Annotated in this window: 50 protein-coding genes and 2 rRNA genes (1 of these 52 running past the window's edge); 18 read left to right on the top strand and 34 right to left on the bottom strand. The window is 62.9% G+C overall.

Translation table 11 applies throughout. The features are described 5' to 3' along the window. The 4 genes from betB to B0G75_RS18050 form a co-directional block, all read left to right on the top strand. Window positions 1-942: the 3' portion of a betaine-aldehyde dehydrogenase gene (betB, locus tag B0G75_RS18065; protein WP_106308184.1), read on the top strand. Its footprint begins 528 nt before the window's first position; 942 of the gene's 1,470 nt are visible here — the last part of the coding sequence; its start codon lies beyond the left edge, outside the window; the stop codon is at window positions 940-942. A gap of 11 nt (window positions 943-953) precedes the next feature. Then, window positions 954-2,639 (top strand): choline dehydrogenase, encoded by a 1,686-nt coding sequence (gene betA / locus B0G75_RS18060; protein WP_106308181.1) that lies wholly within the window; start codon window positions 954-956, stop codon window positions 2,637-2,639. A 156-nt stretch (window positions 2,640-2,795) separates the two neighbouring features. Then, the gene (ampC, locus tag B0G75_RS18055; protein ID WP_106308178.1) at window positions 2,796-3,962 is read left to right on the top strand and encodes a class C beta-lactamase; all 1,167 of its coding nucleotides are present in this window, start codon (window positions 2,796-2,798) and stop codon (window positions 3,960-3,962) included. 34 nt (window positions 3,963-3,996) lie between these two features. Further along, window positions 3,997-4,380, top strand: coding sequence for a cupin domain-containing protein (locus tag B0G75_RS18050; protein WP_258194544.1), 384 nt, complete (start codon window positions 3,997-3,999; stop codon window positions 4,378-4,380). A 45-nt stretch (window positions 4,381-4,425) separates the two neighbouring features. On the opposite strand, the gene B0G75_RS18045 is transcribed toward B0G75_RS18050, so the two are convergent. The 7 genes from B0G75_RS18045 to B0G75_RS18015 form a co-directional block, all read right to left on the bottom strand. Continuing rightward, complete coding sequence (locus B0G75_RS18045; RefSeq protein ID WP_106308172.1) at window positions 4,426-5,844, bottom strand: MFS transporter; 1,419 nt, start codon at window positions 5,842-5,844, stop codon at window positions 4,426-4,428. A gap of 142 nt (window positions 5,845-5,986) precedes the next feature. Further along, on the bottom strand, window positions 5,987-6,250 hold the full coding sequence (locus B0G75_RS18040; protein WP_106308169.1) for a hypothetical protein: 264 nt from the start codon (window positions 6,248-6,250) through the stop codon (window positions 5,987-5,989). A 57-nt stretch (window positions 6,251-6,307) separates the two neighbouring features. Then, entirely contained in the window at window positions 6,308-6,964 is a 657-nt protein-coding gene (locus B0G75_RS18035; protein WP_106308166.1) for a sarcosine oxidase subunit gamma, read from the bottom strand. Beyond that, window positions 6,954-9,956 (bottom strand): sarcosine oxidase subunit alpha family protein, encoded by a 3,003-nt coding sequence (locus B0G75_RS18030; RefSeq protein WP_106308163.1) that lies wholly within the window; start codon window positions 9,954-9,956, stop codon window positions 6,954-6,956. The genes B0G75_RS18035 and B0G75_RS18030 overlap by 11 nt, the downstream gene beginning before the upstream one ends. Next, window positions 9,953-10,315: a sarcosine oxidase subunit delta gene (locus B0G75_RS18025; RefSeq protein WP_106309115.1), complete on the bottom strand. Its 363-nt coding sequence runs from the start codon at window positions 10,313-10,315 to the stop codon at window positions 9,953-9,955. The genes B0G75_RS18030 and B0G75_RS18025 overlap by 4 nt, the downstream gene beginning before the upstream one ends. A gap of 28 nt (window positions 10,316-10,343) precedes the next feature. Continuing rightward, window positions 10,344-11,588 carry a sarcosine oxidase subunit beta family protein gene (locus tag B0G75_RS18020; protein ID WP_095420732.1) on the bottom strand — a complete coding sequence of 415 codons (1,245 nt, stop codon included), beginning with the start codon at window positions 11,586-11,588 and terminating at the stop codon, window positions 10,344-10,346. A 56-nt stretch (window positions 11,589-11,644) separates the two neighbouring features. Beyond that, on the bottom strand, window positions 11,645-13,039 hold the full coding sequence (locus B0G75_RS18015) for an L-serine ammonia-lyase (protein ID WP_106308160.1): 1,395 nt from the start codon (window positions 13,037-13,039) through the stop codon (window positions 11,645-11,647). 286 nt (window positions 13,040-13,325) lie between these two features. Between B0G75_RS18015 and B0G75_RS18010 the strand changes: the two genes are divergently transcribed. Beyond that, window positions 13,326-14,408 (top strand): GlxA family transcriptional regulator, encoded by a 1,083-nt coding sequence (locus tag B0G75_RS18010; protein ID WP_106308157.1) that lies wholly within the window; start codon window positions 13,326-13,328, stop codon window positions 14,406-14,408. A 137-nt stretch (window positions 14,409-14,545) separates the two neighbouring features. Here B0G75_RS18010 and B0G75_RS18005 read toward each other — a convergent pair whose 3' ends face one another. The 6 genes from B0G75_RS18005 to B0G75_RS17980 all read right to left on the bottom strand — a co-directional run bounded on the left by B0G75_RS18005 (window position 14,546) and on the right by B0G75_RS17980 (window position 21,963). Further along, on the bottom strand, window positions 14,546-15,061 hold the full coding sequence (locus B0G75_RS18005) for a hypothetical protein (protein WP_106308154.1): 516 nt from the start codon (window positions 15,059-15,061) through the stop codon (window positions 14,546-14,548). After that, entirely contained in the window at window positions 15,061-17,490 is a 2,430-nt protein-coding gene (locus B0G75_RS18000; protein WP_258194542.1) for a DUF6531 domain-containing protein, read from the bottom strand. Before B0G75_RS18000 ends, B0G75_RS18005 begins: the two co-directional genes overlap by 1 nt. Before the next feature lie 356 nt (window positions 17,491-17,846). After that, window positions 17,847-18,782, bottom strand: a complete 936-nt coding sequence (locus B0G75_RS17995; RefSeq protein ID WP_106308148.1) for a choline ABC transporter substrate-binding protein — start codon at window positions 18,780-18,782, stop codon at window positions 17,847-17,849. 98 nt (window positions 18,783-18,880) lie between these two features. Further along, window positions 18,881-19,882, bottom strand: coding sequence for a GlxA family transcriptional regulator (locus B0G75_RS17990; protein WP_106308145.1), 1,002 nt, complete (start codon window positions 19,880-19,882; stop codon window positions 18,881-18,883). A 7-nt stretch (window positions 19,883-19,889) separates the two neighbouring features. After that, entirely contained in the window at window positions 19,890-20,792 is a 903-nt protein-coding gene (gene choW, locus B0G75_RS17985) for a choline ABC transporter permease subunit (RefSeq protein WP_106308142.1), read from the bottom strand. After that, window positions 20,785-21,963 (bottom strand): glycine betaine/L-proline ABC transporter ATP-binding protein, encoded by a 1,179-nt coding sequence (locus B0G75_RS17980; protein WP_012426915.1) that lies wholly within the window; start codon window positions 21,961-21,963, stop codon window positions 20,785-20,787. Before B0G75_RS17980 ends, choW begins: the two co-directional genes overlap by 8 nt. A gap of 526 nt (window positions 21,964-22,489) precedes the next feature. Here B0G75_RS17980 and B0G75_RS17975 point away from each other — a divergent pair. After that, complete coding sequence (locus B0G75_RS17975) at window positions 22,490-22,687, top strand: hypothetical protein (protein WP_374956906.1); 198 nt, start codon at window positions 22,490-22,492, stop codon at window positions 22,685-22,687. Window positions 22,688-22,791: 104 nt separating this feature from the next. Here B0G75_RS17975 and B0G75_RS17970 read toward each other — a convergent pair whose 3' ends face one another. From B0G75_RS17970 to B0G75_RS17960, 3 genes are all read right to left on the bottom strand, one after another. Next, window positions 22,792-23,112 carry a DUF4148 domain-containing protein gene (locus B0G75_RS17970; RefSeq protein WP_106308139.1) on the bottom strand — a complete coding sequence of 107 codons (321 nt, stop codon included), beginning with the start codon at window positions 23,110-23,112 and terminating at the stop codon, window positions 22,792-22,794. 171 nt (window positions 23,113-23,283) lie between these two features. Continuing rightward, window positions 23,284-24,981, bottom strand: a complete 1,698-nt coding sequence (locus B0G75_RS17965; RefSeq protein WP_106309112.1) for a long-chain fatty acid--CoA ligase — start codon at window positions 24,979-24,981, stop codon at window positions 23,284-23,286. A gap of 86 nt (window positions 24,982-25,067) precedes the next feature. Continuing rightward, window positions 25,068-25,841 (bottom strand): SDR family oxidoreductase, encoded by a 774-nt coding sequence (locus tag B0G75_RS17960; protein WP_106308136.1) that lies wholly within the window; start codon window positions 25,839-25,841, stop codon window positions 25,068-25,070. 267 nt (window positions 25,842-26,108) lie between these two features. Here B0G75_RS17960 and B0G75_RS17955 point away from each other — a divergent pair, with 267 nt between their 5' ends. Both B0G75_RS17955 and B0G75_RS17950 read left to right on the top strand, forming a co-directional pair. Further along, a complete protein-coding gene (locus B0G75_RS17955) occupies window positions 26,109-27,914 on the top strand; it encodes an acyl-CoA dehydrogenase (protein ID WP_106308134.1) in 1,806 nt (601 codons plus the stop codon). Between the two features lie 306 nt (window positions 27,915-28,220). Continuing rightward, entirely contained in the window at window positions 28,221-28,583 is a 363-nt protein-coding gene (locus B0G75_RS17950) for a BON domain-containing protein (protein ID WP_106308131.1), read from the top strand. Between the two features lie 138 nt (window positions 28,584-28,721). On the opposite strand, the gene B0G75_RS17945 is transcribed toward B0G75_RS17950, so the two are convergent. Then, a complete protein-coding gene (locus B0G75_RS17945) occupies window positions 28,722-29,291 on the bottom strand; it encodes an XRE family transcriptional regulator (protein WP_106308129.1) in 570 nt (189 codons plus the stop codon). Between the two features lie 237 nt (window positions 29,292-29,528). Here B0G75_RS17945 and B0G75_RS17940 point away from each other — a divergent pair, with 237 nt between their 5' ends. The 3 genes from B0G75_RS17940 (at window position 29,529) to B0G75_RS17930 (ending at window position 32,943) form a co-directional block, all read left to right on the top strand. Further along, on the top strand, window positions 29,529-30,920 hold the full coding sequence (locus tag B0G75_RS17940) for an LLM class flavin-dependent oxidoreductase (protein WP_106308126.1): 1,392 nt from the start codon (window positions 29,529-29,531) through the stop codon (window positions 30,918-30,920). Window positions 30,921-31,114: 194 nt separating this feature from the next. Beyond that, window positions 31,115-31,660 (top strand): flavin reductase, encoded by a 546-nt coding sequence (locus tag B0G75_RS17935; RefSeq protein WP_106308123.1) that lies wholly within the window; start codon window positions 31,115-31,117, stop codon window positions 31,658-31,660. Between the two features lie 38 nt (window positions 31,661-31,698). Continuing rightward, window positions 31,699-32,943 carry a nitrate/nitrite transporter gene (locus B0G75_RS17930; protein ID WP_106309109.1) on the top strand — a complete coding sequence of 415 codons (1,245 nt, stop codon included), beginning with the start codon at window positions 31,699-31,701 and terminating at the stop codon, window positions 32,941-32,943. 24 nt (window positions 32,944-32,967) lie between these two features. On the opposite strand, the gene B0G75_RS17925 is transcribed toward B0G75_RS17930, so the two are convergent. The 7 genes from B0G75_RS17925 to B0G75_RS17895 all read right to left on the bottom strand — a co-directional run bounded on the left by B0G75_RS17925 (window position 32,968) and on the right by B0G75_RS17895 (window position 38,404). Beyond that, the gene (locus B0G75_RS17925; protein ID WP_181309294.1) at window positions 32,968-33,183 is read right to left on the bottom strand and encodes a YXWGXW repeat-containing protein; all 216 of its coding nucleotides are present in this window, start codon (window positions 33,181-33,183) and stop codon (window positions 32,968-32,970) included. 232 nt (window positions 33,184-33,415) lie between these two features. Continuing rightward, on the bottom strand, window positions 33,416-34,564 hold the full coding sequence (locus tag B0G75_RS17920; RefSeq protein WP_106309103.1) for a DUF1501 domain-containing protein: 1,149 nt from the start codon (window positions 34,562-34,564) through the stop codon (window positions 33,416-33,418). Between the two features lie 5 nt (window positions 34,565-34,569). Then, window positions 34,570-36,150, bottom strand: a complete 1,581-nt coding sequence (locus B0G75_RS17915; protein ID WP_106308120.1) for a DUF1800 family protein — start codon at window positions 36,148-36,150, stop codon at window positions 34,570-34,572. Between the two features lie 73 nt (window positions 36,151-36,223). Further along, on the bottom strand, window positions 36,224-36,742 hold the full coding sequence (locus B0G75_RS17910) for a periplasmic heavy metal sensor (RefSeq protein WP_106308117.1): 519 nt from the start codon (window positions 36,740-36,742) through the stop codon (window positions 36,224-36,226). Then, on the bottom strand, window positions 36,739-37,167 hold the full coding sequence (locus B0G75_RS17905; RefSeq protein WP_106308114.1) for a hypothetical protein: 429 nt from the start codon (window positions 37,165-37,167) through the stop codon (window positions 36,739-36,741). The genes B0G75_RS17910 and B0G75_RS17905 overlap by 4 nt, the downstream gene beginning before the upstream one ends. Beyond that, window positions 37,164-37,766 carry an RNA polymerase sigma factor gene (locus B0G75_RS17900; protein ID WP_106308111.1) on the bottom strand — a complete coding sequence of 201 codons (603 nt, stop codon included), beginning with the start codon at window positions 37,764-37,766 and terminating at the stop codon, window positions 37,164-37,166. The genes B0G75_RS17905 and B0G75_RS17900 overlap by 4 nt, the downstream gene beginning before the upstream one ends. A 317-nt stretch (window positions 37,767-38,083) precedes the next feature. After that, window positions 38,084-38,404 carry a YXWGXW repeat-containing protein gene (locus B0G75_RS17895; protein ID WP_106309100.1) on the bottom strand — a complete coding sequence of 107 codons (321 nt, stop codon included), beginning with the start codon at window positions 38,402-38,404 and terminating at the stop codon, window positions 38,084-38,086. A gap of 398 nt (window positions 38,405-38,802) precedes the next feature. On the opposite strand from B0G75_RS17895, the gene B0G75_RS17890 reads away from it, so the two are divergent. From B0G75_RS17890 to B0G75_RS17880, 3 genes are all read left to right on the top strand, one after another. Continuing rightward, entirely contained in the window at window positions 38,803-40,569 is a 1,767-nt protein-coding gene (locus B0G75_RS17890; protein ID WP_106309097.1) for a phospholipase C, read from the top strand. Window positions 40,570-40,628: 59 nt separating this feature from the next. Continuing rightward, on the top strand, window positions 40,629-42,212 hold the full coding sequence (locus B0G75_RS17885; protein ID WP_374956905.1) for a cytochrome-c peroxidase: 1,584 nt from the start codon (window positions 40,629-40,631) through the stop codon (window positions 42,210-42,212). 83 nt (window positions 42,213-42,295) lie between these two features. Then, complete coding sequence (locus tag B0G75_RS17880) at window positions 42,296-42,988, top strand: HAD family phosphatase (protein ID WP_106308105.1); 693 nt, start codon at window positions 42,296-42,298, stop codon at window positions 42,986-42,988. A 95-nt stretch (window positions 42,989-43,083) separates the two neighbouring features. Here B0G75_RS17880 and B0G75_RS17875 read toward each other — a convergent pair whose 3' ends face one another. Next, on the bottom strand, window positions 43,084-43,476 hold the full coding sequence (locus tag B0G75_RS17875) for a carboxymuconolactone decarboxylase family protein (protein ID WP_106308102.1): 393 nt from the start codon (window positions 43,474-43,476) through the stop codon (window positions 43,084-43,086). Window positions 43,477-43,797: 321 nt separating this feature from the next. Here B0G75_RS17875 and B0G75_RS17870 point away from each other — a divergent pair, with 321 nt between their 5' ends. Beyond that, a complete protein-coding gene (locus B0G75_RS17870) occupies window positions 43,798-44,046 on the top strand; it encodes a hypothetical protein (RefSeq protein ID WP_106308099.1) in 249 nt (82 codons plus the stop codon). Between the two features lie 95 nt (window positions 44,047-44,141). Here the strand turns inward: B0G75_RS17870 and cysS are convergent, their stop codons facing one another. From cysS to B0G75_RS40230, 7 genes are all read right to left on the bottom strand, one after another. Further along, entirely contained in the window at window positions 44,142-45,530 is a 1,389-nt protein-coding gene (cysS, locus tag B0G75_RS17865; protein WP_106308096.1) for a cysteine--tRNA ligase, read from the bottom strand. 327 nt (window positions 45,531-45,857) lie between these two features. Further along, window positions 45,858-46,190, bottom strand: a complete 333-nt coding sequence (gene cyoD, locus B0G75_RS17860) for a cytochrome o ubiquinol oxidase subunit IV (protein WP_012426887.1) — start codon at window positions 46,188-46,190, stop codon at window positions 45,858-45,860. Then, entirely contained in the window at window positions 46,191-46,796 is a 606-nt protein-coding gene (gene cyoC / locus B0G75_RS17855; protein WP_106308093.1) for a cytochrome o ubiquinol oxidase subunit III, read from the bottom strand. Next, entirely contained in the window at window positions 46,796-48,784 is a 1,989-nt protein-coding gene (gene cyoB / locus B0G75_RS17850; protein WP_106308090.1) for a cytochrome o ubiquinol oxidase subunit I, read from the bottom strand. Before cyoB ends, cyoC begins: the two co-directional genes overlap by 1 nt. Before the next feature lie 3 nt (window positions 48,785-48,787). After that, window positions 48,788-49,687 carry a ubiquinol oxidase subunit II gene (gene cyoA, locus B0G75_RS17845; protein ID WP_012426884.1) on the bottom strand — a complete coding sequence of 300 codons (900 nt, stop codon included), beginning with the start codon at window positions 49,685-49,687 and terminating at the stop codon, window positions 48,788-48,790. A 367-nt stretch (window positions 49,688-50,054) separates the two neighbouring features. Then, window positions 50,055-51,611, bottom strand: a complete 1,557-nt coding sequence (locus B0G75_RS17840) for an NADH-quinone oxidoreductase subunit M (RefSeq protein WP_106308087.1) — start codon at window positions 51,609-51,611, stop codon at window positions 50,055-50,057. A 158-nt stretch (window positions 51,612-51,769) separates the two neighbouring features. After that, on the bottom strand, window positions 51,770-52,168 hold the full coding sequence (locus B0G75_RS40230; protein WP_146142523.1) for a hypothetical protein: 399 nt from the start codon (window positions 52,166-52,168) through the stop codon (window positions 51,770-51,772). A 141-nt stretch (window positions 52,169-52,309) separates the two neighbouring features. On the opposite strand from B0G75_RS40230, the gene B0G75_RS17835 reads away from it, so the two are divergent. From B0G75_RS17835 to B0G75_RS17825, 3 genes are all read left to right on the top strand, one after another. After that, window positions 52,310-53,044 carry an ABC transporter ATP-binding protein gene (locus B0G75_RS17835; protein WP_106308084.1) on the top strand — a complete coding sequence of 245 codons (735 nt, stop codon included), beginning with the start codon at window positions 52,310-52,312 and terminating at the stop codon, window positions 53,042-53,044. Next, the gene (locus B0G75_RS17830) at window positions 53,031-55,604 is read left to right on the top strand and encodes an FtsX-like permease family protein (protein WP_374956904.1); all 2,574 of its coding nucleotides are present in this window, start codon (window positions 53,031-53,033) and stop codon (window positions 55,602-55,604) included. The genes B0G75_RS17835 and B0G75_RS17830 overlap by 14 nt, the downstream gene beginning before the upstream one ends. A 395-nt stretch (window positions 55,605-55,999) precedes the next feature. Further along, complete coding sequence (locus B0G75_RS17825) at window positions 56,000-57,160, top strand: carotenoid 1,2-hydratase (protein WP_106309090.1); 1,161 nt, start codon at window positions 56,000-56,002, stop codon at window positions 57,158-57,160. A 107-nt stretch (window positions 57,161-57,267) separates the two neighbouring features. Here B0G75_RS17825 and rrf read toward each other — a convergent pair. Further along, a 5S ribosomal RNA gene (gene rrf / locus B0G75_RS17820) occupies window positions 57,268-57,381 on the bottom strand. A gap of 208 nt (window positions 57,382-57,589) precedes the next feature. Continuing rightward, window positions 57,590-57,671: ribosomal RNA gene (locus B0G75_RS17815) — 23S ribosomal RNA — on the bottom strand; the annotation flags it as partial.

The raw sequence follows: 57,671 nt of genomic DNA, 5'->3' as shown, positions 1-57,671 counted from the left end.
CCGAGCGAGATCACGCCACTGTCGGCGCTGAAACTCGCCGAGATCTATACCGAAGCCGGCGTGCCCGCAGGCGTGTTCAATGTCGTGCAAGGCGACGGACGCGTCGGCGCGATGCTCGCCGCGCATCCGGACATCGAGAAAATTTCGTTCACCGGCGGCGTGGAAACGGGCAAGAAGGTGATGTCGATGGCGGGCGCGTCGTCGCTCAAAGAAGTGACGATGGAACTCGGCGGCAAGTCGCCCCTGCTCGTGTTCGACGATGCAAACCTGGAACGCGCCGCCGACATCGCCATGAGCGCCAACTTCTTCAGCTCCGGGCAGGTGTGCACCAACGGCACGCGCGTGTTCGTGCAACGCGGCGTGCTCGAACGTTTCGAGGCCCTGGTGCTGGAACGCGTCAAGCGCATTCGCGTGGGCGCGCCCACCGACGCCGCCACCAACTTCGGCCCGCTGGTGAGCGCCGCGCAATTGCACAAGGTGTTGGGCTACATTGAAAGTGGCAAGCAGGAAGGCGCGCGGCTCGTGGCAGGCGGCAAGCGTCTCACCGAGGGCCATTTCGCCAATGGCCAGTACGTCGAGCCGACCGTGTTCGCCGACTGTCATGACGACATGCGCATCGTCCGCGAAGAAATCTTCGGGCCGGTAATGAGCATTCTCGTTTTCGACGACGAAGACGAAGCCATCGCGCGCGCGAACCACACTGCTTATGGTCTTGCCGCGGGTGTCGTCACGGAGAATCTGGCGCGCGCGCACCGCGTGATTCATCGGCTGGAAGCGGGTATCTGCTGGATCAATACATGGGGCGAGTCGCCCGCGGAAATGCCGGTGGGCGGCTACAAGCAGTCAGGCGTAGGCCGCGAAAACGGCATCACCACGCTCGAACACTACACGCGCATCAAGTCGGTGCAGGTCGAACTCGGCCCATATCAACCGGTGTTCTAAGGAGAGGCGCGATGGCTGCGAACGAATATGACTACATCATCGTGGGCGCGGGTTCGGCGGGCAACGTGCTCGCCTCGCGCCTGACCGAAGACGCGGACGTGACCGTGCTGCTGCTCGAAGCGGGCGGCCCCGACTACCGCTTCGACTTCCGCACGCAAATGCCTGCCGCGCTCGCCTTTCCGCTGCAAGGACGCCGCTACAACTGGGCGTACGAAACGGACCCCGAGCCGCATATGAACAACCGGCGCATGGAATGCGGGCGCGGCAAGGGGCTCGGCGGATCGTCGCTGATCAACGGCATGTGCTATATCCGCGGCAATGCGCTCGATTACGACGGCTGGGCCACGCACGCCGGCCTGGAAAACTGGACCTATCTGGATTGCCTGCCGTATTTCCGCAAGGCCGAAACGCGCGATGCCGGTGCGAACGCGTACCACGGCGGCGACGGTCCTGTGCACGTGACCACAAGCAAGCCCGGCAACAATCCGCTCTTCGCCGCGATGGTCGAAGCCGGCGTGCAGGCCGGCTTTCCGCGCACCGACGATCTGAACGGCTATCAGCAGGAAGGCTTCGGCCCGATGGATCGCACGGTCACGGCGAACGGCCGGCGCGCCAGCACGGCGCGCGGTTATCTGGATCGTGCGAAGGCGCGGCCGAATCTCACCATCGTCACGCATGCCGTGACGGATCGCGTGCTGTTCTCGGGCAAGCGCGCGGTCGGCGTCGCGTATCTGCATCATGGCAATGCGGTGAACGCGCAGGCGCGTCGCGAGGTGCTGGTGTGCAGCGGCGCGATTGCGTCGCCGCAGTTGTTGCAGCGCTCGGGCGTGGGTCGCTCGACATGGCTGCGCGAACTCGACGTGCCGCTCGTCCACGATCTGCCTGGTGTCGGCGAAAACTTGCAGGACCATCTGGAGATGTACATCCAGTACAAGTGCAAGGAGCCCGTTTCGCTTTACCCGGCGTTGCAGTGGTGGAATCAACCGGCTATTGGACTCGAATGGATGCTCAAGGGTACGGGCATCGGCGCGAGCAATCAGTTCGAAGCCGGCGGCTTCATCCGCACACGCGACGACGATCTGTGGCCGAACATTCAGTATCACTTCCTGCCGGTCGCGATCAACTACAACGGTTCGAACGCCATCAAGATGCACGGCTTTCAGGCGCACGTCGGTTCGATGCGCTCGCCGAGCCGTGGCCGCGTGAAGCTCACGTCGCGCGATCCGAACGCGCATCCGAGCATCCTGTTCAACTACATGGCCGACCCGCTCGACTGGCGCGAGTTCCGCGACGGCATCCGCATCACGCGCGAGATCATGCGGCAACCGGCGCTCGACCGCTATCGCGGCCGCGAACTGAATCCGGGCGCCGAACTGACTACCGATGAACAGCTCGACACGTTCGTGCGCATGCGGGCGGAGACGGCGTTTCATCCGTCGTGTTCGTGCAAGATGGGCTATGACGACATGGCCGTGGTCGATAACGAGGGCCGTGTGCACGGCATGGAAGCGCTGCGCGTGGTGGATGCGTCGATCATGCCGCGCATCACGACTGGCAATCTGAACGCGCCGACCATCATGCTGGCCGAGAAGATCGCCGACCGGATTCGTGGACGCGAACCGCTCGCGCGGGTGGACACGCCCTACTTCGTGGCGAATGGCGTGGCGTCGAGAAAACGGGAGAGCGCGACGGTTTGACCTAACGCCTTTGTTCGCGCATAAGATTTTCTTTACCCTCGCGCAACTTATCGTCGATTGTCAGTGTCTGGCAAAAGCCGGATAGTGCGGCCTCAAGGCGTTTCAAAGAATCTTTTGGAGCGCCTCTGCCGACAGACATTCAAGGAAACGCGAGAGATGAAGTTTAAAGCCCTCTGCCTCACGGTAACCGTGGCCTTTGCGTTGGCCGCTCCCATGAGCCACGCAGCCGATGCCACGCAAGACAGCATCAAACGTACGGTCGACGCGGCGATCCAGCCGCTCATGGCGAAAGACGGCATTCATGGCATGGCGGTTGGTGTCATCGTCGAGGGCAAGCCTTATGTGTACAACTACGGCGTCGCGTCGACGGAAACCGGCAAGCCAGTAACGCGCGACACGCTGTTCGAACTCGGCTCGATCAGCAAGACCTTCACGGCGACGCTCGCTTCGTATGCGCAGGTCAGCGGCGATCTTGCCCTGTCGGATCCGACGAGCAAATATTTGCCCGTGCTTCAGGGCAGCCGGTTCGGCAACGTGAAGCTGGTCGATCTGGGCACGCATACGCCCGGCGGGCTGCCGTTGCAGGTGCCGGACGAAATCCATAACGACGACGAACTCATGCAGTATTTCAAGGCATGGCAGCCCAGTTGCGCGCCAGGCACCTGCCGGACTTACGCCAATCCGGGCATCGGCACGCTCGGACTGATCACCGCAAAGAGCATGGGGCAGGATTTCACGGCGTTGATGGAACAGCGCATGTTTCCCGCGCTGGGGTTGAAGAACAGTTATATCGATGTCCCGACAGCACGGATGCCGGACTACGCGCAAGGCTACAAGAAAGACGGTGGGCCGATCCGCATGGCGCCCGGCGTGCTGTCGGACGAAGCCTATGGTGTCAAATCCACCGCCGCCGACATGACGCGCTTCATGCAGGCCAACATGAATCTGCTCCCACTCGATGCAAAGTTGCAACGCGCGATCACGGACACGCACACCGGCTACTTCAAGGCAGGTGTGCTGACCCAGGATCTGATCTGGGAGCAATACGCGTATCCGGTCGCGCTGAAGACATTGCTGGCGGGCAATTCATCGGCGATGGTCTTGAACGCGATGCCCGCAGTAGAAATCAAGCCGCCGCTCGCGCCTCGTTCAAACGTCTGGATCAACAAGACCGGTTCGACCAATGGGTTCGGCGCGTATGTGGCTTTCGTGCCCGAGAAGCAGTTGGGCATTGTGATGCTGGCCAACAAGAACTTCCCGAATGAGGATCGGGTGGCTGCTGCTTATAAGATTCTGACGGCGCTTACTGAGGCCGCGCACTGATAGGGGCGACTCGATCATGAACAGGTTCCGTTGCGTGCCGCTGATCGCTGCGGTCGTCATCAATCTGCCTTCGGCCAATGCAGGCGAAAAGGCGCCCGACGCCAAAGAGACCGTGGTGCTTCAACGCGTCCCCGTTCCGGGAACCGATCGCGAAATGGGCATGGGCATCGCCGAATTTCCACCGAATGCCGCCAAGCCGAAGCACAAGGCGACCGGGCCGGAGCTCGCCTATGTGCTCGAAGGTGAAGTCACGGTCCAGATCGAGGGCAGACCGGCGCAAGTCGTTCACGCCGGCGAGAGTTACCGGATGCCGGCAAATGTCGTTCACGTGACGAGCGCCGGACCGGCGGGCGCGAAAGTGTTGGCGACGTGGGCTTGGGTGCCTGGGGAGCCGTTTAATATGCGTGTTCAGAATTGAACGACCAAGGGTGCAGTTCAATGGACTGCACCCTGAGTCACGCGCTCACTCCCGCGCCGGACTCAACACCCCCCGCGCATCCGTCTCAACCGCCTCCGACACCAGCGTCTCGAGCGCCAACCCGCGCGTCTCGATGCCCAAAATCCACACCGCCGCCGCTGCGATCACAAAACACATCGCGCCGAGCGAGAACACGCCACCTTGGCCGAACATCGGCAACACCACGCCCACCACGTAAGGTCCGATCAGCGAACCCACACGGCCGATCGCCGACGCGAAGCCCGACCCCGTCGCGCGCGCGCCGGTCCCGTACAGTTCCGGCGTGTAGGTGTACAGCACCGCCCACATCGCGAACAGGAAGAACTGCATGGCCAGCCCGGCGCAGATCAACAAGGTCGGCGTCTGAGCATGCAGCGCGGTTTGTCCATACACGTAAGCCATCACCGCACTGCCCGCGAGCGACGCGATGCAAGTCGGTTTACGGCCCCAACGTTCGACCAGCCACGCAGCGCAAATAAACCCGGGAATTCCACCGAGAGAAATCAGCACTGTGTACAGCACCGACTTCGTCACCGCAAAGCCTGCCTGCTGCATCAACGCGCCGAGCCACGACGTCAGCCCATAGAAACCGAGCAGCGCAAAGAACCACAGCGTCCACACCATAATCGTGCGACGCCGGTAAGCCATGCTCCAGATCTCGCGGAACGCCCCCGTGCCCTTGGCGGCCGGCGGTTCTGCGAGCATGACAGGCGCGCGCAACTGGCTCAGCCCGGCCGCTTTCATCACCTTCACTTCGACCTCGGCGAGAATCTTGTCCGCTTCACCGAGACGTCCGCGATGTTCGAGCCAACGCGGCGACTCCGGCACGACGCGACGCACGATCAACACGAATACAGCGGGAATCGCGAGCAGCGCAAACTCGGTGCGCCAGCCGAAGGTCGGCAAGACGAAGTACGACACCACGCCCGCAGTAATGAAGCCGAGCGGCCAGAAACCGTCCATTAGCGCGATCAGACGGCCGCGCGACGCAGCCGGCACGAACTCCGACAACAACGTCTGCGCGATGGGAAACTCCATGCCCATCCCGAAGCCGAGCAGCACGCGATAAAAGATCAACGCTTCCACGCTCTGCGCAGTCGAGCACAGATACGACGCGAGCCCCCACAACACCATGCTCCACTGAAAGACAGGCCGGCGGCCGAAGCGATCCGCCAGCAAGCCGGCAATTGCCGCGCCGATCACCATGCCGAAGAAACTCGCGCTGGCCACCAGCCCCGCAGTCGCGGTCGATAAGCCGAATTCCGTCTTGATCGAACCGAGCACGAAAGTCATCGTGCCGAGATCGACGGAATCGAAAAAGAACGCGATGGCGATGATGATGAAAACGGTCCGGTGATAACCGGAGAACGGCAGTCGTTCGAGTCGGGCGGCTGCGCTCGCGCGCGGCGGATAGGCGGTGGACATGTCATCCCCTGGTGGATGCGGCGCTTGCCGCGTGGGTACTCCTGAGTGTTTTCAGTAGAAGCCGACATAAATCGGCCACATAGAAGAAATACGTCATCGGCATGGAACGGGTGCGCCGCTCCATACGTGCGGATCGCGAGACTCAGGCCCGCAGACGCGCCCGCGCGGCGCCTGCAATGCGCGCCAGCGCCTCCGCGCTCAACCGTGCGGCGATTCGTTCGACGTATTCATGATGACGCGGCTGCAACGGCGCACCGAGTTGCTGCGCGAGGAGATAGCGGATCAGCGCAATGCGCCGATGCCGCAGCACGATGCTTTGATCGAGCAGCGCGAGCGCGGCATGGGCATCGCCTTCGTGGCACGCGCGCTCGGTGAGACGCGCGGTGGCTAGACGTGTCGACGTCATGGCGAATATCGAGGGATGAAACGCGCGAGCGGTTCGAACAGGACCGCTCACCGCGCCTTACGACATCAGCGGCTCGGCCGCGTCGAGCATCATCTTCACGAAGTAGTCCGCAAAGCTGCGGCGCACGACGATATCGAAACTGTTCGCACCGGTGGGCAGAAGCGTCATCGATGCCTTGAAATAGTGGCTCTGCGCGCACTGCCCTTCGCCGAACAGCTTGGGGTGCAAATCGAGCGGGCAACCGCGCGACAGCACTTCACGCGTGCGCGTGCCGCTGATTTCGAGCACCGTGTAGCCGCTGCCGATATCCACCGCCGAAGCGAACACGCCCGCGAAGGCCGCGCCGAGTTTCGCCTGCAACGGCGCGGTGCGCGTCGCGTCGTGCGCCGTGGCCGAGCGCACCAGCCACTCGTCCGGGCCGAGCCACATCACGTCGTAGCCGTTGCCGCGCGCCACGGTGTTCGCCTTCTCAGGCGGACGGCAACCGAGCACGCTTTCAAAGGCGCGCACGAACGCGGCGTCACGCGTATCGCCGCGCACGTTCACGAGCTCCAGAAACGGCCGCTCGTTCAATCTGAACGCGGCGCCCCCCGTCGCCTGATGCTTCTTCAGCAGCGCGTCCGTGCCTACCAGCGGCGACTCCTGCCACACGCCGGTCTGTTTGCCGACAGCACGATCCACGACCGACGCCGTCCCTCTCGTTTCATTCCACATGTTGACGTGCTCCTTCGCTGTCGTAGAACACCGAACTGGTGACCTTCGCTGCAATCTGTTTGCCGCTCGAAAGCGGAATCGTGACCGTTTCGCCGATCTTGTCGAGACCGCCCTTGACGACCGCCATCGCGATCGAACGCTTCAGGATCGGGCTGTAGTAGCTCGACGTGACGTGGCCGAGCATCGCCGCCGTCTCGCCCTGGAACGGACCCGCGACGATCTGCGAGCCTTCCGGTATCACGAACGACGGATCGTCCGAGAGCAGGCCGACCAGTTGCTTGCGCCCTGCCTTCGCGGTGTCCGAGCGCGTCAGCGAACGCTTGCCGAGAAAGTCCTTCGACTTCGCGACGAGCCCGCCCATGCCGAGGTCGTACGGCGTCATCGAGCCGTCCGTATCCTGGCCGACGATGATGTAGCCCTTCTCCGCGCGCAGCACGTGCATCGTTTCGGTGCCGTACGGCGTGATGTCGAACTCGGCACCCGCGGCCATCAGCGCTTCCCACACCGCGCGCCCGACGTTCGCCGGCACGTTCACTTCATAAGCCAGTTCGCCCGAGAAGCTGATGCGCATCACACGCGAAGCCGCGCCCGCCACCGTGCCTTCGCGATAGCTCATGAACGGGAACGCCGCGTTCGCGAAGTCGATGTCCTGGCAGACCTTCTGCAGTACCTTGCGGCTGTTCGGACCGACCACGGCAAAAGTCGCCCAATGATCCGTCACCGACGCGAGCCGCACGCGCATGTCCGGCCATTCGGTTTGCAGCCAGCGTTCGAGCCACGTCAGCACGCGCGCCGCGCCGCCGGTGGTGGTCGTCATCATGTAGTGCTGGTCGGCGAGGCGCACGGTCACGCCGTCGTCGAAGATCATGCCGTTTTCGTCGAGCATCAGACCGTAGCGGCACTTGCCGACTTCCAGCTTGCTCCACGGATTCGTGTAGACCCAGTTCAGGAGCTTCGCCGAATCGGGGCCCTGAATGTCGATCTTGCCGAGCGTGGAAGCATCGAGAATGCCGACGCTCGTGCGCACCGCGAGCGATTCACGCGCCACAGCCGCGTGCAGGTCTTCGCCCGCTTTCGGGTAGTACCACGGACGCTTCCAGTTGCCGACGTCCTCGAAAGCCGCGCCGTTTTCCACATGCCATTCGTGCACCGCCGTCTTGCGCACCGGATCGAGAAACTCACCCAGCTCGCGGCCGGCGAACGTGCCGAAGGTGACGGGCGTGTAGTTCGGACGGAAGGTCGTGGTGCCGGTCTCGGGAATCGTCTTGCCGAGCGCCTGCGCGAGAATCGCCATGCCGTTGATGTTGCCGAGCTTGCCCTGGTCGGTGCCGAAACCCATCGCCGTATAGCGCTTTACGTGCTCGACCGATTCGAAGCCCTCGCGCGCCGCGAGGAAAATATCCGCGGCCGACACGTCGTTCTGGAAATCGATGAACTGCTTCGGCCCGCGCGTGGCCATCTCGCGGCCGCCGACCAGCCACAGCGGCTGCATCTTCGCTTCCGTGATCTCGGCGACCTGAACCGGATTGGGCCGAGCCACGATATGACCGGCCGCGCGCGCGGCTTCGGCGCCCGCGTCCATCGCGAAACGGATGCCCTGGCCGAGCCTGAAGTCGCCCGCGCATGCGCCGACGCTGGTTTCCGGCTGCATCGCCTTGCCCGGCACGAAGCACGCCTTCTCGTCATGCCAGTGCGCCTTGCCGCCCGATTGCGCGAACAGATGCAACACCGGGCTCCAACCGCCGGACATCGCGAGCAGATCGCAGGCAAGCTCGCTCTGCTTCGCGCCGACCTGTCCGTTCGAATACGGCGCGAGGTCCACCGACGCCACGCGCAGTTTGCCGTGCGCCGCCGTGATCACGACACCGTTCAACACCTTGACGCCACAGCGGCGTGCCAAAGCGGGCAGCGTGCCCTTCGATTCGCTCGCGCGCGGATCCACCACCGTCACCTGAGCGCCGGCTGCTTTCAGATCGAGCGCACATTGATAACCGTCGTCGTTATTGGTGAACACCACCGCGTTGCGGCCCGGCAGCACCGCATAGCGATGCAGATACGTCGACACGGCCGACGCCAGCATCACGCCCGGCAGATCGTTGTTGCCGAACACGATAGGACGCTCGTGCGCGCCGGTCGCGAGAATCACGCGTTTCGCGCGGATCTTCCACATCAGTTCGCGCGTGCCCTTGCGCTGCGACACCGGCAAATGTTCAGTGAGCCGCTGCGTCACCGTCACGAGATTGTGGTCCTGATAGCCGAATGCCGTGCTGCGGCACAGGATCTTCACTTCGGGCATCTGCCGCAATTCGTCTTCGATCTTCTGCACCCACTGGAGCGCGGGCTTGCCGTCGATCTCCGCGCGGCACGAGAGCAGCGAGCCGCCGAGTTCCGGCTGATCGTCGACCAGCGTCACGCGCGCGCCGGACAACGCGGCGGCATGCGCGGCCGCGAGGCCGGTCGGGCCACCGCCCACCACCAGCACGTCGCAATGCGCAAAGCACTTGTCGTAGCGATCCGCGTCGGTATGTTCCGGCGCCTTGCCGAGACCGGCGGCGTCGCGGATCACTTCTTCGTACTTCGGCCAGAACTTGCGCGGCCACATGAAGGTCTTGTAGTAGAAGCCGGCCGGAATGAAGCGCGCGAACTTCTGGTTGACCGCCATGCGGTCTTTCTCGATGCTCGGCTTCGCGTTCACGCTGGTGGCCACCAGGCCCTGATACAACTCGACTTCGGTCGCGCGCGCATTCGGCACCGTGTACGCGCCGGTTTCGAGTTGCACGACCGCATTCGGCTCTTCCACACCCGCCGTGACGATGCCGCGCGGCCGGTGATATTTCCAGCTGCGCGCGACGAAATGCTCGCCGTTCGCGAGCAGCGCCGAAGCCAGCGTGTCGCCCTGATAGCCCTGGTACTGGCGGCCGTTGAAGGTGAACGTCAGCGGCATTGCGCGATTGATGCGGCCGCCGTTAGGGAGTCGGTCTTTCTGGCTCATGATGCCTTGCCCTCTTGTGCCGTGTTTTGTGCCGTGTTTTGTGCCTTGTTTTGTGCCGTGTTTTGCGTGTTAGCCTCAGCGCTATCCATGGCGAGCAACGGACGCTCGAACGTCTCGTAGCCCTGGATCTCGTAGCTCACCGTATCGCGTTGCGCCTTGAACCAGCGACGGCAGCCTTGCGTGTGCATCCATTGCTCGCGATGCACGCCGCGCGGGTTCTTGCGCATGAACAGGTAGTCGCCCCATTCGCGGTCGGTGAGTTTCTCGGTGTCGAGCGGACGGGCAATGTCCGCTTCGCCGCCGCATGAAAATTCGGTTTCGGCGCGGGGCCCGCACCACGGGCATTCGATCAATAGCATTTCTTTGTCCTCGTCCCAGTGCGTGACGTTAGTGGGCAACAGCGGCGGCGCCGTGTTCATCGATCAGGTGGCCGGTATAGAAACGGTCCAGCGAGAAAGGCGCGTTCAGCGCATGCGGCTCATCCTTCGCAATGGTGTGCGCGTACGCCCATCCGGAACCCGGCGTCGCCTTGAAGCCGCCCGTGCCCCAACCGCAATTGAAGTACAGCCCCTTCACGTCGGTCTTGCTGATGATCGGGCACGCATCCGGCGAGACGTCCACGATGCCGCCCCACTGGCGGTTCATCCGCACCCGTGAGAACACCGGGAACATTTCGACGATCGCTTCGAGCGTGCCTTCGATAATCTGGAAACTGCCGCGCTGACCGAAACCCGTGTACTGGTCCACGCCCGCGCCGATCACCAGATCGCCCTTGTCGGACTGGCTGATATACGCGTGCACCGCGTTCGACATCACCACCGTGTTGACCACCGGCTTGATCGGTTCCGACACCAGCGCCTGCAACGGATGGCTCTCCAGCGGCAGCCGCACGCCGGCCATGTCGGCGAGCGTCGAGGTATTGCCCGCCGCGACGATCGCGACTTTCTTCGCCTTGATGAAACCCTTCGTGGTGTCCACGCCGACCACCTGACTGCCGTTGCGGCGAATGCCCGTGACCTGGCAGTTCTGCACGATATCGACGCCGGCCTGATCCGCGCCGCGCGCGAAGCCCCAGGCCACCGCATCGTGACGCGCCACGCCGCCGCGCCGCTGAATCGAGGCGCCGAGCACCGGATAGCGGCTGTTCAAGTTGATGGTTGGCTCGATTTCCTTGATCTGCGCTGGCGTGAGGAACTCGGCGTCGACGCCGTTCAGCCGGTTCGCATTCACGCGGCGCTCGGTGTCGCGCACGTCCTGCAACGTATGCGCGAGGTTCATCACGCCGCGCTGGCTGAACATGACGTTGTAGTTCAGGTCCTGCGAGAGCCCTTCCCACAGCTTCATCGCTTTCTCATAGAGCGCAGCCGACTCGTCCCACAGATAGTTCGAGCGCACGATGGTCGTGTTGCGCGCCGTATTGCCGCCGCCGATCCAGCCCTTCTCCAGCACGGCGACATTGCGCACGCCGTGTTCCTTGGCGAGGTAATACGCGGTGGCAAGACCATGCCCGCCGCCGCCGACGATCACGACGTCGTATTCACGTTTGGGCTCGGGGCTCTTCCACTGTCGCTCCCAGTTCTCGTGATACGACATCCCGTTGCGCAACAGGCTGAATATCGAATAGCGGCTCATCGTGGGTCCTTGTTGGTGCTGTCTTTGCTGGTGTTTCGTGTTTGATAAAACGGGATTCAACACTCGATGACGTTCACGGCCAACCCGCCGCGCGACGTCTCCTTGTATTTCGTCTTCATATCGGCGCCGGTTTCGCGCATTGTCTTGATCACGTTGTCGAGCGACACGTAATGCTGGCCGTCGCCCTTCATCGCCATGCGCGCGGCGTTCAGTGCCTTGATCGCGCCCATCGCATTGCGTTCGATGCACGGAATCTGCACGAGCCCGCCGACCGGGTCGCAGGTCATGCCGAGGTTGTGTTCCATGCCGATTTCGGCGGCGTTTTCGACTTGCGTCGGCGTGCCGCCCATCACGGCGGCGAGCGCCGCGGCGGCCATCGAGCAGGCCACGCCCACTTCGCCCTGGCAGCCCACTTCGGCGCCGGAGATCGACGCCGTTTCTTTATAGATGATGCCGATCGCCGCCGCCGTCAGCAGAAAGTTGACGATGCCCTCGTCGTTCGACGCGTGCATGAACTTCACGTAGTAGTGCAGCACCGCGGGAATCACGCCGGCGGCGCCGTTGGTCGGCGCGGTGACGACGCGCCCGCCCGCCGCATTCTCTTCGTTGACGGCCATCGCGTAGAGGTTGACCCAGTCGAGCATGGAGAGCGGATCGCGCAGCGACTCTTCCGAGCGCGAACGCAACTGTCCGCACAGATCGGCCGCGCGGCGCTTCACGTGCATCGGACCGGGCAACTCGCCGCGCACCTTGCAGCCGCGTTCGACGCACGCCGACATGGTGCGCCAGATCGCCAGCAAGCCTTCGCGCACTTCCTGCTCGGGACGCGCCGCGCATTCGTTGCGCAACGTGATCTGCGCGATCGACAATCCGGTTTCGCGGCAGACGCGCATCAGATCGTCGCCGGTACGAAACGGATACGGCACTTCGGCGCCGGCGCGCACGCCGTTCACGCGATCGCCCTCGCGATTCACCACGAAGCCGCCGCCGATCGAGTAATACTCCTTCTCCACCAGCAGTTGGCCGTTTTCGTCGAAAGCCTGAAAGCGCATGCCGTTCGGATGCACGATGCCCGAACCCGGTGCGCCCGGCATCAGCTTGCGGAAAAAGCCCAGATGCTCGCGCTCGTCGAATTTGATGGGGTGCTTGCCGAGCAGCACCAGTTGTTTCGTCGCGCGGATCGCTTGCAGGCGCGGCTCGATCAGGTCCGGGTCAATGGAATCGGGCAGATTGCCTTCGAGTCCCAACAGCACCGCTTTGTCCGTGCCGTGCCCCTTGCCGGTCGCGCCGAGCGAGCCGAACAGGTCGACCTTCACGCCGCGCACGAAGCCGAGCAGATTGGCGTCTTCGATATGCGAAGCGAAGCGGCATGCAGCGATCATCGGCCCCACGGTGTGCGAGCTTGAAGGACCGATACCGATCTTGAACAGATCGAAGACGCTGACGTTCATGGCGTGCCTTGTGAGTTGCGATGCCTTGGGTGGATTGGCCTCTATTGCACCGCAGGTCAAATTGAACCGATAGAATAAAAACGGCATGGCAGTGGGATAGTGGCGTCAATGGCCGCGCCGGCAAAGGTCCGCGGCGTATTTGCGAAGACTTCTGACGCATTTGCGACAGGCGCCGGCGGTACGGCTCGCGATGCTGACGGCACGCCTTCACCTTCACCGAGCGCGACAGCGCGTCCGGTCCCCGGTGCTATGCTTGATCCAACCCTTTCCCTTGCTGGCTGCATGCATGAATTCCGCTGAACCGCTTCCCCCTCAATCGATCGACGGCACTTCGAAGCAGCGCATCCGCTTCGGCATCATCCTGTTGCCGAACTTCACGCTGACCGCGTTTTCGGGCTTCGTCGACCTGCTGCGCCTGTCCGCGGACGAAGGCGATTTCAGCAAGCCCGTGCGCTGTTCGTGGAGCGTGATAGGGGAAACCCTTGCTCCGGTGCGCGCGAGTTGCGGCATCCAGATCACGCCGTGGGAGACGTTCGACACCGCCGAGCCGTTCGATTACGTCGTAGTGGTGGGCGGCCTCCTGCATTCCGGGCCGGCCGCGAACGACGCCACGCTCGCCTTTATCCGGCGCGCCGCCGCCACCGATGCGACGCTCGTCGGCATGTGCACGGGCGTGTTTTCGCTGATGCGCGCGGGCGTGCTCGACGGTTACCGCATCTGCGTGAGCTGGTTTCACTACTGGGATTTCATCGAGCGCTTTCCGTCGGTGAACGAGGAAGCGCTGATCGCCGACCGGCTGTTCGTGATCGACCGCCGGCGCATTACGTGTTCCGGCGGACGCGCGTCGATCGACGTGGCCGCCGCGATCCTGTTGCGTCACTTCGAAACCGCCACGGTGCAGAAGGCGCTGCGCATTCTGCTCGTCGACGACATGCAGAAAGGCAACGCGCCGCAGCCGCATCCGCCGGGGCTCGCGCCCGCCACGCATCCGAAGGTCAAGCGCGCGATTCTACTGATGGAGCAGCATGTGGGGCGTTCGCTGTCGCTCGATGAACTTGCGGGGAAACTCGATCTTTCGCCGCGTCAGTTGGAGCGGCTTTTCAAGGCGGAAACGGGCAAGGCGCCGCAGGCCTATGCGAAGCAGGTGCGGTTGCGCACGGCCGCGTGGTTGTTGACGAGTTCGGATAAGACGGTGGCGGATATTGCTTCGAGTTGCGGGTTTTCCGATGCTTCGCATCTGGGGCGGGAATTCCGCAAACAATTCGGTCTGCCGCCGATGATGTATCGCGAGCAGCGCGGCACGGCGGCGGAAGCTGAGGATAGTGGGGATTTTGACGAGACGTTTCCGGGGCGGGCGCAGGCGATTTGAGGTTGGTGATGCGACCCGCCAAGACTTTGCCAGCCGAATGACAGGGTTCAAACGGCCGGCAAGCTTGAGGACTAAAGCAGCGAGCCGGAATATTGACGCACACGTAACGTCCCCGGCCCATCCCGTAAGTAAATTGACTACAGGTCTATTCTGAAGCGCTCTGGCGGTTGTAGAAAAAAAGGATAGAAGTTCTTCGCACACTCCATGATATTGGCTGGGCCATAAAAGACGCCAACGTCCCATGATTGATCGCCAAAAGCGATCCAGTCACCATCAACTGGCATGATGGCATAGTGCTGATGATTCACACCAAGCGCGTCTGCGGGACTTCCACCCGGATCCTCCATCATAAAATGAAAGAACTCATCATCCGAGTTCTCGCCACGATGAATGAAGCCCGGATACTTTCCAAAATGATGGTGGAAGTAGTCGAACGGATCGGGATTCAAAATCAGCGTCACAAACTCGGTATTACTCTGAAAAGCGAGCAACGCCTGTAAAAGATCGTAGAATTTCTGTGTCGCGATATCGATAGGATCGAAGTACAGCAACTCGTCGCGTGGCTTGCCCGCGAGTAAGCGAATCTCTGCTTTGGCACGATCGAAATACGTCCGGAACTGTACTTCGTCTCGAATGAAATCCAACTTACTCATTATTTTTCCAGGCGGATTTTAACGGTCGCCTTTTCGGCACCAGAAGGGAAATATTCGGCTGTAGGAACGCCCGTATTTGAATGCTCCCGCACTGTATATTTAATTTCGCCCTTTGTAAGGATATCAGTCCTTCCATCTTTACTAACAGTCTGCGCATAGCCACTCTCCACAAGGTTGGCTTCAAATTCAGCTTTCCCTATATCGGTTTGAATGTTTCGCACACTCTTACCGATTGTGATATCAGTGTATTCCGAAGTGATCCGCCCCGGCGAAATCCCATCCACCTCCGTCTCCGCAGCGGGCTTGCACATCTGCTTGATGCGATCCCAGTTCTCGGCAGCTTTTCTGGCGCCCTGACCGATGCCATAGCGCACAACCGGGTTCTGCAACAGCCGATAGACCATCGCGATACCGCGGACCGTGCCGTCGATCAGCCCGGCCGAAAAATGACAGCCGCTGCAAACGGTTGACGCGCCCAGGAAGTTATCCCCCAGCAGTCGACGCGCGCCCTGAAGATTCGCAGGTGGCCCGACCGGCGAGTCACCATAGTTATAGTTATCGATCCATTGATTGGTTTCGTCGCTGGAGACCGGAATGTCCGTGCCATCGTTCAGGTCAAGAACGCTGCCGTCGTTCGCAACCGTACCTGTGCGCGATAAAACCCGTCCGTCTGGCGAGTAGCCGAATCTCGCCTTGAACACGCGTCGAATTCCGCCGTTCGCCGGACTCGCATATTCATTGAACTTGAAGTTGTCGATGCGTCCGCGCCGGTCATAACGGAGATAAAAATCGCCCGTTGGGTTATAGCCGTACTGGACACGGTGTGCCGCGTCGCGCGAGATGAACTCCGTCGCTTGTGGGATGTCTCCTAGCGCGATAATGGCGAACACATTACCCGTTGAGTCACGATTGACCTTCCACTGAGCCGCGGACTTTCCGTCCGCCAGTTGCATCACAAACGCAAGCCGGTTGTCGGCGTCGTAGGTCATGCCGTACGCGGTAGTCACCCCATCGGCCTTCGTTGCATCGAAAGCGCTGGAGCCCGTCGCGTCGGTAGTCGGCGTCTCACTTATCCCTGTGACATTGCCGTTCGCGTCATACACGAAAGACTGGATCAACCTTGGCGATGCGATCATCGACGGACGCAGACCGCTCGCGTCGTAGTAACGGATCGTCGTGATCGATGTGCCGCTCGTGCTCTTCACCGTTGCCCGAACCGGCCGCCCTGTATCGTCGTAGCTGTATTCAGACGTGCCACCGCTGGCGTCAGTGTCTTTCAGCAAATTGCCTGATGCATCCCACCCCGAGTTCGTATTGCCCTCGGTCGAGGCGCTCCCGGTAGGCCGGAGCATGCCGCCGATCGACGACAAACTCAGCGTGGTAGAACCTTTGCCACCGGTGATAACCGTCGAGCCCGCGTTATAGGCCAACTGCACGTTCTGTCCAGCATTGGGATGACTCACCGCCACCGCACGACCTTGAGCATCGTAGCTCCACGTCGCAATGCGGTTGCCCGACTCGTCGATCTCTCCAGTCAATGCGTTCTTGAACCGCGTGTCGTCGTAGACGTAGCGGCGCACATATCCATCCGGCCACGTGACCGAAACAAGATTGCCGTTCGCGTCGTACCCGTACTGGGTCAGGCCACCTAATGGATCATTGAGACGCGACAGACGACGCTTATCGTCGTAGTCAAGCCGAAGCGCGATGTCCTTGTTGGCGTCCGTGCCTTCGGCATGCTGCGTAACAGTGGTCAGCAGACCCGAACCGTCATAGCTCAGCGTGCGAACAAAACCTGTCTTCGTGCGTTCAGCCAGCAGCACGCCTTGGCCGGAGTACGATTCAACGGTCTCTGTGCTGAGGTCGGTGAGTGTCCATCCAGAATCGTTCTGCGCCAGCGCCAATCCAGTGAAGGCCTTGGTGCGCCAGGTACCAGCCGACCAGACGAAAGTAATTGGCTCACCACTCTGCCGATAGGCCAGCACCGTTGACGTGCTGCCGTTATTGGCATTCGTTAGTCCGAGGTTACGCTGCCAGCTATGGAACCAGACCGGCCCCATCGCCGTCGCCGATGCTATCAGCGACTTTGAACGATACGTTCGCGCGAAAAGCATCGGAATCTCGTCGCCGCTGACAAAGTCGGCCTCCGTCAACGTGACTGCTCCGCTGCCGGGATATACCGGGTCAGCAACCGGACAACTGGCCTCAGGCTGATCATCCGCCGGTGTCGCGCACCACGCGTCGATAAGCGGCAAACTCACGCAGTTGTAGTACTGCATGCCGCCTGGTACGCCAGAGTAAGCATCCCACCTGCAACTGGACGAACCTGGCTTTGCGCCGGTGGCCGCCCATACCGCATTGCAATCAGCCGCGTTCGCTCCGAACGCCATCATGAGCAGCATGAATGCGGCGAGCAGGTGCGCCGCCATTCGGGCCGGACTCTCTTTAATTCTGTTTCTTATCATGGTTGTCCCTATTCGTTGTACCTGGTTAAAGCCCAAGCACCCTATAGGGACTGCAACAAACGAAAAATCCGACAACTCTTAAAATTACGGCAACCTTGCACTAACTTTGCCGCAAGCGACAAGCACTGACGTACGTCGTAGGAACTTCGAATCGCAGCTGTCAGACGACATCGAACCGCACTGCGGAAATGCCTGATCCGATATCAACACACAAGAATGTCAGTAGAGTGCAGAGTTGTTCGCGCCGGAAGAAAACGAAGCGACGTTAGGGGCCTCCGCGAGGGAGAGCCGCCTAGTCGCCGCGTTCTAAATATCCCGTTTCACTTCCCCGCCACGTACGCCTTCACAGCCGGCAACCCATCCTTCCCGTCATACGTCTTCACCCCCGCCAGCCACTTGTCCAGCACCGCCGGATTCGCCTTCAGCCATTCGCGCGCGGCCTTGTTCGGATCGGTTTTATTCATGATCGGCAGCATCACGTGATTCTCGATATCGGTCGTGAATTGCAGATTCGACACCAGCTTCGCGACGTTCGGGCAGCGCGTCGAATAGTCGCTCGGCGTGACCGTCAGCACTTTAGCTTCGCCATAGTTCGGCCCGAACACCGCATCGCCGCCGGACAGATAATCGATCTTCATCTGCACGTTCATCGGGTGCGGCTCCCAGCCGAGAAACACGATCGGCTTCTTGTCGCGCATCGCGCGGTTCACCTCGACCAGCATGCCCGCCTCGCTCGATTCCACCAGCTTGAACTTGCCGAGCCCATATTGATTGGTGTCGATCATCTTCTTGATCAACGCATTGCCGTCGTTGCCCGGCTCGATCCCGTAGATCTTGCCGTCGAGCTTGTCGTAATTCTTCGCGATGTCGGCGAACGTCTTGATGCCGGACTGATACGCGTAATCCGGCACCGCAAGCGTGTATTTCGCGCCGGTCAGATTCGGCGTCGGCAACACGCTGAGCTGGCCGGACTTCCTGAACGGGTCGATCATCGGGTCCATGGTCGGCGACCAGTAGCCGAGGAACACGTCGATCTGCTTGCTCTTCACGCCGGCGAACGTGATCGGCACCGAAGCGATCGTCTTGGTCGGCTTGTAGCCGAGCCCTTCGAGCACGGTCGACGCCAGGCCGGTAGTCGCCGCGATATCGGTCCAGCCGACGTCGGCGAATCGCACGTCGCGGCAAGTGGCAGGTTCCGCGGCCAACACAGACGACACAGACAGCGCGCACAACGACGCAGCCCACAAACGTTTCATGGCTTTCCCTCAGGGTGATTGATGTTTGACTGGATTGGATGAAGCGGATTGTTTTACGCCGCTCATTACGCGGACACTAAGCGGACAATGAGCGACCACTAAGCGGACAAGCGCCGCTCGACGCTCGGCGCATGACCGAACTGCGCGCGATACGCCTTGCTGAAATGACACGCCGAATGAAAACCGCACACGGTCGTCACGCGCGCAATCGAGGCATCCGTATTACGCAGCAACTCGCGCGCGCGCCGCAATCGCAGCGTCAGGTAATAGTGCGTGGGCGACACGCTCAGGAACATCTTGAACATGCGCTGCAAATGCCGCTGCGACAGATGCACGAGCCGCGCGAGTTCGTCGAGCGATAACGGCTCCTCGATATTCGCTTCCATCAGCCGTACCACCTCGACGAGTTCCGCGCGCGAGAAACCGACCCGCGCGTCGACAGGAATATGCTGGTAATCGGTCGAGCCGCGAATCCGTTCGACGATGAACTGCTCGGACACCTGCGCCGCCACCGCATGACCCAGCCGCATGCCCACCAGTTTCAGCATCAGGTCGAGCGGCGCGGTGCCGCCGGTGCAAGTCATGCGATCGCGGTCGATCACGAACAGTTCGTCGGCGAAACGCACGTGCGGGTAGCTCTTGTGCAACGGCGACATGTCTTCCCAATGCACGGTGCAGCGATAGCCGTCGAGAAGGCCCGCGGCCAGCAATGCAAACGGTCCCGTGCAAATACCGCCGAGCGGTACGCCCTTTTTCGCGACTTCGCGCAGCAGCGCGATCACCGTGTCGTCCACGTAATCTCGCACGTGCCAGCCGGCGCAGACTATCAGCACATCCGGCATGCCGGCTTCAGCGAGCGTCGTGGTGGGCTTCACCGTGATGCCGTTGCTCGCTCGCGCGGGCTCGCCGTCCGGCGTAATCACCGACCACCGGTAGTGCTGCGCGCGGCCCACGTAGTTGGCCATGCGCAGTACCTCGACCGCGCTGGTGAACGCGATCATCGAAAAGTTCGGCAGCGTCAGAAAACCGACGTGCGCGAGCCCGGACAGCGGCGAATCGGCCTCGGGCTCGACAGGCGTGAGCAGCGCGTCGCGCTTCATAGGCGGCTCAGCCGTGTTGCGCAGCCGGCTCGCGGCGCACTTTCATGACGCTGCGCAAGCCCGACAGCAGCGGCGCGCGCGCCGTGCCCGGCGAACGGCCGAAGCTTTCCGTGATGCGGTCCAGAATGATCGCGAGCATCACCACCGACAGTCCGCTTTCAAAACCGAGCCCGATGTCGAGCCGCTGGATACTGGCCAGCACGTCGTTGCCGAGACCGCCCGCGCCCACCATCGACGCGATGATCACCATGGAGAGCGCCATCATGATGGTCTGGTTGACGCCGGTCATGATGGACGGCAGCGCATTCGGAAACTGCACCTTGTAGAGCAGCTGCAACGGCGTGCAGCCGAACGCCTGCCCTGCTTCGACGATTTCCCGGTTCACATGCTTGATGCCGAGCGACGTGAGACGCACCGCCGGCGGCATGGCAAAAATCACCGTGGAGAGAATCCCCGGCACGCGGCCGAGACCGAACAGCATCGCGGCCGGAATCAGGTAGACGAACGCCGGCATGGTCTGCATCAAGTCCAGCACGGGGCGCACGATCATCTCGACGGTACGGCTCTTCGCGGTCCAGATGCCGAGCGGCACGCCAAGCAGCAGACTGATCAACGTCGACGACAAGGTCAGGCCGAGCGTGATCACCATCTGGTCCCAGAACCCGGTGCCGTAGATCAGCAGCATGGCGAGCAGCGTGAACAGCGCGAAACGCCAGCCCACCCGCCATAGCCCGACGCCGACGAAGAACGCCATGAGTGCCCACATCGGCACTGCTTGCAAGCCGTGTTCGATCACCGCGGCAAAGCTCTCGATCACCTTGCCGATCGAATCGAAAGTTTTTGCGTCGTGGTCGAGCAGGTAGTGAACGCCGTGATCGACCCAGGCGCCAAGTGGAATGACTTCAGACATGGGAACTCCGATGGCGCGTGAGAACGTTCAGCACGTTCGTCTTGTTGACCGAACCACAGTAAGAACCGTCGGCTTCGACGACCGGCAGCGGCGCGCGGCTCGCCACCACGAGTTCGACCACATCGTCGAGCGGCGTGGTGCGGCGGATGCATTCGATCTGGTTGACCTGCGGCGAGGCGCTGCCCATCGCGTCGCGGCATACGAAGCCGCGAATCTTGCGCTCGCTGTCCAGCACGAACGCGTAGTCGGCGCTGCCGTTGAGCGTGGCGGCCACGCTCGATGCGTCGATCTGCGGCGAGTGCTGCATGAGCGGCACGGCGTCGGTCTGCATCAGATCGCCGGCGGTCAGATAACGGCTGGTGTCGATGCCTTCGAAGAAGGCGCGCACGTAATCGTCGGCGGGATTGGTGATGATCTGCTGCGGCGTGCCGACCTGCACGACCCGGCCGCCTTCCATGATCGCGATACGGGTGCCGATGCGCATCGCCTCTTCCAGATCGTGCGACACGAACAGGATGGTGCGCTGCTGTTCGCGTTGCAGATCGAGCAGCACGTTCTGCATTTCCTTGCGCTTGAGCGGATCGAGGGCGGAGAACGCCTCGTCCATGATCATCAGCGACGGGTTGACCGCCAGCGCCCGCGCGAGACCCACGCGCTGCTGCATGCCGCCCGACAGTTGCGCGGGCAGCTTCTGCGCGAACGGCGCGAGGCCGACCTGCTCGAGCACGGTCATCGCGCGTTTCTCGCGCTCCTTGCGACCCACGCCCGCCACTTCAAGTCCGAACGCCGCGTTGGACAGCACGGTGCGCTGCGGCATCAGCGCGAAGGACTGGAACACCATGCTCATGTCCTTGCGGCGCAGCGCCGTCAGCTCGGAGCGCGGCACGCTGGCCACGTCGCGGCCGTCGATCAGCACCTTGCCGGCCGTCGGCTCGACGAGGCGATTGATCAGGCGGATCAGCGTCGACTTGCCGGAGCCGGACAGGCCCATCAACACGAAGATCTCGCCTTCCTTGACTTCGAACGATACGTTGTGGACGCCGACAATCTGACCGGTGCGCGCGAACACTTCCTCTTTCGTCGCGCCGCCTGCCAGCATGCCGATCGCCTGTTTCGGGTTGGTGCCGAACACCTTGCACAACCCTTCGACCACGACCTTGGGGGAATTCATTGAATACTCTCCTATGTCGACCGGAGTTAGCGCTTTAGCGCTCGCTGCGGTCGCGTGCAACGCTTCGACCGGAGTAAGCGCTTTTGCAAGACGACAGCCAAAAGCACTTACTTCGGCCCCATGCAAGATAGTTGTTGCGGTGACAAACGCCCGTCCGCGCTGTGCATACATAGTTGCCAGAAAAAAGTATCGCTAGCCGACTATTTGCGACAGGCACATGTGGAAATGCGACACCCCTTTTTTGGGCATGCCGGCCGGCTGGCGCCGGAGCCCTATGGGGCAAGGCTTTGGTGGGTGCGGAGGGGAGCTTTGAGGCGTGTCGCGTTAGAGCAAGTGGAAGCGTTGCGATGCAAAAAAGGGGTGCGCGCGAACGTCTTCAGGCGTCGTTGCCGCAGCGCAGCAAGCGCCCGCACACGTCGACGCCCCTCGGCCAGGCGCAGCGGGGCCGATGAAACCGGAGCTGCGCATGCGCGGATTGCGCTGTTCAGGACGACATCGTAGCCGTTGTCCTGACTGAGTATGATCCGTGGACGGCCACGACATTCTGATGCGCGCCGAATGGGATAACGCGAAGTCTCTCGCCGATGGCCTGCTCGTCGACGTCCTGCCCGACCAGCGCACGCCGGGCGCAGACATCTACGAAGTGTACCCGCAGCAGTCACAGATGACAGCGCGGGTCAAGGCGATCGTCGACATGCTGGCCAAGGCCCTCGGCGCGCGTTGAGAAGGTCCTGCTGAAACAGGCCAGGCCGTGTTGACCGGTTCGCGGGACGCGAGCCGTACCGGCAGCCGCGCGACGTCAGCGGCGCCGCGCGGCTGCCTGGACGATTACTGGCTCGCGCCTGTTCCGATACCCGCCTTCTTCTGCGCTTTCTGCAGCTTGTCCGGATAGTTCGGGTCGTTCTGGGACGGCTGATAGCCTGCGTCTTCGAGCTTCTTCAGTTCCGCATTCTTCTTCGCTCGGGCTTGCTTGCGCGCCTCTTTACGCTCCGCTTTGGTGGGCTTCGCACTGCTCGCCGCGGCGGGCGCAGCCGACATGGCAGCGTCGCTCGCGCCTTGAGCCGCGGCGAGCGGAATGGTGCCGGCGACCATGGCGGCAACGGCAACGGCAACGCCGAGCATGATCTGTTTAATGGCAAAGCTCTTCATTTTCAATTCCCCTCTCGAAAGTTGGCAATAGCAGTCAAGCACATTCAAGCTTGTCTGTGAGTCTTTTGTTCACCACCGCGAGCCCCGCACGATACTCAGTACGGACTCGCGCTCAAAGCTTACAGGCAAACCATCAAAAGAGTCAGTTCAACGCCACGAGCGGGTGTTGCATCAAGCAGACGAATCTCGTGAGCCAGCCACGCGCGCCGCATCCTCCTCCTGCAATTTGCGCCACAAGATTTTGCCGCTGCCCGACTTCGGCAGCGACGCCACGAACTCGACGATACGGGGGGCCTTGTACGCGGCCATCTGCTCATGCGCCCAGTCGATGATCTCCTGTGCAGTAATCGTGCCCGCATCCGCCGTGTCGGGCACCACCAGCGCCTTCACGGTCTCGCCGCGCTTTTCGTCCTTCACGCCGATCACGCAGACCTCGTGAATCGCCGGATGCCGGTACATCAGCGCCTCGACTTCAGCCGGCCATACCTTATACCCGGACGCGTTGATCATACGTTTGAGACGGTCGGTCATGAAGAAATAACCGTCTTCGTCGATATGGCCGAGATCGCCGGTTCGCAGAAACCGCTTGCCGTCGATTTCGATGAACACTTCCGCCGTCGCCTTCGGATTACCCCAGTAGCCCTGCATGACTTGCGGCGCATGGGTGACGATCTCACCGGTTTCGCCTTGCGGCAGTTCCTCCAGCGAGACCGGATCGATCACGCGCGAGTCCACGTCGAACACGGGAATGCCCAGGCACTGCGGCTTCGGACGATGCGGCGGATTGATGTGCGTGCCGGCAATCGTCTCCGTCATGCCGTAGCCTTCGACATAGTCGAGTCCGGTCAGCGCCTTGAGCTTTCTGGCAATCGCGTCCGGCATCGCCGCGCCGCCGCCGCGCGTGCCGGTTAGGCTCGACAGATCGTATTCGTCGAGCTTCGGGTTCGAGAGGAAATCGACCATCATCGTCGAGATGGACTGCCATGCGGTGACGCGATATTTCTGCATGCATAGCGCGGCGGCCTCGCGATCCCAGCGCGGCAACAGCACGATGGTCGCGCCGGAAAAGACCGCGCTGTTCATGCCGCCTTGCATGCCGGTCACGTGAAAGAGCGGCAGCACGGATAGATGAACGCCCTCCGGCGGCGACGAGAACCAGACGCAGCCGCCGAGCGCCGTGCTCATCACGCTGCGGTGCGTATGCATGCAGCCTTTGGGCTTGCCGGTGGTGCCCGACGTGTAAGGCATCACGCACAGATCGTCCGGACCGGTGGTGAGCGGCCCCGGCGCAATGTGTCGATCAAGCACCTGCTGCCAGGACGTGACGCCGGCAATCGTGAACGTCTTGCGTGGCGCGGCGACGAATTCAGGCACGGGAATCGGCGAGGTTTTCTTCAGATAATCGCTATACGTCGCGACGATTGCGTGCTCGATGCCCTTGCCAGGTCCGCTGCCGATCAACGGCTCGACGTTCGCGAACAGACATTGCGGCGCGATGATCGTGGTCGCGCCGCTGTCCTCGACGTAGTGCGCCAATTCGGCGGTCATGTTCATCGGATTGACCGGCACCACCACCGCGTTCGCCCGCAGGATGCCGTAGTAAGCGATGATCCATTGCGGGCTGTTCTGCATATACAGCAGCACGCGGTCGCCGGCCTTGACCTGACACTCCTGTTGCAGAAAACCCGCGATTCGTTCAGCTTCGTCCTTGAATTCGGCAAACGTGATCACCGTATCGTAGAAAATGATGAACGGCTTGTGGGGATAGCGTGCCGCCGAGACTTCGGCGTTGTAGAAGAGATTGGTCTCGGGCAGCGTCAAGTGCAGTGGCAGTTGCGGCGGCCAATGCGGGTGATGGCGTTCGTTCATCAGCGTCTCCAGCTTGTTACTGTCGGTGGGCGTTGGCTTGCTGCCGGGCGCTTCTTTCACAGCGCCGCGTAGAACCCGCGTGACGCTCAGATGATGATCGCGCCGCCATCCACCGCGAACTCCTGGCCGGTGATGTGGCGCGACGCTTCGCTCGCGAGAAACACGATCGGACCTTTGAGATCTTCTTCGCCGCCCAGCCGCTGCAAGGGTGTATGCGCGACGATCGTTTCTCCGAGCTTATCGAGCAGACCCACCGTCATCTTCGAGGGAAAAAAACCCGGGCAGATCGCATTCACGTTGATGTTGTACTTGCCCCACTCCGCGGCGAGCGCCCGCGTGAAATTGATCGCGGCGGCCTTGGACGTGTTGTACGCAATCGTGTTTATGCCCGGCGGCGAACCCTTCAAGCCCGCCACGGAAGCGATATTGACGATCTTGCCCGCGCGCCGCGGGATCATGCTGCGCTTGCCGACTTCGCGAGCGAGAAAAAACGGCGCGTTGACGTTCAGGTTCATGACCTTGTGCCACGCTTCGTCGGGATAGTCTTCGGCGGGTGCGCCCCATGTCGCTCCCGCGTTGTTGACGAGAATGTCGATGCGGCCGTGCACGCCCAGTACTTCATCCACGAGACCGGGGATGCCTTCGAAGCGCTGCAGATCGTTGACCACCGTTTGCACTTCGATACCGAGTTGTTGCAGATGCGTTTTCGCTTCGGCAAGTTCGTCGGCCTTGCGCGCGGTGATGGCGACGCGGCAGCCCATTTCGCCGAGCGCCTCGGCCATTTGCAGACCGAGGCCGCGCGAGCCGCCGGTGATGAGTGCCACCTTGCCGTCCAGTTGAAACAGGTCCTTCACAGACATTGCGTCGCTCCTCCAGATTTGTTCTGCTATGCAGATCGGTATGCCGTGTTTTGCGCCCATCATACGTGCCGAAATTCGGCCTGTAAATAAAAGCACGATCATTCACTTTCGAGATAAACTGGCATACATGATCGGGTGGCGAAGCATCGGGAATTACCCGAATGCCGCGCCTTTCAGCCGCACCGAGCCGATGTGTTCGAGGGCGTTTACGCTTTGCCTTACGACGATGTTCCGCATAACGGCGTACTTTTTCACGGGTCTTCTCTCATGCAAGATGCGCAGATCATCAACTCACGTGATCTCGAGTTTCAGTTGTTCGAAGTACTCGAAGCACAGACGCTCACACGCCGCGCGCGTCATGCCGATCACAGCCGCGAGACCTTCGACGCCGCGCTCGATACCGCGCATGCGGTCGCCGTGGAAAAGTTCGCGACGCACAATCGTCTCTCGGACGAACACGAGCCGCAGTTCGACGGTCAACGCGTCACCCTGCCCGCCGAGGTGAAAGACGCGCTCGACGCCATGCGCGCCACCGGCTTCCTCGCCGCGGGCAAGGACTACGAATGGGGCGGCATGCAGTTGCCGTCGGTGATTTCGTTTGCGTGCCTGTCGCTCTTCAAGAGCGCGAACATTGCGACCGCGTCGTATGCCATGCTGACCACGGCGAACGCGAACGTGATCGAGCGCTTCGGCAGCGAAACGCAAAAGCGCAAGTATCTGCAAGCGCTCTTCGAAGGACGCGCGTTCGGCACCATGGCGTTGACGGAGCCGCAAGCAGGTTCGAGCCTGTCCGATCTCGTCACGAGCGCCACGCCCAATCCGGACGGCACTTATTCGATTCGCGGCAACAAGATTTTCATTTCAGGCGGCGACCACGAGTTGAGCGAGAACATCGTGCATCTGGTGCTGGCGCGCATTCCCGGCGGGCCGCCGGGCGTGAAAGGCATTTCGCTTTTCACCGTGCCGAAGTTCCATGTCAACGAAGATGGCAGCCTCGGGGCGCGCAACGACGTCGCCCTTGCGGGACTGATTCACAAGATGGGCTGGCGCGGCACCACGTCGACCATGCTGTCGTTCGGCGAACATGGCGAATGCATCGGCGAACTGGTGGGCGAGCCGCATCACGGTCTCGCGTATATGTTCCATATGATGAACGAGGCGCGCATCGGCGTCGGACTCGGCGCGGTCATGCTCGGCTACCGCGGCTATCTCGCGTCGCTTGATTACGCGCGCGAACGGCCGCAAGGACGCCGCCCCGACAACAAGAATCCGCTCGACCCGCAGTTGCCGCTGATCGAACACGCCGACGTGCGCCGCATGCTGCTCGCACAAAAAGCCTATGTGGAAGGCGCTTATGCGTTGTGCCTGTACGCGGCGCGTCTCGTCGACGAACAGAACACCGGCGAGAGCGAAACCGCGCGCGCCGAAGCAGGCCTGCTGCTCGATCTGCTGACGCCGGTGGTGAAATCCTGGCCGTCCCAATGGTGTCTCGAAGCGAACAGTCTCGCGATCCAGATTCACGGCGGCTACGGCTACACGCGTGAATATCCGGTCGAGCAGTTCTATCGTGACAATCGGCTCAACATGATTCACGAAGGCACGCACGGCATTCAGGCTATCGATCTGCTCGGCCGCAAGGTGACGATGAAACAGGGCGCGGCGCTCAAACAACTGGCCTGCGAAATCCAGCAGACAATCGGTACAGCGCGCGAGCATCCGGCACTGCACGCGCACGCCGATGCGCTCGGCGCAGCATGGACCGATCTGACTGCCACAGTCGAGGCGTTGCTGCCCACGCTGGCCCATGAAAGCGAACGCGCGCTCGCCAACGCGAATGCATTTCTCGAAGCCTTCGGTCATATCGTGATTGCGTGGACATGGCTGCGCCAGGCGATCGTGGCAAGCGCCGCGCTACCTGCATCGCGTAGCGAAGCAGACGCGGACTTCTATCGCGGCAAGCTGCATGCGTGTCAGTGGTTCTTCCGCTGGGAACTGCCGCGCGTCGCGTTGATGCTCGCCACCTTGCGCACCCTAGACGACACCACGCTCGGCATGGCGCCGCAATGGTTCTAGGCGTCGCAGTCAATGCGCACCTTGGCACGCATTGACAAACCGCCCAACCCGATATGTGGAACATCGTCGTCACACGTGCGCAACACAAGCCCTCGCCATGATTGCCGGAACGGCTGCCAATGCGGCGTTCAGGGCAGTTTTTCCAGCATGAGCGCTTCGGCTGGAGTATTGTTTAAGCGCGCCGGGAGCGTCGCGGCATCACTCTTCTACAAGACAGGGTGCTCCTCGTGGGCGGAAAAGGGCTCGCAAGCGCGTGGTTTTTTGCATGCAACGAAGCGACATCAACTTTTCGAGGATGGAGAAAACGTGAAAACAGTCAATCTTTTGAAGGCGCTCGGCATCGCATTGTGTTTGGCAACGACGGCCGGCGCCTATGCGCAGTCGAGCGACGCGATGGCGTCCGGCGACATGGCGGCGCCCAGTGCCAAAACGGTCAAGAAGACGGACCGCGCGCTGGGCCTGCAAGTGCGCAAGGCTCTCGCGAAGGCGCAGGGTTTCGACGTATCGAACGTGTTCGTCCGGGCCCGTGGCGGCGTGGTGACGATCACCGGATCGGTGCCTGACGGCGCGCAGATTCCGCAGGCGGAGGAAGTGGCGAAAGGTGTGGCCGGCGTGACGTCGGTGAACAACAAGCTCACGATCGGCACGCAAGGCGGCGGCGGAGGTTAAGCGACCGCTTTCACCCGATGACTTGCCGGTGACCACAGGCAACGCCGCTCGTCGCTCCATGCGGGCGTGAGGCGTTGCCTGTTGTCCTGGTATTTGAAACGCTTATTGAAGCGCCCGTTGAAACTTACGTGCAAACGCCTATCGTCGAACGAGGCCGACCACGTAACGGCACACGTCTTCGCCCGCGTTGAAGAATTCGCATTCGAGCGGCGCGCCGAGCTGCAGACAATCCCCCGCTTCCAGCCGATATACCTGCTTGCCCTCCCGGAAGGTCAACACCCCGAGCGTCACCCAGATCTGTTGATGCTGGAACACGAAAGCATCCGGCGGGTACGGTACTTTCACGCCCGGCGGCAGCTCGATCTCCAGCAATTCCAGCACACCGCCCGTGGGTGGCGAGATGCGCCGGCGCGTGTAGCCGGTCTCCGGGTCTTGCCAGACTGACTGGTCCGCATGCCGCGCGAGCCGTTCGCCAGTCTGCTCGGCAAGCGCCAGCAAGGTGGACAAGGTCAGGCCAAACGCACCAGACAGACGCCCGAGCACCGTCGCCGTGGGACTCGCCTCGCCTCGTTCGATCTTGCTGATCATCGCCTTCGACACGCCCGAGCGCTCCGCCAGTTCGCTCAGCGACCAGTTGCGCGCCTCGCGCTCCGTCTTCACGCGCAAGGAGATCGCCTGGGTCAGATCGATTGCAGCGGATTCGGACATGGAAAAATGGATGCGTTGGAGAGTGAGGAAAGTGGGCCCGCAAATTATATCGAGGCAGGGCGGCCATCACGCTGATCTCCGCGCTCGCCTCGCCGCTCATTAAAAGCCGAAATCAATGTCTTGCATAGTGATTTTTCGTCCACTATATTAAACGAAAGATCGCGACAGCAATCCGCAAAAGCGCACGCGACTTGAACGCCCAGCCATGAGCATTCGTCCACCCAGCCGGAAGACACCATGCCGAAGGAAATCGTTCTCAACGCTTTTGACATGAACTGCGTCGGCCACATCCAGCAAGGCATGTGGACCCATCCGCGCGATCAGTCCGCGCGCTATACGGATCTACAGTACTGGACCGACTACGCCCGCACGCTCGAAGCGGGCCTGTTCGACGGCATCTTTTTCGCCGATGTCGCCGGCGTCTACGACGTCTACGGCGGCAACCCCGACGCAGCCATTCGCGGCGCCGTGCAGGTGCCGGTCAACGACCCGACGCTGCTGATTCCCGCCATGGCCGCGGTGACGCGTCATCTGTCGTTCGGCGTCACGTCCAATCTCACGGTCGAGCAGCCGTATCTGTTCGCACGGCGCATGTCGACGCTCGATCATCTGACGCGCGGCCGGGTCGGCTGGAACATCGTCACCGGTTATCTGGACAGCGCCTCACGCGCGATCGGCCTGAGCGGCCAGATGGCGCACGACGACCGCTACGACCTCGCCGACGAATACATGGAACTGGTCTACAAACTGTGGGAATGCAGTTGGGAAGACGGCGCGGTCTTGCGCGACAAGGTCCGGGGCGTGTATGCGGATGCGTCGAAGGTGCACGTGATCCACCATCACGGCAAGCAGTATCGGGTGGACGCCATGCATCTGAGCGAACCGTCGCCGCAGCGCACGCCGGTGCTGTATCAGGCGGGGTCGTCGGCGCGCGGCAAACGGTTCGCCGCGGCACACGCGGAGTGCGTGTTCGTCAACGGCCAGGCGAGGCCGGCCGTGAAGGCAATCGTCGACGATATCCGCGCGCACGCGGTGGCAGGCGGCCGCAAAGCCGACGACATCAAGGTGCTGCTCGGGCAAACCGTCATCACCGGACGCACGGACAGCGAGGCGCAGGAGAAGTACGCGGAGTACCGCCGTTATGTCAGCTCCGAGGCGGCGCTCGTGCATGCGGCAGCCTCGCTCGGGATCGACTTCGCGCTCTACGACCTCGACGAGCCGATCGAAACCGGCAAGAGCGAGGCCATCGTATCGAACGTCGAGGCCATGACCCGAGCGGCGGGCCCGCAGTGGACCAAACGCAAGCTGCTCGAACAGATGGTGCTGGGCAGCCGTCAGGCGCCGCTCGTCGGCTCGGCCGAACGAGTGGCGAACGAACTGATCGCGTGGACCGAAGAAGCGGGCGTGGATGGTTTCAATCTATCGCGTACGGTCGCGCCGGAATGCTTCGAGGATTTCGTCGCGCACGTCGTGCCGATTCTGCAGGAACGCGGCGCTTACAAGCATGCGTATCGTAACGGCACGTTGCGGGAGAAACTCTTCGGGCATGCGCGTCTGCCGGCTAACCATACTGCGGCGAAGTTTCGCTCGCCGCATTGTGCCGCGGCGCCCGTCCCTGGCGATGCCTGACGCCTGCGCCGTGATGCACGCTTCAGTCACGCGCGTTCGGCTGCCAGGCGCGGAGCTGCAAAATGCCGCTTGCTCGTTTGCGCCACCGCCCTGGTTCCAGGGCATCGTTATCGATAGCACCGTCATGCGGATTCTCACTTCGTGCCGTCCGCGCCGTCATAGAGCGGCACAACGATTCTTTCGCAGAGGCTCACATGCTTGAGAGGAGCACCTTCCGCGACGCGATGGCCGGCCTCGGCGCCGCCGTCAACATCATCACGAGCGACGGCGCGGCGGGTCTGGCCGGCTGCACCGCATCCGCAGTGTGCGGGGTGACGGACGAACCGCCCACGCTGCTCGTCTGCATCAATCGCAGCAGCCGCAACAACGCGGCTTTTCGCGTCAACGGCAAACTCTGCGTCAACGTGCTCAGCGCCGAGCAGCAGACGCTCGCCGCGCACTTCGCCACCAGCAGGCTGCCGATAGCCGAACGCTTTGCCGCAGCGCAATGGGACACCCTCGCGACGGGCGCACCGGTCCTGCACGGCGCGCTCGCTTCGCTGGACTGCGAGATCGAATCGGTGACCGAAGTCGGCACGCACACGGTGTTCTTCTGCGCGGTGAAAGCGGCGCATACAGATGCTGAAGGCGACGCGCTGATCTACTACGGCCGCCGCTATCACCGCGTCGGCGCGCGCTCGCTGCACGCGACGCATGCGGCCGAAGCCAGCGACGCGCTCGCTGCCGAATCGGCCGGCTAATGCACGATGAACCGCACGATGCACCGCACAAGACTCGCATGAAAGAAGCCTCGGCAAACCCGCATCGACCGAGCCACGCGGCAGCCGGCAAGACGCGTTCGCTCGTAATTCTGCTGCTCTGCCAGGTGGGCGCGATGAGCGTGTGGTTTTCATCGTCGGCGGTGGTGGCGATCGTCAGGCAGGCCGAGAGTCTGTCTGCCATGCAAGCGACCTTGCTTACGAGCGCGGTGCAGGCCGGGTTCGTGGCCGGCACCGTCACGAGCGCCCTGCTCTCCCTCGCCGACCGCTTCGATCCACGGCGGCTCTTCATGATCAGCGCGTTGACGGCAGGCGCGGCCACCGCGTGTCTCGTCTTCCTCGCGCCGGCGAGCCCGCTCGCGATCCTGCTGCGGCTGCTGACCGGCATCTGCATGGCCGGCGTTTATCCCGTCGGCATGCGGCTCGCGGCGACGTGGGCGAAAGGCGATCTCGGTTTGTTGATCGGGCTGCTGGTCGGCGCGCTGACCTTCGGCTCGGCGAGTCCGCATCTGCTGGCGGCGCTCGGCGGTTCGAACTGGCGCGCGATCTATGGCATCTCGGCGTGCTGCGCGCTATTGTCCGGCGTCGCGATTCTGCTGTGCGGCGTCGGGCCGAATATGGCGCGCGCGACGCGCATCGAATGGTCCGCGCTGGCGGGCGCCTGGCGTAACCGCGCGCTGCGGCTCGCGAACCTCGGTTATCTCGGCCACATGTGGGAGTTGTACGCGATGTGGGCGTGGCTCGCCGTATTCCTGCAAGCGAGCTTCGCGGCAGCCGGCATGCGAGAGCCGCGCGCGGCGGCCGAATGGCTCACCTTCGGCGCGGTCGCGGCAGGCGCGCTCGGCGCGTGGCTCGGCGGCGTGCTGGCGGACCGGCTCGGCCGCACCACGGTGACGATCGCCGCGATGGCCGTGAGCGGCGCCTGCGCCGCCTTGATGGGCTGGCTGCTCGGCGCGCCGGTCTGGCTGGTCGGCTGCGTGGCGCTGTGCTGGGGGATTTCCGTGATCGCCGATTCCGCTCAGTTCTCGGCGAGCATTGCGGAACTCGCCGAGCCGGCGTCGATCGGCACGTTATTGACCGCGCAGACCTGCGCGGGTTTTCTGTTGACGCTGGTGAGCATTCATCTGGTGCCGGACGTCGTCGCGTTGGCGGGTTGGCGCGGCGCCTTCAGCATGCTTGCCGTCGGGCCGCTGCTCGGCTGTATCGCGATGGCGCGGTTGCGGCGTTTGCCGGATGCGCGACGGCTTGCGGGCGGCCGGCGTTAGAAACGCCGGCCGCTATTTGCCTGGTCATCCTCTCCAATGTCCCGGCACCCACGCCCAATGATTGCCCTCCCAACGATAGTGGCCCTTCACCCAGCGATAGCCGGGCGCGGGCGCGGCGGGCACCACCTCGACGAGCGGCTCGGGTTGCGGCGGCCGGGCCGGCTCGACCACGCAAGCAGACAACAGCGCGGCGCAAAGAGCCGCGAGCGATGCGGCGCGTACGTTCGAATTGATTTTCAAGTTCCTCTCCTGAGTGTTTTCGTTTGGTGTGAGCCGGTCCTCTTGCCGGCTTGTTGGGTGACAACGTGTGTCTCGGCGACATGCCGGCTCGCCGGGTAACTTCATGTGAGCGGCTCTCCTTGCCGCTCTTTGAACGACATCATCTGCGCCGTCCCGTTGGCGGGTCTCTGCCCGACAACATGAATGAAAGCGGATCGAGTCGCTGCATCCGGTCGGTGTCCATGCGCCACCACTACACGCGCACGATGCCGCTCAGCGTCCGCCCCACCGACGTCTGCCCGAACAGCGCGGACGCCGTGCGCTGCGGATCGAGCCCGAGACTTTCGCTGGCGGTGCCGGCGATCAACGCGTCGAGCGAGGTGGTCGGCTTGAGATCACGCGCCTCGTACAGATTGCGAGGCGCGAGACCCGGCCAGTCGGCAATCACGCGTCCGCCCTGCACCGAGCCGCCGAGCACCATCGCCACCGACCCAGTGCCGTGGTCAGTGCCGCCCGTGCCGTTGGCGGCGGCGGTTCTGCCGAACTCCGTCGCGACCAGCACCGTGGTCTTGCTCCACAGCGGGCCCATGCCGTCGCGCAACGACGCAAGCATCGTGTCGAGCGCCTTCAACTGATTGCCGAGGCGCGCGTTCTGCGCGCTGTGCGTATCCCAGCCGCCGGTTTCGATCATCGCGATGCGTGGCCCGTTCTCGCGCGACAGGAAACCCGCGGCGAGCTTGCCGAGACTCGCCGGATCCTGCCGCGCACCGGCGTCGCCCGCGAGGCCGCGCGCGGTCATCGCCGACTCCCACAGCGGACGCAGCTGCGCGTCCTGGTCGTAGAGTTGCGAGACGCGCGCGAGCAGATCGTCGGGGGCTTGCGGCAGCGCCGAAGGCGCATAAGAGGTCACCGCCGCCGGGCCGCGCAATGCCATCGGCACGGTCGGCGCGAATGCGATCGCGTTCTCACGCGTGGCGGGCAGTTGCGCGACGAGCCGGTTCAGCCAGCCGTCTTTCATCTGATACGGCGAGGTACCGCCGGTCTCGAGCACGTTCTGTCCGTCGAAGTGCGAACGGTCGCGATACGGCGACGCCACTGCGTGCACGAACAGCGCCTGATGGTTCGCATACATTGCGGCGGTCTGGACCATCGCGGGATGCAGCGCGAAGCTGCCGTCCAGGCGCGGCGCGTTCGAAGTATCGACGGCAAGCGCGCCGCGCAATGTGGCGTAGGCCGGGTCGGCGTACGGCACGACGATGTTCAGACCGTCGGCGGCGCCGCGCTGGATCACGAACACGAAACGGCGCTCGGTGGCGACGCTCGCGAACGCGATTTGCGGCGACACGAGCATCGCGCCCGCGCCCGCGGCGGCGACGCTCAGAAACTTGCGGCGTGACAGCATGGCATTCATCTCCGTTGAAAATCCGGCGAGACCAGCAACAAAGCGATCGCCGTCGACGCGCTTTCGGCGCGCGAGACCGCGGTGGCCGTCGGCGCACTGAGCGAACCGGCGAGCAGGGTCTGGCCGAGCGCGCGCGCATCGAGCCGGTCGCCGACTTGCGACGCGAAACGCTGCGCCACTTCGACCCGGCGCACGAGCGCGTCGGGCGCGGCCCAGCTCGCGGCGATGTCGTCGTAACCGGCGGGCGAGCCGGGGCGCCACACCGGCTGACCGAGCTGCGTGAGAATGGGCGCCGTCTGCAGCTTGCCGAGGTCCTGCCAGCCAAGGCCGCGCATGGAGGAAATGGTCCACTCCCACGGCGTTTTGAATTTCACGGCGGTGGGCGACCAGGCTTGCGGCATGTCGATCAACGCGCGATAGACGGCCGGCAGATCGCCGCCGCTGCGCTCGAATGCGCTGGCTAGATGTTCGCTCATGCCGGGCGGCGGATTATCGGCGACGAAATGACGGGCCAGCTTGCCGCCGATATGCTGCGCGGTCGCCGGCGCGCTCGCGAGGTCGTGCAGGATCGCGAGCGCCTGCTCTTCGCCGGGCTGATCGTAGCGGCGGCCCATGATGGTCCGCGAACCGGGCTCGTGCAGCGCGGCGCGAAACACGAAGGTGCCCGGCGCGGCGTTCTGCTGCATGCCCAGTCGGCCCGCGTTGCCGGCATTGCCGGGGTTGGCCGGATTGCCCGCGACACTCCAGCCGGTCAGCGCACGGGCGAATTCGGTGACGTCATCCTGGCTGTAGCCGCTGCGCACGCCGAGCGTGTGCAGCTCCATGATTTCGCGCGCGAGGTTTTCATTCAGACCGCGCTTGCGCTCCGGATTGCGCTGCGCGGCGCGCATGGCCGCCGTACTGTCCGGTCCGACCGAGCGCGTCTGATCGAGAAACACCTGCATGGCCGGATGACGTTCGACGGCCACCAGCATGTCTTCGAAGCGGCCCAGCACGTGCGGACGAATGGCTTCGGCCTCGAACGAACCGGCCAGCGCCGCGACGCCGGGCTTTTCGGTGGAGACCGCGAAATGATTGGCCCAGAAATGCACCAGCCGCTCGATGAACGGCGTCTGCGTGGTCAGCGCACTCGTCACCCGTGCATTCACCGATGAGCGGTACATGTCGAGTATTTCACCCCGAATCGCTTTTCGTTCGGCTTGCCTGGCGGTTTGCGCGTTCGCTTGCGTTGAGTTGGGCGTGTCCGCCTGCGCGTTTGCTTGTGTGTTTGCTTGTGCGTTGGCCTGAGTACGATTTTGCCCATCAGGCATGGTCATGTTTTGCGCGTTCGCGGGACTCGTCGCCGTGCCCTCACTCGCACTCTGACGAGCCTGCTCATTGAACTGCGTGCGCTGCTGCACGAGTTCAGTAGAAAGCGCCACCGAGCCGGGCTGATTCGCCCACGCGGCCGGCCGCGCCTGGTACTGTTCGAACTGCGCGAGCAGCCAGCCTTTCGGATCGGCGGGCGGCGTGTCGTCGGCACGCGCGCCCAGGCCGAAGCGGTTCAGCGCAATCGTCGCGGCATTCAGATTCGGTGAGTTGGCCATACCATCCTCTTCGGCTGTGGATAGTCCTTAAACGGCTGTCACGCGAAACTCCGTCGCAGCTGCTGCAGTTTTTTTACTCGCCCGAAGTTTCGCTCGATGCCTGATTCCCCGGCTTCCTCGCATTCGGCGCGGGCGCGGGTTCGCGCCATTGCCCGCGCAGCTTCAGGCTATCGGCGAATTGAACGCGCTCCTCGGGCGACAAGGTCGCCGCGAAGTCGGCCACACTGCCTTCCACCTGCGCGCGCAGATGACTGTCGGCCTGGCGCGTGCGCTCGAGCGCGGCGTCCAGCGCGGCACGATCGAACTGCGGCGCCGCCAGCAGACGCAATACTTCGCGACGCCCTTCGCGGCCTTCGCGGGCATATTGCCGGCCGTCGCGGCGTGCGTCTTTCAGGCCGTCGATAAAGGCTTTCTGGCGCTCGGCGGACAGCGTTTGCGCGGCGAAACGCAGCGCGCGCTGTTGCGCCAGCACGGGCGCCGTCGCGCCGCGCGCGGCAAACCATTGATAGGCACCCCCGACGATCGCGCCCACCAGAAACACATTCAGCACGAGCGAGACCACCAGCACGACTTTCCACGATCGGCCGTTCATTCGTCGCTCCAATCGGCAGACGCCCCACCAAAGCTCGAAGTTAAATAAGACGACTCATGCGCGAGCGGTGCCTGCGCCGCGGCCTCCGTCAACACGAAGAACGACACGGCAAAAGCGCCGGCTACGCCACCCAGCAGCCCAACGCCCGCGACCGCCGCGCCCGACCACCAAAGGCGGCGTCGCGGCGGCGCCGGCTGCCGCACCGGCGCGCTGTCGAGCACGCGCTCGAACAGGGCCGCGCCCGGCGGCTCGACCTTGTCGGCGGCGAGCCACGCATCGACGCCGGCTGCCTGCGCCAGCAGCGCGTCGGCTTCGGCGCGATGCGACTGCGCCCACGCCTGCGCCGCCGCGCGCTCCTGTTGCGGCCAGCGGCGCGGCTCGGCGCCGTAGGCCTCGACGATCTGCTGAAATCTTTCGGGCGTCATGACTTGTCCTTGCTAAGGCCGCTGCCGGCCAGTTGAGCGCGCAGATTGCGGCGCGCGCGTGCCAGCAGACTTTCCAACGCATCGACGCTGATGCCCATCAGGGCTGCGGCGTCGATGTTCGACATCTCCTGGTAGTAGTTGAGCACCAGCGCCTCGCGCTGGCGTGCCGGCAACGCGGCGAGTGCGTCGCGAACCCGCTGGTCCTGGGCGCGCGCTTCGAGTCCGGCCTCAGGCAGCGGCGCGGGATCGGCCTCCTCGGGCATCTCGTCGCGCGGCTCTTCCCGCCGGCCGCGCAGCCGGTCATAGCAGAGATTGAGCGCGACGCGATGAATCCACGTGTCGAACTTCGCCTCGCCTTCCCGCCAGCGCGATGCCTGTTTCCAGATGCGCACGAACACCTCCTGCGCCACGTCTTCCGCTTCCATGCGGTCGCCCAGCATGCGGGTGGCGAGCGCAAGCAGACGCGGCAGCTTGCGCGAGACGAGCGAGCGGACGGCGGCCGGATCTTGCCGGCCGATCTGTTCGAGCAATTCCGCGTCGGGGTCGCGTTCGCTCAAGGCATGGCGCTCCTCGGCGCGAGTGCGTGCCGCCGCATGAATCGCGCTGCGGGACGGACGTCAGTCGCGCACAAGCCACTCCTTCCGATGCCTCTCATGCCGGCTATACCTCACATGGATGGTTGCACGCGCACCGGTTCGAACGGCGCACGCGGATAGCGAAGACGGCGTGTCTCGCCATGCATAAGCGCAATCAATATACGACGACCGCCGGCCGATAGTAGGCCGGCCGCGCCGGGTACACCACACAGCCGGCGAGCGTGGCCGCCAGCAGAATCATCACGAGCGTTTTCATAGCAGTCTGCCTGGTTGGAGAACGCAGCGGGTCGAAAAAAATCGACCGCCGTGGCGCTCCCGGGTCATGCCCAGTGGCCTTCCACCCAGCGCCAGTTCGGACCGCGCGCCACCCAGTGTCCCGGCACCCAGCGATGACCGACGCGCACCGCCTGCCAGTGGCCGCCCACCCACACATAACGGCCCTGCACCCAGCGCCAGTGGCCCGGATCCCATGCGTAACCCACACGCGGCGCGGGCACCACTTCGACGCGCGCCGGCGGCGGCGCCGTCGGCGCGACGATCACCGCCTGCGCGAAGGCCGGCGCGGCGCTGAACGTGGCGGCGCCGGTCAGCGCGGCAGTCAGCATGGCGGTAAGCAGACGAACCTGTTTGTTGGATGTCATGTTGGTTTCTCCCATCAAAGCCGAAGCCGGAAAGCGGCTCCGTTTCCTGTTGAACGCAGCAGCGAAAACAATCCGTCGCTGCGGCAGTGTGAAAAATCAAAAGGAAAGAAGGATGCGGGAAAAACCGCGGTGAAACGCGAGGCGCAGCGTCGCAGCCGGTTTCGCATGGCAATGCGGCGTCAGCAGAACGACAGCAAAGTTTACGCAAATGAATAAAAAGCGAGGGCTTCGGTAAGGTTCACGCCCCGAAATCTTAATTAACGAATGGTCCAATGCGCGCAGTTTGTCGCGGTAAGACTACTAGCACCAGCTGTATTTCTAACAATATCCCCAGCGAAACATCCACACCTACGTCGATGCAAACGCTGAACGGCGAAGTCGAATCTGGAGCCTTTCAAATGTTCCGTAGAACCCTCTTACCCATCCCGTTTGCAGCGCTGCTTACGCTCGCAGCTTGCGGCAACAACAGCGTCAGCACGCCTGCAGCGGCGGTATCGGCTCAGGACGCCGTGGCCACGGCCACGCCGATCAAGCACGTGGTGGTGATTTTCGGCGAGAACGTTTCGTTCGATCACTACTTCGGCACCTACCCGAACGCTTCCAACCCGACCGGCGAGCCGCAATTCGTGGCAGCCGCGGGCACGCCGACGGTCAACAACCTCAGCAGCAACAACCTGATCACGGCCAACCCGAACGCGCTGGCCACCTCGCCGAACACGGCGGGCCGCACGGTCGGCAGCGTGACGATCGCGGGTCTCGGCCTGCCGGCAGCCGATCTGCTGCCGTTCCGCCTGGACCGCTCGCAAGCCAATACGTCGAGCCAGAACCACGCCTACGCCGCCGAGGAACTCGCCTATAACAACGGCGCGATGGACGCGTTCCCGCTCTTCACGGCAGCCAACTCGACCATCGCCGGCAGCACCGGCGCTTTCGCCACGAAGGGCCAGGTGCTCGGCTACTTCGACGGCAACACGGTCACGGCTCTGTGGAACTACGCGCAGAACTTCGCGATGAACCAGAACGCGTACACGGACACGTACGGTCCGTCGACGCCGGGTGCCCTCGAAGTGGTATCCGGCCAGAACAACGGCGTGGTCGTGACCGGCGGCACGTCGGCTAATGCGATTCCCGACTCGGCTGGCAGCTTCACGATGATCGGCGACCTCGACCCGACCGGCGACGTCTGCACGATCGCGGCAAAAAGCTCGCCGACCGGCGCGATGTCGTCGAATAACAAGAACATCGGCGACCTGCTCAACGCGAAGGGTCTGACGTGGGGCGGCTTCATGGGCGGCTTCAACCTGCAGACCGTCAACGCCAACGGCACGACCGGCTGCGCGCGTTCGACCTTCTCGCAAGTGCTGAACGCGACCAAGACAGACTACGTGCAGCATCACGCGTGGTTCCAGTATTACGCGAGCACGGCCAACCTGGCGCATACGCGTCCGTCGTCGGCGGCGGTGATCGGCTCCACGGATCCGCTCGACAACACGGCAACGCCGGTGCACCACCAGTACGACACCGACGACTTCTTCGCCGCGGTGAAGGCGGGCAACTATCCGTCCGTCAACTTCCTGAAGGCGCCGGCGATCGGCGACGGCCACCCGGGCAATTCGGACCCGATCGACGAACAGGCTTTCGTCACGAAGGTGATCAACTTCCTGCAACAGCAGCCTGACTGGAAGAACACCGCCGTGATCATCGCCTACGACGATTCGGACGGCTGGTACGACCACCGTTTCAAGGCACCGACGAGCGCCTCGTTCGATTCGACCACGGCGCAATCCGCGGGCGGCAAGACGGTGGCGGGCACCGACAACCTGAGCGGCGTGGGTCAATGCACGGCAGCGGGCGCGGTGCAGCCGCAAGGCGTGAACGGCGGCGCGGTGAACGGCCGTTGCGGCCCGGGCACGCGTACGCCGTTTATCGTGGTGTCGCCGTGGGCGAAGGTCAACTTCGTCGACGATACGCCGATCACGCAGGCTTCCGTGGTGCGCTTCATCGAGGACAACTGGCTGGGCGGTCAACGCCTTGGCGGCGGTTCGTTCGACGCGACGGCGGGCAGCATCATGAACATGTTCGACTTCACGGGCTCCGGCAACAATCCGACGCTGTTCCTGGATCAGAACCTGGGTACGAAGCTGGCAGCCGCGCCGGCGATCTGATCCGCGGACGTGCCTGGCGCACTTCTCCTCCGCTTGCCGTTGCGTGATACACGAGTCGCATGCGTGCCTCACGCCGCGCGGCGGCGCGTAGGGAAAAGCGTCACGCATCCCAAGTCGTAGTTGGGCGTCGAGCCAGTGCAAACGTGCTGGCTCGATTTTGCTTTTTATCGCAGCCGATCGAATCATCTGTCATCACCGCCATGAACCATCCTTCTGACGCCGCCTTGCCTTCGCATCTGCCCGCGGGCGGCGAGCCCGGCCCCGTGATTACCCGCCGCTCGTGGCTCAGGCTGCTCGCGTGGAGCGTGGCCGGTATCGCGCTCGCGAGCATCGTCTACTGCGCGTACGCGCTCGTGTACCCGGAGCGGGCGCCGTCCGCTATCGGTGAGATCGTCGAGGAAATAACCGGCGCCAATCCGCATCCGGTAACGTTGATGCGTCCGCAAAATGCGCCGCTGAGCGCCGTGGCGCTGCTAGGCAAACAGATTTTCTTCGACCAGAGTTTGTCGGCCTCGGGCACGCAGTCGTGTGCTTCGTGTCACTCGCCGCAGCATTCGTACGGGCCGGATAACGCGTTCCCGGTGCAACTCGGCGGCGCGCATATGAACCAGGCAGGTTATCGTCCGCCGCCGTCGCTCACGTATCTGTACCGTCAGGCGCCGTTCAGCATCGGCCCGGATCAGGGTGACACCGACGTGCCGGTGGATATGACGCAACTGGCGACGCAAGCCGCCGGCGTGCAGCGCGCGCAGAAGACGGCGCTCGCCGCGCCCGCCGCTGCGGCAATGGTGCCGCAAGGCGGCTTGTTCTGGGACGGCCGTGCCGATACTTTGCAGGACCAGGCACTCGGACCGTTGACCAATCCGGTGGAAATGGCCAACGCAACGCCGGAGGATGTAGCTCACAAGCTGCTGGCGACCAAATATCTGGATCAATTCAAGCAGATCTTCGGACCGGGTATCGTCACCAATCCGAGCCTGATGATTTCCGAGGCGATGTTCGCCGTCGGACGTTATCAGATCGAGGATCAGTCGTTCCACGCGTTCAGCAGCAAGTACGACTACTGGCTCGAAGGCAAGGCTCGGCTGACGCACGCAGAGTTGCACGGCTTGCAGTTGTTCAACGACAAGGACAAGGCGAACTGCGCCGGCTGCCACTTGAGCCAGCCGAGCAAGGACGGCTTGCCGCCGGTGTTCACCGACACGCAATACGAAGCGCTCGGCGTGCCGCGCAATCCGGCGATTCCGGCCAACAAGGATCCGAAGTTCTTCGATATGGGTGTGTGCGGCCCGTTCCGCGACGACCTCGCCAAACAGACACAGTATTGCGGCATGTTCCTCACGCCGACGCTGCGTAATTCGGCTGAACGCAAGGTGTTTTTCCACAACGGCGTGTACCACGATCTGAAGCAGGTGATGGACTTCTACAATCTGCGCAATACGTCGCCGGAGAAAGTCTATCCGCGCGATGCGTCGGGCAAGGTGCAGAAGTACAACGATCTGCCGGCTCAGTACCATGCCAACGTGGACGTGGCCGACGCACCGTTCGACCGCAAGTTCGGCGACCAGCCGGCAATGAGCGATGAGGATATTCAGGACATCATCGCGTTCATGAAAACGCTGAGCGACGGGTACAGGAACTGAGGTCGCATGCGTCGTCGTGCTGCGGCGCGCCAGCCGGTGAGGTATCCTTGCCGGTTCCGCGAACTTTATCCGTAGCCTGCCCGATGGCCGATTTCCCCTTCGACGCCGTACTCTTCGACTGCGACGGCGTGCTCGTCGACTCCGAACCCATCACCAACCGCGTGCTCACCGAAATGCTCGGCGAGCTGGGCTGGCATTTGAGCGTCGAAGAGACGATGCGCATTTTCGTCGGCAAAGCCGTTCGGGACGAAGCCGCGCTGATCGAAGCGCGCACTGGTGTCGCGATCACGACCGACTGGCTCATGCAGTTTCGCGAGCGGCGCAATGCAGCGCTGGATCTCGAACTGGTCGCGATTCCCGGCGCGCCGCACGCGGTGCGCGCGCTTCATGCGGCGTTGAATGGGCGCATTGCGGTGGCGTCAGGCGCGGATCGTATCAAGGTGGAAATGCAGTTGGTGAAGGCAGGCATTTTCGATTGCTTCGAAGGACGCATTTTCAGCGGCCATGAAATGCCTCGCAGCAAGCCCTTTCCTGACGTCTATCTGGCGGCGGCCGCGGCGCTGGATGTGGATCCGCGGCGTTGCGCAGTGATCGAAGACACGGTGACAGGCGCAACCGCAGGCGTGGCTGCGGGCGCTACGGTGTTCGGTTATTGTCCGCTCGAACTCGGCCACAGCAGCGCGACCGCCTTGCATGGCGCGGGTGCCACGCATGTGTTCAGGGACATGGGCGCGTTGCCCGCTTTGCTGGCGGGATGGCGCGCTCAAACGCACTGACGAAGGTGCTGACTTCGGCGCTGGCCTGCGCGCCGCATCCCGCGTCGACGACGGCGCGGAAACTATCGCGCCGACTCTGACGCTCGCCACAGCCCCTACTCGAAAGCCGGATCGATCGGCACGCGGTATCCCACTGCCAGCCGGTTCGTCTCATTCGCCATGCCCACGACAGCGAGCAATTCGCCGAACATCTCGTCGGTCATGCCGGCGCGGCGCGCGGCCGCCGTGTGGCTCGCCACACAGTAGCCGCAATTGTTCGTCACGCTCACCGCGACGTAGAGCAGTTCCTTGATGAGCGGATCGAGCGCGCCGGGCGCCATCACGTCCTTCAGGCTGTCCCACGTGCGCGCGAGAGTTGGCGGATGCTGGGCAATGTACTTCCAGAAGTTGTTGACGTCGTCGACCTGACGGATCTGCTTGATATCGTCGTACACGGCTTTGACTTCCGGCGACGCCGCGGCGTATTCGACGGCTTTGATCTGGCTCATGCGTTCTCCTTTCCTTGCTGACGAGATTCGGTGAACCTTGCGCGCGCGGCGCACGGTTCGCGGTGGCTGTCTATTGTGACGTGATTTTCAGCGCGCCTCACAGCTACATGACGCGGCAAACGGATGTCGCTGAATTGCCGACACTCGTTATGCACCGGGTTGGCCGCTCGCCATCACACCACCGCGGGGAAATCGCGGAAAAGTATATGGCACGCTGCTTTAGCGCCGATGGCATGGTGCGTGCATTCAGGGGACGTGAGCGCGGCATTTTTCCGCCCTCCTCGATCCACCTCGATCCACTCACTCCGCTGGAGATCCACCATGAAAACGCTCGTCCTCAAAGACCTCGCCCGCCTCGACGAACTCGACCGCGCGGCATCGCTATCCGTTCGCGGCGGCACTGCCAGCCTGACGCGCCAGGCACCTTCCGGTGATGGCGGACTGGATCAGCCGATGCACATCGAACGCGGCTGGAGCCCATTCCCGCCGGTTCATTTCGGCTGCGGACCGGTCTACTTCCCGTTCGACCCGCTGCCTTCGCACAAGGAACTGAAGGTGGTGCCGCTGTAGTGCCGCGGCACGCCCAAGGGCAAACGGCGCCGCCTGCTGCGCCGTGGCGTGGCGAGCGCGCAAGCCTGAACGTGCTCACCACGCCGATTTTCGTGCTACTTCGTCTGATCACGCAGTCGCAATATCTGACCGCCCGCACTGTCTTCCACCAGCCAGCCGGCCGCTGTCATCACGTCGCGCAGACGATCCGCTTCGCTCCATTGCTTCGCGGCGCGGGCTCTTTCGCGTTGATCGGCGAGGGCCGCGATCCCCGCCGGAAGCTCGCGCGTATCGACGTCCTTCCAATCGGCGAGACCCAGGCCAAGCACGACGTCGAAGCAATCGACGCTCGCCCTTCGCGTTGCCGGCGGCAGATCGCTTCTGACCACATCCCACAACACCGCGAGCGCGCGCGGCAGGTTCAGGTCGTGATCGACCTCCGCCTTGAAGCGCGCCACGCTCGCGGCGTCCGGCGTGCCGCCTTGCGGCCATTGCGCATAGCTGCGGCGCAAACGATCCAGTGCGGCTTGTGCGGCATCCAGCGCGGCCTCGCTGAAGCGCAGGCTGCTGCGGTAATGCGCGCTCAGGCATAAATAGCGATACGCGAGTGGATCGTTGCCCCGTTCGGTCAACGTCTGCAAACGTAAGAAGTCACCGCCCGACTTCGACATCTTGCCGGCGTCCAGCAATAGAAAATGGCCGTGCATCCAGAAGTTGGCCAGACGCGTGCCGTGGCGCGCCTGGGTTTGCGCGATCTCGTTGCTGTGATGCACGGGAATGTGATCTTCGCCGCCGCAATGAATGTCGAACCACGGGCTCAGATACTTCGCCGACATCGCCGAGCACTCGATATGCCAGCCAGGAAAGCCGCGGCCCCAAGGACTGTCCCACTCCATTTGCCGCGTGGCGCCGGGCGGGCTGAATTTCCACAGCGCAAAGTCGGTCGCGCGTTGCTTCTCGCCGGGCGCGACACGTTTGCCCGCCTGCAAGCCCGCCACATCCAGACGCGCCAGATAGCCGTAGTCATCCTGCCTGCCGGTGTCGAAATAAACGCCGTCGGCCGTGCGATAGGTGTAGCCGTTGCGCTCGAGCTCGGCGATAAAGTCGATCTGCTCCGCAATGTGATCCGTCGCGCGGCACCAGAGCGCGGGCTCCAGCAAGTTGAGCGCGTGCCAGTCGTTCATGAAGGCCGCCGTGTACCGCTCGGCGATCGCCCACGCCGATTCGCCAGTGCGCCGGCTGCCCTTCTCCATCTTGTCCTCGCCTTCGTCGGCGTCGGATACGAGATGGCCGACGTCGGTGATATTCACCACGTGCCGCACGTTATATCCGTTCAACACCAGCGCGCGCCGCAGCACGTCTTCGAACACGTAAGTGCGGAGATTGCCGATATGCGCGTGGTCGTACACCGTCGGGCCGCAGCAATACAGGCCGACGTGATCCGGATGAATCGGCGCGAATTCGCGCACGGTGCGCGTCCAGGTGTCGTACAGACGAAGCGGCATGTGATGTCTCCAGGCGCCGGGTGTTCAACAAGTGTTCAAAAGCAAAAAGGCCACCGGTCGTATGACGGGTGGCCTCAGGGATGCGAATGTGCGCAGATCGACTTGCTAGACGCAAGCTCCCCTCGGCAGGCTGTGACAGCATGCGCGCAAAGAATGCGGACGGGAAAGGATAGAAGCGATCATGGCAACGATCCTAACGCGGGTTTGCCGGTTCGGTCAATCTTCAGCGCACCTCAGGCAGCCAGATGCGCCCGCGTTCGTCGCATGAAAAAGCCCCGCAGGACTTTCGCCTTGCGGGGCTTCGTTTCGAACGGAATGATCGTTCGTTTAGCGCGACATCATGTGCATGCTGACGTTGTGCATGACCCACAACGTGCCGCCGATCACGATGACCGCGGTCAGCAGCGTAAAGGCGAACGCCATCACATTCCAGCGCTGCTCCGACGACGTATTCAGATGCAGGAAGAAAATCAGGTGCACGACGATCTGCACGAGCGCGAGGCCCGCGATCGCGAGCAGCGCGTTTTCACCGGTCAACGTGCCGGTCATGACGAGGCCGAAAGCGGCGACGGTCAGAACGACGGAGAGAATGAAGCCGGTCGTATAGCTGCCGATGCTGCCGTGACTTTCACCTGCGTGGGCGTTGTGGCTATGGTCCATTTAGATCACGCTCGCAAGATAGACAAAGGTGAAGACGCCGATCCACACGACGTCCAGAAAGTGCCAGAAAAGGCTCAGGCACGTCAGGCGGATCATGTCGCGTTCGGTCAGATCGCGATGGCTGATTACCTGAATGGCGAGCACCACCATCCAGATCAGGCCGCACGTGACGTGCAGGCCGTGCGTGCCGACCAGCGTGAAGAACGACGACAGGAACGCGCTGCGGCTCGGGCCCGCGCCTTCGGCGATCAGGTGCGAAAACTCGCGCAGTTCCAGCACGAGGAACGCGAGACCGAGCAGGAAGGTCACGCCGAGCCAGAACAGCAGCACGCCCTTACGATTCTTGTGCGCGCCGAGCATCGCGAAGCCATACGTGATGCTGCTCAGGAGCAGCATCGTCGTTTCGAGCGCGACGCCCGGAATCTCGAACAGATCCCTGCCGCTCGGACCGCCCGCGAACTGGTGGCCCATCACCGCGAACACTGCGAACAGCGCCGCGAAGATGATGCAGTCGGTCATCAGATACAGCCAGAAGCCGAACACCGATTGCGACGGTACGTGGTCCGCGTCGTGATGCGAGTGGGCATCCATAGTCTTGGTCAACATCAATCCACCTCCAACGCGACTCGCGCACCGGCGCCAGAGCGTTTCTCTTCAATTTCCGCGACCGTGGCTGCCGGGATGTAATAGCCTTCGTTCTTCTGGAAGCTATATACGATCACAGTGCCGATCGCGCCGACCAGGCCGACGATCGCCAGCCACCAGATGTGCCAGACACCGGCAAAGCCGAGCACCAGCGAGAACAGACCGGCGATCACACCCGCGGACGTATTCGACGGCATGTGAATGTCGCGATACACCGGTCTGGCTTGCGTATCCTTGCGCGACTTCATGTCGGTGAACGCGTCGAGCTTGTGCACCGTCGGAATGATCGCGAAGTTGTAGACCGGCGGCGGCGAGCTCATTGCCCATTCCAGCGTGTGGCCGTTCCACGGATCGCCCGTGACGTCGCGATTCTGCGGCAGATTGCGGTCGCGAATGCTGACGACGATCTGCAACACCTGCAACGCGATACCGATAGCAATCAGCGCCGCACCGCCCGCGGCCAGGATCAGCCACGGGTGCCACAGCGGGTTGTCATAGTGGTTGATACGGCGCGTCATGCCCATGAAGCCGAGCACGTACAGCGGCGTGAACGCCACCCAGAAACCGATCTGCCAGAACCAGAACGATGCTTTGCCCAGCTTTTCGTTCAACTTGAAGCCGAACGCCTTCGGGAACCAGTAGTTGAAGCCGGCTAGGTAACCGAACAGCACGCCACCGATGATCACGTTGTGGAAGTGAGCGATCAGGAACAGGCTGTTATGCAGCACGAAGTCCGCGCCCGGGATCGCCATCATCACGCCAGTCATACCGCCGATCGTGAACGTGATCATGAAGCCGATGGTCCACAAGATGGGCGGCGTAAACGTCAGCCGGCCCTTGTAGATCGTGAACAGCCAGTTGAACACCTTCACGCCGGTCGGAATTGCAATGACCATGGTGGCGATACCGAAGAACGCGTTGACGTCCGCGCCCGAGCCCATCGTGAAGAAGTGATGCAGCCACACGAGGAACGACAGCACCATGATCGCGCAGGTCGCCCATACCATCGTCTTGTAGCCGAACAGCGGCTTTTTGGCGAAGGTCGCCACGACTTCCGAGAAGATACCGAACGCCGGCAGGATCAGGATGTACACCTCGGGGTGACCCCATGCCCAGATCAGGTTCAGGTACATCATGGCGTTGCCGCCGCCATCGTTCGTGAAGAAGTGCATGCCGAGGTAGCGGTCCAGACCCAGCAGCGCGAGCGTCACGGTCAGGATCGGGAACGAAGCCATGATCAGCACGTTGGTGCAGAGCGCCGTCCACGTGAACACCGGCATCTTCATGAACGTCATGCCCGGCGCGCGCATCTTCACGATCGTCGCGAAGAAGTTCACACCGGTCAGCAAGGTGCCGATCCCGGAGAGCTGCAGACTCCACAGGTAATAGTCGACGCCGACACCCGGACTGAATTGCAGTTCGGAGAGTGGCGGATACGCCAGCCAACCCGTTTGCGCGAATTCACCGATCACCAGCGAGATGTTGATCAGGATCGCGCTGACCGCGGTCATCCAGAACGAGAGCGAGTTGATGAACGGGAACGCGACGTCGCGTGCGCCAATTTGCAGCGGCACGATGATGTTCATCAGGCCGATCATGAACGCCATCGCCATGAAAAAAATCATGATGACGCCGTGCGCCGTGAACACCTGGTCGTAGTGATGCGGCGGCAGGTAGCCCGGGTTCGCGTAAGCGAGCGCCTGTTGCAGACGCATCATGATTGCGTCCGCGAAGCCGCGGAACAGCATGATCAGCGCCACGACGATGTACATCACGCCGAGCTTCTTGTGGTCCACCGACGTGAGCCACTCGGTCCACAAATAGCGCCACTTGCCGAAATAGGTGATCAAACCCAGCAGCGCCGCACCGCCGATGGCGATCATCGCGGCCGTGACCATGATGATCGGCTCGTGGTACGGAATCGCGTCTAGTGAAAGTTTACCGAACATGCGTTACCCCTTGCCCTTTGGCGCACAGTTGGCGTCCTTCATGTTGTCGAGGACGTTGCCGTTGTTGTATCGGGCAATGATGTTGTGAAAGAGCTTCGGATCGACGCTCGAGAAGTAGCGCACCGGCTCTTTCTCGGTCGGCGCGGACACCGTGTGGTAACGGTCCATGCTGAGGTTGTCCGACGAAGCACGCACTTTCGCAACCCACGCGTTGAACTCTTCAGGCGAGGTGGCGAGCGCGCGGAACTTCATGTCCGAGAAGCCCTTGCCGCTGAAATTCGCCGAGGCGCCCGCGTAGTTGCCGGCTTCGTCCGCGATCAGATGCAGGCGCGTTTGCATGCCCGCCATCGCGTAGATCTGGCCGCCGAGTTGCGGAATGAAGAACGAGTTCATCACCGTGTCCGACGTGATCGTGAAGTTCACCGGCGTACCGACCGGGAACGCCAGCTGGTTCACCGACGCAATGCCGAGGTCCGGATAGATGAACAGCCATTTCCAGTCGAGCGCGACGACTTCGACGTTGATCGGCTTGACCTGCGACTCGAGCGGCTTGTACGGATCGAGTTCGTGCGTGGTTTTCCACGTCAACACGGCGAGGAACAGAATGATCAGCGTCGGAATCGTCCAGATGGCGATTTCGATACCGGTCGAATGCACCCAGCCCGGACGGTAGTCGGCGGCTTTATTCGACGCGCGATAACGCCACGCGAACAGCAGCGTGAGCGCGATCACCGGAACGACCACGATCAGCATGGCCCAGGTGGACGTGGCAATCAGCTCACGTTCCGCCAGACCCACACTGCCCTTCGGATTCAGAATATCGAGGTTGCTGCAACCCGAGAGCAGCAACACGAGGCTCGCGGAAATGAAACTCATCGACCCTCGCAGAGTCTTTCCTTTCATATCCATTGCCTCTTTTTTACGTCTTCAACGAACGTCATTCGACCGCTCTCCAATAGTAAGCGCTCGCATAATAGGGGCACGCAAGGCCGTAATAAACACTCGATTTAGCAACGATCTATTGCGTCGCAACACCGTGCGACACGTTGCCGCATAGCTGCGCGCGGATCGGCGTTTGCAACGGCATTTGCCAAGTATCGAGATGCCGGCGAAACGCAAAAACCCCTTTAAACAAGCGCGAAAACGCAACGCGGCCTGAGTGGCCGCGCCGCGCGTCATGCGTGCAAAGAGACTTGATCCATAAGGGAAAAGCGCGTTGGCGGCGCGCATTCGCTGAGTGAATGCTGCGCCTGCGCAATGCCTCGTCCGATCAGCCCGGCGAGCGGGCCGTCGCGGCCGCCGGTGCCGGCGCTGCTGCTTGCAGATGCTCACCGCCATCAGCCGGCGCAGTGTCCGAAGGATGAGCCGAGCGCTCCGACTGAGCCAGCAGCGTGCCGACCGAAGGATCGATCGCGTCGGTGAACGGCTTCGGATTGATGCCGATGGCGAGCACCAGCAGCGCCATCGCGCCGAGCAGCACGAACTCGCGCTTGCCGAGGTCCTTGAGGTTCGCGACGCGCGCGTTGGCGATCGCGCCGAAGATCACGCGCTTGTACATCCACAGCGTGTAGGCCGCGCTCAAAATCAGCGTGGTGGCCGCCATCGCGCCGATCCAGAAATTGAAGCGGATCGCGCCCATCAGCACCATGAATTCGCCGACGAAACCCGAAGTGCCCGGCAGGCCGATGTTGGCCATGGAGAACAGCATCACGAACGCGGCGAAGCGCGGCATGGTGTTGGCCACCCCGCCGTACTCGGCGATCGACGCGGTCTTCGTGCGGTCGTACAGCATGCCTGTGCACAACAGCATCGCGCCCGACACCACGCCGTACGACAACATCTGCACGATCGCGCCGGCCTGGCCGATGCGGTTGAACACGAACAGGCCGAGCGTGACGAGGCCCATGTGCGCGACCGTCGAATACGCGAGCAGACGGCGCATGTCGGTCTGCACGAGTGCGAGCAGGCTCGCGTAGATCACAGCGACCAGCGAGAGCGTGATCATCATCGGCGCGAAGAAATGGCTGGCTTGCGGCGCGATCGGCAACGCGAAACGCAGCAGACCGTAGCCGCCGAGCTTGAGCATGCCGATCATCACGGCGGCGCCCGTCGGACCATCGAGGTGGACGTCCGGCAGCCACGTGTGCAGCGGCCACATCGGCACCTTTACGCCGAACGCGGCGAGGAAGCCGAGGAAGATCAGAACCTGCGGCCACGTGCCGAGGTGCGTCTCACGCCACAGCGCGAGGTCGAAGCTGTGCGTCTGGCTGTACAGATACAGCATCGACATGAGCATCAGCAGCGAGCCGAGAAACGACACGAAGAAGAACTTCACCGCGGCGTACGAGCGGTTCGACTGGCCCCACGTGCCGATCAGCAGATACAGCGGAATCAGCGTGGCTTCGAACGAGATGAAGAACAGCATACCGTCGAGCGATGTGAACACGCCCTGCATGAAACCCGACAGCATCAGGAACGCGCCGAAGTACTGGGCGGTCCGCTCGGTGATCGATTCCCACGAGGCGACCACGATGATGATCGTGGTGAGCGCGGTCAGCGCGACGAGCCACAGCGAAATTCCGTCCACGCCCACATGCCAGGCGATATCGAAGGTGGGCGACCAGCGCGCGTTCTCGACGAACTGCATCGACGTGACGTCGTTGCGGAAATTCGACACCAGCGGAATCACCGGCAGGAAACCTGCAATCGCGCCGATCAGCGCGAGCCACCGGGTGCGACTGCGTGCCGCGTCGGATCCGGCACGCAGAACCACCACGCCGGCGACAATAGGAATCCAGATTAGAAGGCTAAGAAGAGGCAATGGCATGTGCTCTATCGAAAACTTGAAGTACAAAACGCCGCATCAACGCTTTCAAAATGAAAAGCGCTGAAATGGATATGTAGGCTGGATTTCGCTGAAATTGACGTGGAGTCGGGGTTGTCCGCTACACGTTTACCCGCAGTCGAATGACCAAGGGTGGGAGATTACCAAGATAAGAATACTTTTGCAGCGCAACAACGCTGCAAAGCCGCTGGCAATGCATTGTTGCGACGCGCATGCTTGCGAAATAGATAAAAATGTGCAGATGCACAAAGCCGGCGGCGCGGAATCGCGGCGGCGAATTTTGCGCGAAAAAGCGCGCAGTTGAAGATCATTTGGGAACCGTTGCGCCAGTGCGCCGGTTCGCACCTCGGCTCGGAACAGAACATGCTGACGCGTGGTGCGATGCAGGTGCCCGTTTCGGCCGTCTGGAGAAAAATTTCCCCGCCGACGCACAGAAAAATTTTTTGATCGCGTGCTCTAAATAATCCACATGGCGACGCTGAAATTTTTCCGAACGCGGTTGAGCGGGCCTCGGTTTTTTCAGGCCGGACCCTGTGCACGTGAGCGTCTGCGTGCCTTACAGAAGCCGAATATACTTCGGCGATTCAAGGACCGATGTTCGTGCAGGAGTGCACCGCTTTCCGGTCCGCATTTCGCCCGTCCGGACGCCGCCCTCACCGGCCACACTTTTCGGAAAACGCATGCTACGTGACGAAAGCGTCGTTCCCGCTCTCGAGTGCCGCGGGCTCAGCAAGACCTACGGCGCAGGCCGCATCGTGCTGGCGCAACTGGATTTCATACTCGGACCGGGCGAGTTCGTCGCGATCATGGGCGATTCCGGCGTCGGCAAATCGACGCTGCTCAATCTGGTGGCCGGCCTCGACAGTGCGGACAGCGGCGACGTGATCATCGACGGCAGCGCCGTTTCACGTCTGGACGACGACGCGGCGACGCGCCTGCGACGGCAAAAACTCGGCTTTGTCTTCCAGGCGTTTCACGTGCTGCCGCATCTGACGCTTGCGCAGAATGTGGCGCTGCCACTGCTGCTCAACGAACTGCCCACCGCCGCCGCGCTCGACATGCTCGCGGCGGTCGGATTGGGCGGACGCGGCGACGATTTTCCGCGTCAACTCTCGGGCGGCGAATTGCAGCGAGTCGCGATTGCGCGAGCACTGGTGCATCGCCCGAAACTGCTGCTCGCCGACGAACCCACGGGCAACCTCGATCCCGATACCGCGCACGAAGTGCTCGGGCTGTTCCGCGCGCAAAGCAAGGCAACCGGCGCGGCCACGATCATGGTGACGCACTCGGAAGCCGCCGCGGCCGTCGCCGACCGCATCCTGATCCTGAGCGACGGCGGTCTGCATGCGGCACCTCCTACAGCTCTGACCTTCGGCTCCCGCACCCGCACGCCTTCCGCCGATGATGTCCGCTGATTCCCGTCATCTGCCGCGCTTGCGAGGACACCGCGTTCTGGCGCGCTGGCTGCTCGGCGCCGAATGGCGCAGTCATCGCGGGCGCGCCCTGGTAGCAATCGCAACGATCGCGCTCGGCGTCGCCCTCGGTTACGCCGTGCAGTTGATCAACAGCGCGGCCTTCAATGAATTCTCCGCGGCGGCCCGCAGTCTTTCGGGCGAAGCCGATCTGCAGGTACGCGGCGCCCAACCGTTAGTCGAGGAAGCCATCTATCCGCTACTCGCCAACGAGCCCGGAGTCGCGCTGGCCAGTCCCGTGCTCGCACTCGACGTGACCGTGCCCGACCGGAGCGCCGCACTGCCGGTGCTCGGCATCGACGTCTTCAAAGCGAGCCGTATTGCGCCCGATCTGATCGGCGTGCCGTCGCCGGACAAGCCGTTCGATAGCGTCGCGGCCGACACCGTGTTTCTCTCGACAGCGGCCCAGCAATGGCTGAAGGTGAAAGCAGGCGACGAGGTGGCACTGCGAAGCGGCACCTCGATCGTGCATTTGCGGGTGGCGGGTGGCATCGTGAGAACACGGCCGGGCCAGCGGCTCGCCGTCATGGATATTGCCGCCGCGCAGTGGAAGTTCGGCAAAGTAGGCAAGCTGTCGCGAATCGACGTGCAACTCGAACGCGGCGTCGACCGGGAGCGTTTCAGACGTGAGCTGCAAGCGCGGCTCGGCAACCAGTGGGTCATTGCCGAAACGCGTGACGCCGAAAGCCGCACCGATCGCCTTTCGCGGGCGTATCGGATCAATATGAACGTGCTCGCGCTGGTGGCCTTGTTTACCGGCGCGTTTCTGGTGTTTTCGACGCAGGCGCTGAGCGTCGTGCGACGCCGCGCGCAATTCGCCATGCTACGTGTGCTCGGACTGACGCGCGGCCAACTGCTACGCCAGATCCTGATGGAAGGCGCGCTGCTCGGTCTGCTCGGCTCGCTCGCGGGGCTCGTGCTCGGCTACGCGATGGCGAGCGGCGCGCTGCATTTTTTCGGCAGCGATCTGGGCGGCGGCTACTTTCCCGGTGTGCAACCGCAAGTCGGCTTCGAACCGCTGGCGAGCGCGTTGTTTCTGATGCTCGGGCTGGCCGTATCGGTGTTCGGCAGTCTCGCCCCCGCGCTGGAAGCGGCGCGTGCGCGGCCCGCCACGGCGCTCAAGGCGGGCGCCGAAGAAGGCGCGTTGGCGCGGCTCGCCACACCGTGGCCCGCCCTGCTGTGCCTGCTGGCCGCCGCAGTGCTCACGCAGTTGCCGCCGCTGTTCGATGCGCCGGTCGGCGGCTATCTGGCCGTCGCATTGCTGCTGGTCGGCGGGATTGCGCTGATGCCGCGCGTGACCGCGCTCATCTTCGGCGCGGCGAGCCGTGCTTTCGCCACGCGACGCCGGACCGGCGCCGCCGGCACGCTGGCGCTCGCGCGTCTTGCGAATGCGCCTGGGCATGCGTCGATCGCCATGGGCGGCGTGCTGTCGAGCTTTGCGCTGATCGTCGCGATGGCCATTATGGTTGCCAGCTTCCGGGTTTCCGTCGAAGACTGGCTGGTTCATCTGCTCTCCGCCGATCTCTATGTCCGCGTGGCGCCGAACGGCGACACCGGCGGTTTGCGGTTGGACGAACAGAGCCGGCTCGCGGCAGTTCCCGGCATGAGAACAGCCGCATTCGCCCGCACTTCGCATCTGACGCTCGACCCTGCGCGGCCTGACATCGCGCTGCTCGCACGCGAGATCGACGCAGCCGATCCGGGCGCGAATTTGCAGATGACCGGGGCCGTGCTGCGGCCTGGCGAACTTCACGCAGGCGAAACGCCTGTTTGGGTATCCGAAGCAATGGTCGACCTGTACGGATACAAGCTGGGTCAGCGAGTTCGATTGCCCGTTGGCGAACGCGGCCACGTGTTCGTGGTGGCGGGCGTATGGCGCGATTACGTGCGGCAGACCGGCGCCATTCAGATACGACTCGCCGATTTCCGGCGCTTGACCGGTGACACGAGTGCAACCGATGTGGCCGTCACCGTTCAGCCGGGGACGAGTGTCGATCAGGTTGTCGCAGGGCTGCGCGCACTGCCCTTCGGGGCATCGCTGGATTTGTCGCTACCTGGTGAAATCCGCGCGCGCACGCTGGTGATTTTCGATCGCAGTTTTGCGGTCACCTATCTTCTCGAAGCGGTCGCTATCGTGATCGGCCTGTTCGGCGTGGCGGCGACGTTCTCCGCGCAGACGCTCGCTCGTTCGCGTGAGTTCGGCATGCTGCGGCACGTCGGCGTGACGCGCTCGCAGGTGCTCGCCATCCTCGCGCTCGAAGGCGGCATGCTCACCGCGTGCGGCATCGCACTGGGCTTCGTGCTCGGCTTTGCGATCAGTCTGATCCTGGTGTTCGTCGTCAATCCGCAGTCCTTTCACTGGAGCATGTCGCTGCATGTGCCGTCGATGGCGCTGGCTACCGTCGCAGTGGTGATGCTCGCTTCGTCGTGTTCGACGGCTGTGATTGCGGGACGCGGCGCGGTATCGGTGGATGCCGTGCGTGCCGTGAAGGAGGATTGGTGATGCGGTTTTTGTCGCGCGATTTTGCACGGTGGGTTATGCGGGCGTTGGCGCCGCGCTTTGACCGCGTTTTGTGGGGCTGTGAGCCGTGGATGGTGATCGTGGTTTTGGACGGGAGTGCGTCGAAGGACGCGTTGGTTGGGCGCGAGGTGTCTTGGGCGGGAGCGCGCTTCGATTTGGCCTCCGACAGCGCGTATTGCGCCGCTCTGCAAGTGCGTGAGTTGCAGATCATGGGCGTGGTTTGGAGCGAGAGTATTCCGGGAGACGGGTCGATTGGGCGCGAAGTGCCATGGATGTCGGCTCGCTCAGTTGTCGTCAGTGGCGGATCGCGCGTCGCCCTGCGATCACGCGCGCCGCGGCTGGCGCGCGCGGCGTCGGGCCGGAATATGGCGGACTACATGTCGGTTGCACGCAAGCTGCCGGTTAAGCCCGCTCGCGCGGCGAATCGGTGCATAGGTCGGCGTATTCGCGGCTTGCTGTCCATCTTGATGCTGACTGCGTCGCCCGCGTTCGCCGCGTCGCCCGAATTCGCAGCGGTCACACCCGATCACTCAATCTCCCTGCCGCAAGACACCGGTGCGCACGCGGCCTTTCGTACCGAGTGGTGGTACGCGACGGGCTGGCTCACCACGCCGGATAATCAGCCGCTCGGATTTCAGATCACATTCTTCCGTTCCGCAACCGGGCACGATGCCGCCGATCCGAGTGCTTTCGCACCTTCGCAACTGATCATTGCCCATGCCGCGTTAAGCGATCCCTCGCTCGGCCATCTTGCGCATGATCAGCGCATTGCCCGTCAAGGCTTCGGCCTGGCGTACGCGAAGCCGGCCAACACCGACGTCAAACTCGACGCATGGAAAATGATTCGGGCCGCTGACGGTCACTACGACGTCGTTGCGGACGCGAACGGCTTTTCGCTGCATCTCACGTTGACGCCCACGCAAGCACCGTTGATCCAAGGTGAACGCGGCTATTCACGTAAAGGTCCGCGGCCTGAGCAGGCGAGTTATTACTACAGCGAGCCGCAATTGCGCGTAACTGGCGGCGTGGTTCGACCGGTCGCGGCAGGCGGTCCGTCGCCTGGCGAGACGGCCGTAACGGGAATGGCATGGCTCGATCACGAATGGTCGAGCACATTGCTCGACGCCAATGCGGCAGGCTGGGATTGGCTGGGCGCCAACCTCGCCGACGGCTCTGCGCTGATGGCATTCAAGGTAAGAAGTCGCGACGGACACGCCGTGTGGGCGCATGCGGCATTTCGCAAACGCGACGGCGAGGTGACGACATTCGGTCCCGATCAAGTCGACTTTACGCCGCTTCGCACATGGCGCTCGCCGCGCACGAACACTTCTTATCCCGTCTCGATGGCAGTCAAAACCGGTCTGCTGACGTGGAAACTCGATCCGCTGATGGACGATCAAGAGCTCGATTCCCGGCAATCGACGGGCGCGGTGTACTGGGAAGGCGCAGTGCGGATAAGCCGCGAAGGTGTGGATGTCGGACGGGCCTATCTGGAACTGACGGGCTACGCGAACGCGTTGCGGCTGGGCGGGGAGTGAAGGCGGCTGCGAAGGCGGCTGATCGCGCGGGATTGTTGCGTGTATGGCGGCGGGGTAAACGCAGAAACCCCACCTTTTTGGGGTGGGGTTTCTGATGCTGCTGGGGAGCCTGACGATTACCTACTTTCACACGGGTAATCCGCACTATCATCGGCGTGGAGTCGTTTCACGGTCCTGTTCGGGATGGGAAGGGGTGGGACCGACTCGCTATGGTCATCAGGCATGACTTGTTGCCGTGTCGCCGGTGGGGCGGCACAGCCAATCGGGGAAGAAGTAGTTTCTGGTGATGCTCACCAGGGGTGAAGCGGTTGGGGTTGTGTTGAGTCTGGCACAACACGATCACTGAACCTGTGTGTCCCTGCCCCCTTCGGGGGTGGGATGCGCGTAAGTGCTGAAGCACTGACGGTCATCGCAAAACACACCTGTTATAGGATCAAGCCTTACGGGCAATTAGTATCAGTTAGCTTAACGCATTACTGCGCTTCCACACCTGACCTATCAACGTCCTGGT

The organism is Paraburkholderia sp. BL18I3N2 (genome assembly GCF_003001875.1).
In the GTDB taxonomy this organism is placed as follows: Bacteria; Pseudomonadota; Gammaproteobacteria; order Burkholderiales; family Burkholderiaceae; genus Paraburkholderia; species Paraburkholderia phytofirmans.
The sequence above is the reverse complement of the archived record's forward strand: the minus strand, read 5'-3'. Positions and strand labels throughout refer to the sequence as shown.

Bases quoted from the DNA above. Each gene is read 5' to 3' on its own strand.
- betA (WP_106308181.1), top strand. From the start codon at position 954: ATGGCTGCGAACGAATATGACTACATCATCGTGGGCGCGGGTTCGGCG.
- ampC (WP_106308178.1), top strand. From the start codon at position 2,796: ATGAAGTTTAAAGCCCTCTGCCTCACGGTAACCGTGGCCTTTGCGTTG.
- B0G75_RS18045 (WP_106308172.1), bottom strand. From the start codon at position 5,844: ATGTCCACCGCCTATCCGCCGCGCGCGAGCGCAGCCGCCCGACTCGAA.
- B0G75_RS18040 (WP_106308169.1), bottom strand. From the start codon at position 6,250: ATGACGTCGACACGTCTAGCCACCGCGCGTCTCACCGAGCGCGCGTGC.
- B0G75_RS18035 (WP_106308166.1), bottom strand. From the start codon at position 6,964: ATGTGGAATGAAACGAGAGGGACGGCGTCGGTCGTGGATCGTGCTGTC.
- B0G75_RS18030 (WP_106308163.1), bottom strand. From the start codon at position 9,956: ATGAGCCAGAAAGACCGACTCCCTAACGGCGGCCGCATCAATCGCGCA.
- B0G75_RS18025 (WP_106309115.1), bottom strand. From the start codon at position 10,315: ATGCTATTGATCGAATGCCCGTGGTGCGGGCCCCGCGCCGAAACCGAA.
- B0G75_RS18020 (WP_095420732.1), bottom strand. From the start codon at position 11,588: ATGAGCCGCTATTCGATATTCAGCCTGTTGCGCAACGGGATGTCGTAT.
- B0G75_RS18015 (WP_106308160.1), bottom strand. From the start codon at position 13,039: ATGAACGTCAGCGTCTTCGATCTGTTCAAGATCGGTATCGGTCCTTCA.
- B0G75_RS18010 (WP_106308157.1), top strand. From the start codon at position 13,326: ATGAATTCCGCTGAACCGCTTCCCCCTCAATCGATCGACGGCACTTCG.
- B0G75_RS18005 (WP_106308154.1), bottom strand. From the start codon at position 15,061: ATGAGTAAGTTGGATTTCATTCGAGACGAAGTACAGTTCCGGACGTAT.
- B0G75_RS18000 (WP_258194542.1), bottom strand. From the start codon at position 17,490: ATGGCGGCGCACCTGCTCGCCGCATTCATGCTGCTCATGATGGCGTTC.
- B0G75_RS17995 (WP_106308148.1), bottom strand. From the start codon at position 18,782: ATGAAACGTTTGTGGGCTGCGTCGTTGTGCGCGCTGTCTGTGTCGTCT.
- B0G75_RS17990 (WP_106308145.1), bottom strand. From the start codon at position 19,882: ATGAAGCGCGACGCGCTGCTCACGCCTGTCGAGCCCGAGGCCGATTCG.
- choW (WP_106308142.1), bottom strand. From the start codon at position 20,792: ATGTCTGAAGTCATTCCACTTGGCGCCTGGGTCGATCACGGCGTTCAC.
- B0G75_RS17980 (WP_012426915.1), bottom strand. From the start codon at position 21,963: ATGAATTCCCCCAAGGTCGTGGTCGAAGGGTTGTGCAAGGTGTTCGGC.
- B0G75_RS17970 (WP_106308139.1), bottom strand. From the start codon at position 23,112: ATGAAGAGCTTTGCCATTAAACAGATCATGCTCGGCGTTGCCGTTGCC.
- B0G75_RS17965 (WP_106309112.1), bottom strand. From the start codon at position 24,981: ATGAACGAACGCCATCACCCGCATTGGCCGCCGCAACTGCCACTGCAC.
- B0G75_RS17960 (WP_106308136.1), bottom strand. From the start codon at position 25,841: ATGTCTGTGAAGGACCTGTTTCAACTGGACGGCAAGGTGGCACTCATC.
- B0G75_RS17955 (WP_106308134.1), top strand. From the start codon at position 26,109: ATGCAAGATGCGCAGATCATCAACTCACGTGATCTCGAGTTTCAGTTG.
- B0G75_RS17945 (WP_106308129.1), bottom strand. From the start codon at position 29,291: ATGTCCGAATCCGCTGCAATCGATCTGACCCAGGCGATCTCCTTGCGC.
- B0G75_RS17940 (WP_106308126.1), top strand. From the start codon at position 29,529: ATGCCGAAGGAAATCGTTCTCAACGCTTTTGACATGAACTGCGTCGGC.
- B0G75_RS17935 (WP_106308123.1), top strand. From the start codon at position 31,115: ATGCTTGAGAGGAGCACCTTCCGCGACGCGATGGCCGGCCTCGGCGCC.
- B0G75_RS17930 (WP_106309109.1), top strand. From the start codon at position 31,699: ATGAAAGAAGCCTCGGCAAACCCGCATCGACCGAGCCACGCGGCAGCC.
- B0G75_RS17920 (WP_106309103.1), bottom strand. From the start codon at position 34,564: ATGCTGTCACGCCGCAAGTTTCTGAGCGTCGCCGCCGCGGGCGCGGGC.
- B0G75_RS17915 (WP_106308120.1), bottom strand. From the start codon at position 36,150: ATGGCCAACTCACCGAATCTGAATGCCGCGACGATTGCGCTGAACCGC.
- B0G75_RS17910 (WP_106308117.1), bottom strand. From the start codon at position 36,742: ATGAACGGCCGATCGTGGAAAGTCGTGCTGGTGGTCTCGCTCGTGCTG.
- B0G75_RS17905 (WP_106308114.1), bottom strand. From the start codon at position 37,167: ATGACGCCCGAAAGATTTCAGCAGATCGTCGAGGCCTACGGCGCCGAG.
- B0G75_RS17895 (WP_106309100.1), bottom strand. From the start codon at position 38,404: ATGACATCCAACAAACAGGTTCGTCTGCTTACCGCCATGCTGACTGCC.
- B0G75_RS17890 (WP_106309097.1), top strand. From the start codon at position 38,803: ATGTTCCGTAGAACCCTCTTACCCATCCCGTTTGCAGCGCTGCTTACG.
- B0G75_RS17885 (WP_374956905.1), top strand. From the start codon at position 40,629: ATGCGTGCCTCACGCCGCGCGGCGGCGCGTAGGGAAAAGCGTCACGCA.
- B0G75_RS17880 (WP_106308105.1), top strand. From the start codon at position 42,296: ATGGCCGATTTCCCCTTCGACGCCGTACTCTTCGACTGCGACGGCGTG.
- B0G75_RS17875 (WP_106308102.1), bottom strand. From the start codon at position 43,476: ATGAGCCAGATCAAAGCCGTCGAATACGCCGCGGCGTCGCCGGAAGTC.
- B0G75_RS17870 (WP_106308099.1), top strand. From the start codon at position 43,798: ATGAAAACGCTCGTCCTCAAAGACCTCGCCCGCCTCGACGAACTCGAC.
- cysS (WP_106308096.1), bottom strand. From the start codon at position 45,530: ATGCCGCTTCGTCTGTACGACACCTGGACGCGCACCGTGCGCGAATTC.
- cyoD (WP_012426887.1), bottom strand. From the start codon at position 46,190: ATGGACCATAGCCACAACGCCCACGCAGGTGAAAGTCACGGCAGCATC.
- cyoC (WP_106308093.1), bottom strand. From the start codon at position 46,796: ATGTTGACCAAGACTATGGATGCCCACTCGCATCACGACGCGGACCAC.
- cyoB (WP_106308090.1), bottom strand. From the start codon at position 48,784: ATGTTCGGTAAACTTTCACTAGACGCGATTCCGTACCACGAGCCGATC.
- cyoA (WP_012426884.1), bottom strand. From the start codon at position 49,687: ATGAAAGGAAAGACTCTGCGAGGGTCGATGAGTTTCATTTCCGCGAGC.
- B0G75_RS17840 (WP_106308087.1), bottom strand. From the start codon at position 51,611: ATGCCATTGCCTCTTCTTAGCCTTCTAATCTGGATTCCTATTGTCGCC.
- B0G75_RS17835 (WP_106308084.1), top strand. From the start codon at position 52,310: ATGCTACGTGACGAAAGCGTCGTTCCCGCTCTCGAGTGCCGCGGGCTC.
- B0G75_RS17830 (WP_374956904.1), top strand. From the start codon at position 53,031: ATGATGTCCGCTGATTCCCGTCATCTGCCGCGCTTGCGAGGACACCGC.
- B0G75_RS17825 (WP_106309090.1), top strand. From the start codon at position 56,000: ATGTCGGTTGCACGCAAGCTGCCGGTTAAGCCCGCTCGCGCGGCGAAT.